General features: G+C 55.2%; 46 protein-coding genes and 6 tRNA genes (1 of these 52 running past the window's edge). 34 read left to right on the top strand and 18 right to left on the bottom strand.

Going from position 1 to position 57,671, the window contains the following annotated elements; genetic code table 11:
• A protein-coding gene (locus G7Y44_RS07215) for a class I SAM-dependent methyltransferase (RefSeq protein WP_165248676.1) crosses the window boundary here: on the bottom strand, positions 1-618 show its 5' portion. 273 nt of this gene lie to the left of the window's left edge; the window shows 618 of its 891 coding nt (coding positions 1-618); it begins with the start codon at positions 616-618; the stop codon falls past the left edge of the window.
• A gap of 396 nt (positions 619-1,014) precedes the next feature.
• Between G7Y44_RS07215 and G7Y44_RS07210 the strand changes: the two genes are divergently transcribed.
• The 4 genes from G7Y44_RS07210 to G7Y44_RS07195 all read left to right on the top strand — a co-directional run bounded on the left by G7Y44_RS07210 (position 1,015) and on the right by G7Y44_RS07195 (position 5,825).
• Complete coding sequence (locus tag G7Y44_RS07210) at positions 1,015-2,103, top strand: site-2 protease family protein (RefSeq protein ID WP_165248674.1); 1,089 nt, start codon at positions 1,015-1,017, stop codon at positions 2,101-2,103.
• Between the two features lie 22 nt (positions 2,104-2,125).
• The gene (ispG, locus tag G7Y44_RS07205; RefSeq protein WP_165248672.1) at positions 2,126-3,241 is read left to right on the top strand and encodes a flavodoxin-dependent (E)-4-hydroxy-3-methylbut-2-enyl-diphosphate synthase; all 1,116 of its coding nucleotides are present in this window, start codon (positions 2,126-2,128) and stop codon (positions 3,239-3,241) included.
• A complete protein-coding gene (locus tag G7Y44_RS07200; RefSeq protein ID WP_305793585.1) occupies positions 3,238-4,986 on the top strand; it encodes a proline--tRNA ligase in 1,749 nt (582 codons plus the stop codon). The genes ispG and G7Y44_RS07200 overlap by 4 nt, the downstream gene beginning before the upstream one ends.
• 155 nt (positions 4,987-5,141) lie before the next feature.
• On the top strand, positions 5,142-5,825 hold the full coding sequence (locus tag G7Y44_RS07195) for an HAD family hydrolase (protein WP_241158249.1): 684 nt from the start codon (positions 5,142-5,144) through the stop codon (positions 5,823-5,825).
• Here the strand turns inward: G7Y44_RS07195 and G7Y44_RS07190 are convergent.
• A complete protein-coding gene (locus tag G7Y44_RS07190) occupies positions 5,797-7,182 on the bottom strand; it encodes a DEAD/DEAH box helicase (protein WP_165248670.1) in 1,386 nt (461 codons plus the stop codon). The genes G7Y44_RS07195 and G7Y44_RS07190 overlap by 29 nt on opposite strands.
• A gap of 201 nt (positions 7,183-7,383) precedes the next feature.
• On the opposite strand from G7Y44_RS07190, the gene rlmB reads away from it, so the two are divergent.
• The 6 genes from rlmB (at position 7,384) to glmM (ending at position 18,676) form a co-directional block, all read left to right on the top strand.
• Complete coding sequence (rlmB, locus tag G7Y44_RS07185) at positions 7,384-8,130, top strand: 23S rRNA (guanosine(2251)-2'-O)-methyltransferase RlmB (protein WP_165248668.1); 747 nt, start codon at positions 7,384-7,386, stop codon at positions 8,128-8,130.
• A gap of 10 nt (positions 8,131-8,140) precedes the next feature.
• On the top strand, positions 8,141-8,683 hold the full coding sequence (locus G7Y44_RS07180; RefSeq protein ID WP_165046280.1) for an NYN domain-containing protein: 543 nt from the start codon (positions 8,141-8,143) through the stop codon (positions 8,681-8,683).
• 238 nt (positions 8,684-8,921) lie between these two features.
• Positions 8,922-12,386, top strand: coding sequence for a DNA-directed RNA polymerase subunit beta (gene rpoB / locus G7Y44_RS07175; RefSeq protein ID WP_371807470.1), 3,465 nt, complete (start codon positions 8,922-8,924; stop codon positions 12,384-12,386).
• Positions 12,387-16,781, top strand: a complete 4,395-nt coding sequence (locus G7Y44_RS07170) for a DNA-directed RNA polymerase subunit beta' (RefSeq protein ID WP_165046037.1) — start codon at positions 12,387-12,389, stop codon at positions 16,779-16,781.
• 68 nt (positions 16,782-16,849) lie between these two features.
• Complete coding sequence (hisE, locus tag G7Y44_RS07165) at positions 16,850-17,290, top strand: phosphoribosyl-ATP diphosphatase (RefSeq protein ID WP_165046036.1); 441 nt, start codon at positions 16,850-16,852, stop codon at positions 17,288-17,290.
• A gap of 15 nt (positions 17,291-17,305) precedes the next feature.
• A complete protein-coding gene (gene glmM / locus G7Y44_RS07160) occupies positions 17,306-18,676 on the top strand; it encodes a phosphoglucosamine mutase (RefSeq protein ID WP_165248664.1) in 1,371 nt (456 codons plus the stop codon).
• A 108-nt stretch (positions 18,677-18,784) separates the two neighbouring features.
• On the opposite strand, the gene ppk1 is transcribed toward glmM, so the two are convergent.
• Positions 18,785-21,247 (bottom strand): polyphosphate kinase 1, encoded by a 2,463-nt coding sequence (gene ppk1 / locus G7Y44_RS07155; protein WP_241159220.1) that lies wholly within the window; start codon positions 21,245-21,247, stop codon positions 18,785-18,787.
• 275 nt (positions 21,248-21,522) lie between these two features.
• Complete coding sequence (locus G7Y44_RS07150) at positions 21,523-22,437, bottom strand: Ppx/GppA phosphatase family protein (RefSeq protein WP_165046033.1); 915 nt, start codon at positions 22,435-22,437, stop codon at positions 21,523-21,525.
• Positions 22,438-22,635: 198 nt separating this feature from the next.
• On the opposite strand from G7Y44_RS07150, the gene G7Y44_RS07145 reads away from it, so the two are divergent.
• The 4 genes from G7Y44_RS07145 (at position 22,636) to G7Y44_RS07130 (ending at position 26,399) form a co-directional block, all read left to right on the top strand.
• Positions 22,636-24,330, top strand: coding sequence for a polyphosphate--AMP phosphotransferase (locus tag G7Y44_RS07145; RefSeq protein WP_165046032.1), 1,695 nt, complete (start codon positions 22,636-22,638; stop codon positions 24,328-24,330).
• A gap of 39 nt (positions 24,331-24,369) precedes the next feature.
• A complete protein-coding gene (locus tag G7Y44_RS10585; protein WP_165248660.1) occupies positions 24,370-24,627 on the top strand; it encodes a DUF1016 N-terminal domain-containing protein in 258 nt (85 codons plus the stop codon).
• A gap of 367 nt (positions 24,628-24,994) precedes the next feature.
• Entirely contained in the window at positions 24,995-25,438 is a 444-nt protein-coding gene (locus G7Y44_RS07135; RefSeq protein WP_165248658.1) for a helix-turn-helix domain-containing protein, read from the top strand.
• 13 nt (positions 25,439-25,451) lie between these two features.
• A complete protein-coding gene (locus G7Y44_RS07130; RefSeq protein WP_165248656.1) occupies positions 25,452-26,399 on the top strand; it encodes an alpha/beta fold hydrolase in 948 nt (315 codons plus the stop codon).
• 27 nt (positions 26,400-26,426) lie between these two features.
• Here the strand turns inward: G7Y44_RS07130 and G7Y44_RS07125 are convergent, their stop codons facing one another.
• Both G7Y44_RS07125 and G7Y44_RS07120 read right to left on the bottom strand, forming a co-directional pair.
• On the bottom strand, positions 26,427-26,693 hold the full coding sequence (locus G7Y44_RS07125) for a hypothetical protein (RefSeq protein WP_165046029.1): 267 nt from the start codon (positions 26,691-26,693) through the stop codon (positions 26,427-26,429).
• Between the two features lie 49 nt (positions 26,694-26,742).
• A complete protein-coding gene (locus G7Y44_RS07120; RefSeq protein WP_165248654.1) occupies positions 26,743-28,026 on the bottom strand; it encodes a DNA polymerase Y family protein in 1,284 nt (427 codons plus the stop codon).
• A gap of 369 nt (positions 28,027-28,395) precedes the next feature.
• Between G7Y44_RS07120 and G7Y44_RS07115 the strand changes: the two genes are divergently transcribed.
• Positions 28,396-29,547: an NAD(P)-dependent malic enzyme gene (locus tag G7Y44_RS07115; RefSeq protein WP_165248652.1), complete on the top strand. Its 1,152-nt coding sequence runs from the start codon at positions 28,396-28,398 to the stop codon at positions 29,545-29,547.
• Positions 29,548-29,615: 68 nt separating this feature from the next.
• Here G7Y44_RS07115 and G7Y44_RS07110 read toward each other — a convergent pair whose 3' ends face one another.
• The gene (locus G7Y44_RS07110) at positions 29,616-30,971 is read right to left on the bottom strand and encodes a CCA tRNA nucleotidyltransferase (RefSeq protein ID WP_165248650.1); all 1,356 of its coding nucleotides are present in this window, start codon (positions 30,969-30,971) and stop codon (positions 29,616-29,618) included.
• Positions 30,972-31,144: 173 nt separating this feature from the next.
• Between G7Y44_RS07110 and murI the strand changes: the two genes are divergently transcribed.
• Positions 31,145-32,056: a glutamate racemase gene (gene murI, locus G7Y44_RS07105; RefSeq protein ID WP_241158220.1), complete on the top strand. Its 912-nt coding sequence runs from the start codon at positions 31,145-31,147 to the stop codon at positions 32,054-32,056.
• 46 nt (positions 32,057-32,102) lie between these two features.
• Positions 32,103-32,708, top strand: coding sequence for an RdgB/HAM1 family non-canonical purine NTP pyrophosphatase (gene rdgB / locus G7Y44_RS07100; protein WP_165248648.1), 606 nt, complete (start codon positions 32,103-32,105; stop codon positions 32,706-32,708).
• Positions 32,709-32,842: 134 nt separating this feature from the next.
• Here the strand turns inward: rdgB and G7Y44_RS07095 are convergent.
• Positions 32,843-32,916 (bottom strand) — tRNA-Gly (locus G7Y44_RS07095).
• Between the two features lie 133 nt (positions 32,917-33,049).
• Between G7Y44_RS07095 and guaA the strand changes: the two genes are divergently transcribed.
• Together guaA and G7Y44_RS07085 are read left to right on the top strand one after the other, a co-directional pair.
• Entirely contained in the window at positions 33,050-34,030 is a 981-nt protein-coding gene (gene guaA, locus G7Y44_RS07090; protein WP_165046024.1) for a glutamine-hydrolyzing GMP synthase, read from the top strand.
• A 522-nt stretch (positions 34,031-34,552) separates the two neighbouring features.
• Positions 34,553-36,040 (top strand): ATP-binding cassette domain-containing protein, encoded by a 1,488-nt coding sequence (locus G7Y44_RS07085; protein WP_165046023.1) that lies wholly within the window; start codon positions 34,553-34,555, stop codon positions 36,038-36,040.
• A 121-nt stretch (positions 36,041-36,161) separates the two neighbouring features.
• Here G7Y44_RS07085 and G7Y44_RS10330 read toward each other — a convergent pair whose 3' ends face one another.
• The 3 genes from G7Y44_RS10330 to G7Y44_RS07070 are packed head-to-tail and all read right to left on the bottom strand — an operon-like array spanning position 36,162 to position 37,621.
• On the bottom strand, positions 36,162-36,722 hold the full coding sequence (locus G7Y44_RS10330; RefSeq protein ID WP_206214426.1) for a cyclophilin-like fold protein: 561 nt from the start codon (positions 36,720-36,722) through the stop codon (positions 36,162-36,164).
• Between the two features lie 17 nt (positions 36,723-36,739).
• Positions 36,740-37,258: a flavodoxin family protein gene (locus G7Y44_RS07075; RefSeq protein ID WP_165248646.1), complete on the bottom strand. Its 519-nt coding sequence runs from the start codon at positions 37,256-37,258 to the stop codon at positions 36,740-36,742.
• 3 nt (positions 37,259-37,261) lie between these two features.
• Entirely contained in the window at positions 37,262-37,621 is a 360-nt protein-coding gene (locus tag G7Y44_RS07070) for a cyclophilin-like fold protein (RefSeq protein ID WP_165248644.1), read from the bottom strand.
• Positions 37,622-38,380: 759 nt separating this feature from the next.
• Between G7Y44_RS07070 and G7Y44_RS07065 the strand changes: the two genes are divergently transcribed.
• Both G7Y44_RS07065 and G7Y44_RS07060 read left to right on the top strand, forming a co-directional pair.
• Positions 38,381-39,949: a helix-turn-helix transcriptional regulator gene (locus G7Y44_RS07065; protein WP_165248642.1), complete on the top strand. Its 1,569-nt coding sequence runs from the start codon at positions 38,381-38,383 to the stop codon at positions 39,947-39,949.
• A gap of 153 nt (positions 39,950-40,102) precedes the next feature.
• Positions 40,103-41,746: an FAD-dependent oxidoreductase gene (locus tag G7Y44_RS07060; RefSeq protein WP_165248640.1), complete on the top strand. Its 1,644-nt coding sequence runs from the start codon at positions 40,103-40,105 to the stop codon at positions 41,744-41,746.
• Positions 41,747-41,833: 87 nt separating this feature from the next.
• Here the strand turns inward: G7Y44_RS07060 and G7Y44_RS07055 are convergent, their stop codons facing one another.
• Positions 41,834-42,640 (bottom strand): MerR family transcriptional regulator, encoded by an 807-nt coding sequence (locus G7Y44_RS07055; RefSeq protein ID WP_165248638.1) that lies wholly within the window; start codon positions 42,638-42,640, stop codon positions 41,834-41,836.
• Between the two features lie 272 nt (positions 42,641-42,912).
• Between G7Y44_RS07055 and G7Y44_RS07050 the strand changes: the two genes are divergently transcribed.
• From G7Y44_RS07050 to G7Y44_RS07025, 6 genes are all read left to right on the top strand, one after another.
• A complete protein-coding gene (locus G7Y44_RS07050) occupies positions 42,913-43,566 on the top strand; it encodes a TetR/AcrR family transcriptional regulator (protein WP_165248636.1) in 654 nt (217 codons plus the stop codon).
• Positions 43,563-44,066 carry a hypothetical protein gene (locus tag G7Y44_RS07045; protein WP_206214425.1) on the top strand — a complete coding sequence of 168 codons (504 nt, stop codon included), beginning with the start codon at positions 43,563-43,565 and terminating at the stop codon, positions 44,064-44,066. Before G7Y44_RS07050 ends, G7Y44_RS07045 begins: the two co-directional genes overlap by 4 nt.
• Before the next feature lie 203 nt (positions 44,067-44,269).
• Positions 44,270-44,500: a DUF3791 domain-containing protein gene (locus tag G7Y44_RS07040; RefSeq protein WP_165248634.1), complete on the top strand. Its 231-nt coding sequence runs from the start codon at positions 44,270-44,272 to the stop codon at positions 44,498-44,500.
• Positions 44,488-45,045, top strand: a complete 558-nt coding sequence (locus G7Y44_RS07035; protein ID WP_165248632.1) for a DUF3990 domain-containing protein — start codon at positions 44,488-44,490, stop codon at positions 45,043-45,045. Before G7Y44_RS07040 ends, G7Y44_RS07035 begins: the two co-directional genes overlap by 13 nt.
• Positions 45,035-45,271 carry a hypothetical protein gene (locus tag G7Y44_RS07030; RefSeq protein ID WP_165248630.1) on the top strand — a complete coding sequence of 79 codons (237 nt, stop codon included), beginning with the start codon at positions 45,035-45,037 and terminating at the stop codon, positions 45,269-45,271. The genes G7Y44_RS07035 and G7Y44_RS07030 overlap by 11 nt, the downstream gene beginning before the upstream one ends.
• Before the next feature lie 467 nt (positions 45,272-45,738).
• Positions 45,739-46,782 (top strand): GGDEF domain-containing protein, encoded by a 1,044-nt coding sequence (locus tag G7Y44_RS07025; RefSeq protein WP_165248628.1) that lies wholly within the window; start codon positions 45,739-45,741, stop codon positions 46,780-46,782.
• 85 nt (positions 46,783-46,867) lie between these two features.
• On the opposite strand, the gene G7Y44_RS07020 is transcribed toward G7Y44_RS07025, so the two are convergent.
• Positions 46,868-46,944, bottom strand: a tRNA-Pro gene (locus G7Y44_RS07020).
• Between the two features lie 84 nt (positions 46,945-47,028).
• Between G7Y44_RS07020 and G7Y44_RS07015 the strand changes: the two genes are divergently transcribed.
• The 5 genes from G7Y44_RS07015 to argS all read left to right on the top strand — a co-directional run bounded on the left by G7Y44_RS07015 (position 47,029) and on the right by argS (position 52,950).
• A tRNA-Arg gene (locus G7Y44_RS07015) sits at positions 47,029-47,104 on the top strand.
• 547 nt (positions 47,105-47,651) lie between these two features.
• On the top strand, positions 47,652-48,890 hold the full coding sequence (gene arcA, locus G7Y44_RS07010; RefSeq protein ID WP_165046270.1) for an arginine deiminase: 1,239 nt from the start codon (positions 47,652-47,654) through the stop codon (positions 48,888-48,890).
• A 130-nt stretch (positions 48,891-49,020) separates the two neighbouring features.
• On the top strand, positions 49,021-50,016 hold the full coding sequence (argF, locus tag G7Y44_RS07005) for an ornithine carbamoyltransferase (RefSeq protein WP_165046271.1): 996 nt from the start codon (positions 49,021-49,023) through the stop codon (positions 50,014-50,016).
• Positions 50,017-50,102: 86 nt separating this feature from the next.
• Complete coding sequence (gene arcC, locus G7Y44_RS07000) at positions 50,103-51,059, top strand: carbamate kinase (protein ID WP_165046272.1); 957 nt, start codon at positions 50,103-50,105, stop codon at positions 51,057-51,059.
• A gap of 175 nt (positions 51,060-51,234) precedes the next feature.
• The gene (gene argS, locus G7Y44_RS06995) at positions 51,235-52,950 is read left to right on the top strand and encodes an arginine--tRNA ligase (RefSeq protein ID WP_165248626.1); all 1,716 of its coding nucleotides are present in this window, start codon (positions 51,235-51,237) and stop codon (positions 52,948-52,950) included.
• A gap of 139 nt (positions 52,951-53,089) precedes the next feature.
• On the opposite strand, the gene G7Y44_RS06990 is transcribed toward argS, so the two are convergent.
• The 5 genes from G7Y44_RS06990 to G7Y44_RS06970 all read right to left on the bottom strand — a co-directional run bounded on the left by G7Y44_RS06990 (position 53,090) and on the right by G7Y44_RS06970 (position 56,914).
• Positions 53,090-55,117 (bottom strand): cation:proton antiporter, encoded by a 2,028-nt coding sequence (locus tag G7Y44_RS06990; RefSeq protein ID WP_165248624.1) that lies wholly within the window; start codon positions 55,115-55,117, stop codon positions 53,090-53,092.
• 122 nt (positions 55,118-55,239) lie between these two features.
• Positions 55,240-55,315, bottom strand: a tRNA-Lys gene (locus tag G7Y44_RS06985).
• Positions 55,316-55,411: 96 nt separating this feature from the next.
• Positions 55,412-55,488, bottom strand: a tRNA-His gene (locus G7Y44_RS06980).
• A gap of 57 nt (positions 55,489-55,545) precedes the next feature.
• Entirely contained in the window at positions 55,546-56,787 is a 1,242-nt protein-coding gene (gene sstT / locus G7Y44_RS06975; protein WP_165046275.1) for a serine/threonine transporter SstT, read from the bottom strand.
• Positions 56,788-56,828: 41 nt separating this feature from the next.
• Positions 56,829-56,914 (bottom strand) — tRNA-Leu (locus tag G7Y44_RS06970).
• Between the two features lie 194 nt (positions 56,915-57,108).
• On the opposite strand from G7Y44_RS06970, the gene G7Y44_RS06965 reads away from it, so the two are divergent.
• Both G7Y44_RS06965 and G7Y44_RS06960 read left to right on the top strand, forming a co-directional pair.
• Positions 57,109-57,279, top strand: coding sequence for a hypothetical protein (locus G7Y44_RS06965; RefSeq protein WP_165248622.1), 171 nt, complete (start codon positions 57,109-57,111; stop codon positions 57,277-57,279).
• A 169-nt stretch (positions 57,280-57,448) separates the two neighbouring features.
• Positions 57,449-57,671, top strand: a 223-nt coding sequence (locus G7Y44_RS06960; RefSeq protein ID WP_206214424.1) for a hypothetical protein, incomplete at its 3' end; no start/stop codon positions are given.

The raw sequence follows: 57,671 nt of genomic DNA, 5'->3' as shown, positions 1-57,671 counted from the left end.
CGTGGGTTGTATACCCTCGTTGGCTAGGATGTTAAATGCATATTGGTAGTCGCGTCCCACCCGCGCGTGCAGCCCGATAGCGCGCAGTACCCGCTCGTCAGTGCGCGGCGAGGCACCCGTTGCTAGCGTTATACACACGCGCTTGCGAGCAACGGCGGTTAGGCGGAGCAGTGCATCGCGCAGATCGGCAACGGCAAGCGATCTACTGGCAATGCACACGTCGGCTGACTTTTTCCCAATTCCGAACAACTCCCAATCATCTTCCCAGCTCATTTGTACAGTGGTGATGCCATCAAGATGTTCTGTGGCCTGTGTGGCGCGCAAAATGTCAAGCATGCCGCGCGAGAAGTCGGCGGCAATTACCGCGTGTCCCGCCCGCGCTAGCGGCAGGGCAAGCGCGCCGTTTCCACATCCCATGTCAAACACTGTGTTGCCCGGTTGGATATCCGCCAAACGCAGGAACGCTTCAATGTAGGCGCTTGGGGCGTCTTTTGTGGTGAATGTTTTTGAACGCTCATCCCAAAACGCAGCGTTGTCGGATCTACGACGAAGTGCCTGATAGTGTTTCCAGTCGTTGCTCCAATCGGCTTCGATGAGTAAAGGGACATCGTTTTGCATGGGAATCCTCCATCGGTTGCGACTCTCATGTAGTGAGCCTGCCGCGTGCATGTGTTACGGGCTGCCCAGTCAGTCAAGCTGCGCGTCTGCCGCATTGCGGCTCCTTGGGAAACGCAGAGCAAAACGGCCTTAATCAGTGTTTCCCTTGCGCGCCGCTGTAGCAGCAGGTTTTGCTTCTATGGTACACCAACGGTTGTTGCAGTGCGCCTGTAGTGTTGCTGTATGCGCTTGCGCGACGTCCGTGGGCTTTTTCCGTTGCTTGGGAAACGGGGCGCAGCTGCGCCTATAATGCGGCTGAAAACAGTTGAAGCGTGCCCATTGTGTGTGCGTTCGTCCAATAGGCTGGCGTAGGTGCCGCGTTTGGGCGCACGCTGCCGTTGCGAGAGAGCGAATTCCATGGATGTTCTGATTACCGTACTGTGCGCCGTTTTTGTGCTCGGGTTGCTCGTTTTCATTCACGAAGGCGGTCACTATCTTGCCTCGCGCGCGTTTGGTGTGCGGGTTACCGAGTTCATGTTGGGTCTTCCCGGCCCCAATGTGGGGCGTGTGGTGGGAGGCACCAAGTTTGGCGTCACGCCCATTCTGCTGGGTGGCTACGCGCGTGTATGTGGCATGGAACCTGGCGAGATGAGTCCGCACGTGCAGCCGGTGCTCGCGTCGCTGTACCGTCGAGGCACGGCCAATATGGAAGACGTTGCGCGCGATTGCGGCATTGCCGACGACGAGGCGTATGAAGCACTCGAAGAACTGGTGGAGTGGGGAAGTGCTGTTGGGCCGCTTAAAACCGACGAGTACAACACCTACCGCGCACCGCAAACCTATCCCAGCAAAAAGCAGCTCGGCGCGGGTGTTCGCGCGTGGGCGCAGGGTGAGCCGCGCGATGCGCCCGATGAACACGAGTTGTACCTGTCGGAATACGCACAGCAGTACCGCGCGCGCCCGTTCTGGAAGCGCTCGGTAATACTGCTTGCTGGCGTCGCGGTGAATCTGCTATTCGCTATGCTCGCATTTGTGATCATCTTCTCGGTGATCGGTTACGATGTGCAGAATACCGCCACGGGCGAGATCGTGCACGTAACCGTTGGTCCGCTGCAAGCACTCTATGCTGGCTGTATGTATATTGGTGCGGTGATACAGGCGGTCATTGGCTTGTTCAATCCGTCCACTGTCGCTCAAACTGTGTCAGATTCCACCTCCATTGTGGGTATAGCTGTGCTGTCGCGTAATTATTTTGAAGCTGGTGCGGTGTACGCTTTGCAGTTCATGGCTATGATCTCGGTATCGCTTGGCATCATGAACCTGCTGCCCATTCCTCCGCTCGATGGCGGCCGCTTCGTCATTGAGGTGTATCAGAAGATCACCGGCAAGGCAGTGTCTGCGAAAGCGATGAACTGCATGACGCTTGTTGGCATGGGGCTGTTTCTGCTGTTGTTTGTGGTTATGCTGAATCAGGATATCCAACGGTTCGTGTTCGGAAACTGGTAGGTGCAGGGTGTACAATAGCCGAATGCAAAACGAACAGAACGAACAAAACAGCGTGCCTTTCCCCGCGCGCGAACGAGCAGACGTCTTACCAAATAAGCGCACACGCCGACTTGCGGTGGGAAACGTTGCGCTTGGTGGCGGCGCACCCGTCGTCGTGCAGAGCATGTTGAATGCTCCAGCCTCTGACGTGCAAGCGAACCTTGCACAGATTAAAGCGCTTGCTGACGCTGGCTGCGAGGTGGTTCGCATGGCTGTGCCTCACCGACGCGACCTCGATGCGTTCCAAGCGGTATGTGAGGCGTCGCCGCTTCCCGTGGTGGCTGACGTGCATTTTGATCCGCACATCGCATGCGAGGCGGCGCGGCGCGGCGCGGCGAAGCTGCGCATCAATCCCGGAAACATCGGGGGCTTAGCCGCAACTGATGCGGTGCTTGACGCCGCAGGTGAGGCGGGCATTCCTATTCGTATTGGCGTAAACGCTGGCTCGCTTGACAAGTCTTTAGCCGCGCGCGATGACCTATCTTTGCCCGAGAAGCTTGCACGCTCGGCGTGCGCATACGTGGAGTACTGCGAGCGGAAGGGTTTTCATGATGTGGTGGTTAGCGCTAAGGCCCACGATGTGCGTGCCACGGTCGACACGTACCGATTGCTGTCGACGGCCATACCTCACGTTCCACTACATATTGGCGTCACTGAAGCGGGAACTGCGTTCCAAGGTGTCATAAAGAGTGCATGTGGGTTGGGTATCCTGCTTGAACAGGGGATTGGCGACACTATGCGTATATCGCTTACCGACGATCCCGTGCAAGAAATTCGTGCCTGTTGGGCGCTGCTTGGTTCCTTGGGGCTGCGAAATCGCACGCCGGAGATTATCAGCTGTCCCACGTGTGGTCGCTGTCAGGTTGATCTTATCAGCTTGGCGAAGCAGGTTGAACAACGGCTGTCGTCTGTGGCGAAGCCGGTGCGCGTGGCCGTTATGGGCTGCGTGGTGAACGGGCCGGGCGAAGCTGCCGACGCCGATTTGGGTGTGGCATGTGGCGATGGCTGTGGCGTGTTGTTTAGTCATGGAAACGTTGTGCGCAAGGTGCCAGAATCAGGCATTGTTGACGCGCTGATGGAGGAGGTAGCGAAACTATGAGCAAAAACGTGATGCGCATGAGCGCGCTGTACGCGCCCACGCTGAAGGAAGATCCGAACGACGCTGACATTGCCAGTCACCGACTGCTTTTGCGTGCGGGTATGATCCGGAAAAGCGCGTCGGGTGTGTACACTTTCTTACCCTTGGGTCAGCGCGTACTCGCGAAGGTGAGCAATATTGTCCGCGAGGAAATGGACGCCATTGGCTCGCAGGAGATCACCATGCCGGTACTGCAACCTGCTGAGCTGTGGCACGAGTCGGGCCGCTGGGATGACTACGGTCCGGAACTCATGCGCTTGCGCGACCGACACGACCACGAGGTGTGCCTGGGTCCAACTCACGAAGAGCTTATTACCGCGCTTGTGCGCAATGAGCTGCGTTCTTACAAACAACTTCCCTGTACGCTGTATCAGATCCAAACCAAGTTTCGCGATGAGATTCGCCCGCGCTTCGGTTTGTTGCGCGGTCGCGAATTTCTGATGAAGGACGCTTACAGCTTCAACGCCACGCAGGAGTCGCTGCAGGAAACCTACGATGCCATGAGTGAGGCTTACGGGCGTATCTGTGAACGCTGCGATTTGGACTATCGTCCTGTTGAGGCTGATCCGGGCCAGATTGGTGGCAAGGTGACCACGGAGTTTATGGCGCTTGCCGACGCAGGTGAAGCCGAGCTTGTGCACTGCGCATGTGGGTATGCGGCCAACACCGAAGCTGGGGCTTGTACGGCTCATCCCACGCTGCATGACGTGGCGTTTGAGAAGGTGGCAACTCCTGGCGTGCACACCATCGAAGAGCTTGCAGAATTCTTGGGTATTCCCGAGTCGTCTACGGTAAAGGCCCTGTCAGGTAAGAACGCTGAAGGCAAGCTTGTCGTGCTGTTCGTGCCAGGCGATCATGAGGTCAACGAGCTCAAGGCAGCACGTGTGGCTGGTGGATTTGAGCTGCTAACCGACGATGAAATGGAGTCGTTTGGCTTACACAAAGGATCGATGGGTCCGGTTGGCTTGCCTGATTCTGCCTACGTGATTGCCGATGCTAGCTTGGAGCAGGTGGCGAAGTGGGTGGTCGGCGCGAACGAGGATGGCTATCACTACGTCGGTGCCCAGTTGGGCGTGCATTTTAGGGTTGACGAATGGGCCGACATTTGCATTGTCGCCCCGGGTGATGATTGCCCGCAGTGCGGTGAGCCGCTTGGTGGGGCGCGCGGTATCGAAGTATCGCAGGTGTTCCAACTGGGAACGAAGTATTCCGAAACAATGGGTGCCACCTTTATGGCTGAAGACGGCTCTGAACAGCCGTTTATCATGGGATGCTACGGTGTGGGCGTATCGCGCACCATGGCTGCCATCGTTGAGCAACACAACGATGAAGCTGGCATTTCGTGGCCGTTCTCCGTGGCGCCGGCGCATGTGTGTGTCATCCCGCTTACGGTGGGCGACGATGAGGTTCAGCCCGCCGCCGAGCGCATTACTGCCGACTTGGCCGACCTGGGATTTGAGGTGGTCATTGATGACCGCAAAGAGCGCGCGGGCGTGAAGTTCGCTGACGCCGACCTTATCGGTTGGCCGTTGCAGGTTGTGGTGGGTAAACGTGGCTTGGCAGATGGCACCATCGAGCTGAAGCGTCGCCGTACGGGCGAGCGCCGTACTGTGTCGCTTGACTTGCTCGGCGAGGTGTTTGCTGCAGCGCGCCGTGCTGCGAAAACGCGCGGAAGTGTCCTGAGCGTAAAGGAGCTTTTCGCTTAGAAAATGCTGATCAAAAATGCCTTGTCCCTCCTGCCTGTTCCAGGCAGGAGGGACAAGATTGCTCTCTTCCAAGATGAGAAGTGAGCGAGGCGGTTGCAAATGTAAGCCCGCTTGTCATATGTGGCAGGCGGGCTTGCGTGCGAAAAGGGGAAACGATGGCAGTCAACGTGTACAGCCGCACGCTGAGGGATGTCGAAGGCGTGCTGTTTGACTTAGATGGAACACTCATCGATACGTACGAAACTATTCTTGTATCGATGCGCTACGCTGTCAACGATGTGCTGGGTAAGGATTTACCAGACTCCGAGCTGATGCGCTTAGTGGGCACGCCGTTGCTCGATCAGTTGATCCATTTTGCAGATGGCGATGAGCAGCGCGGTCGCGAACTCATGGACGCATATCGCGTGCATAACGCCGCCGTGCACGATGCCATGGTGCGTTCGTTTCCTGGTACTGCTGAGGCGCTTGCTCGCATGCGTGACGCTGGCTTGAAACTGGGTATCGTCACGTCGAAGCGCCACGAAACCGCCGAGCGTGGAGCACGCATCGGCGGCGTGCTGCGTTTCTTCGATCTGCTCATTGGTCCGGACGACTGGCCCGAGCACAAGCCTGCGCCGGGTCCGGTATTGCGCGGGTGCGAGCTTTTGGATGTGTCGCCCGCGCGATGTCTGTACGTGGGCGACAGTCCTTACGACTTGCGGGCTGGAAACGCTGCTGGTTGCATTTCTGTGGCGGCGCTGTGGGGTATGTTTAGCGCAGATGAGCTGGTAGCTGAACACCCCGCAATTATGTGTGCCTCGCTTGGTGAGCTTACCGACGCACTGCTCGCCGGGCGGTAGAGGAGTGCGTCGTGTCGGTCGTGCGCTTGCCGGTTGTAACACCTGTGTTCTTACGACGCCTCGTGCCCTTTTTATCTGCGGATTCCTTTCGGCCGATCCGCGAATCGCCGCATACTTCGCGCCGCTTTTGCGAGCTTGTTCCCTTTTTCTTTCGCCAGCTATGCTCGCCTTTCTTACGTGAGCGCTTGCCGCCTGCAGTACCGGTGCCGTCTTCGAGTAGGGTGGGGTCGGTCTGAAACGATTCGAGCTGCATAATGGGAATGTCTTTGCCGATAAGCTTCTCGATTTGTCGAAGCAGGGTGCGCGACTGGCGAGTGCAGAACGAAATAGCCACACCGTCTTCGCCTGCACGTCCGGTGCGGCCGATGCGGTGCACGTAATCTTCAACAATGTCGGGCAGATCGAGGTTCACCACATAGTCAACCTGGGGAACGTCGATGCCGCGCGCCAGCACGTCGGTGGCCACGAGCACTTTGCACGTTCCGCGGCGAAAACTCCCGAGTGCCCGGCGGCGGGCTCCCTGACTCTTGTCGGAGTGAATGGAGTCGGCTTTGAAACCGTGCTCGTTGAGCATAGTGGCGAATTCTTCGGCGCGCATTTTCGTGCGTGCGAACACGATCACGCGTTCTGCATCGCGCTCGGTGAGCAGCGCGCGCAAAAGCTCACCTTTACGATGGTGCTCGATGGGCAGCACGTACTGCGCCACCGTCTTCGCCGTTTCGCCGCGCTTAGACACTTCGATCATCTTAGGGTTGTGCAGAAGCGACCCTAAGTTGCGCTCGATCGACTCGTCGATGGTTGCGCTAAACAGCAGCGTTTGCCGATCTTCTGGCGTAGCGTTTACGATGGTGGTCACATCGGGTAAAAAGCCCATATCGAGCATGCGGTCGGCTTCGTCAAGCACGAGCACGTCGATCTTGGACAGGTCAACGTGGCCCTTGTTCATGAGATCCATCAACCGGCCCGGGGTAGCAATGAGTACGTCGGTGCCCCGGCGTAGCTCATCGATCTGTGGGCCATAGGCGCTTCCTCCGTACACCACGGTGGAGAAATGCCCCGTCATCTTTGTGATGGTAAGGCATGTCTTGAAGATCTGTTGAGTGAGCTCGCGGGTGGGGCTTACAATCAGCACGCGCGGTGCGCGCTTTCCTCGCTTGCCTTTCGGTAGTGTGCTTAAGATGGGAAGCAGGAAGGCTGCAGTTTTTCCTGTGCCGGTGCTTGCTGCCGCGATGATGTCGTAGCCTTCCAAAACGAGCGGTATCGCCCGTTCCTGCACAGGGGTTGGCTCGGTGTATTTCAGTTTCTTAACCGCTTTGAGCGCATTGCTCGACAGGCCGAGATCGGCGAATTCCGTCATGGTATTCCGTTCTGTTCGGGTGCTGTTGAGCCGAATGCCGGTAAGGTTTCGCGTGGCTCATGCTCGCAGGCACGTCAGTAGGTTGATGATGACGTGCTTTTGAGGAAGTAAGTCATCGCATGCCCGTAGGCACGAAGGCTAGTATGACATAATATGCGGCGAGCAAGCAGGAAAACACGAAGAATGCGATAGGGATACTTCATGGCTGATTACATAGAAGGAAAGCGGCCGATCATCGAAGCGCTGCGTACGGACGTGCCGATTGAAAAAGTACTCATGGCCGACAACGTCCGACGCGATGGGATGATCGATGACATTGTCCGCAAGGCGAAACGCGCTGGTACGCCTGTTATCAAGGTGTCACGCGCCGAACTTGACGAGAAGTCGGAGCGGGGGAGTCATCAGGGAGTTATCGCTGTGGCGAGTCCCTATGCGTACGTTGGCGTGGGTGACCTGATTCGGGCAGCGAGTGAGTATGCCGAGGCGCATGACGGTCGGGCACTCCTGGTGGTTCTCGACCACATTACCGATGCGGGCAATCTTGGCGCGATCGTACGCAGCGCAAATGCGGTGGGGGCAAGTGGCGTCGTCATTCCCAATAAGCGTAGCGCGCGCATTGAGGCTTCCACATACAAAAGCTCGGCGGGAGCTATCTCTCACGTGCCGGTTGCGCAGGTGTCAAACGTGGTGCAAACACTCGAGCGTCTCAAAAAAGAGGGCTTTTGGGTGTGTTCTGCCACCGAGTACGCGCATGACACGGTATGGAAGACCAACCTTAAGGGCAAGATCGTGCTTGTTATGGGTAACGAATCCGAAGGAGTATCGAAACTCGTCCAGCAGCACAGTGATCTTTTGGCGAAGCTGCCTATGGAGGGTCAGGTGGCTTCATTGAACGTGGCACAGGCGGCAACCGCCTGCATGTACGAGTGGCTGCGCCAGAATTCGTAAGGGTTGCGTTATGGTCCGTTCTCGCAAAAAGCTGCTTATTGTCGACGGGTATAATGTGTTGCGTTCCGGTAGCCGCTACAAGCCGGTGAGCAGGGATCATCCCGATTACACCGACGATGCATTCAATATTGCTCGAGAGCGGCTTATTAACGATGTAGTGAACTACACTGGTCGTGACACGAGCGCCATCATCGTGTTCGACGGCGGTGACAATGAGTTTTCTGATCGCAAGTCGCAGACGGTTGGTGGCGTACGCATTGTGTTTAGCCCCACCGGGCAAACGGCCGACAAGGTGATCGAGAAGCTTGCACACGACGCGCGTGAGCGGGGTGTGGAAACCTTAGTGGTGTCAAGCGACGCCACTATCCAAGACACCGTGTTCGGCGGCGGGGTCGATCGCATGAGTGCGAACGGCTTCAGCCACGAGGTGAGTATGTACTACGCCGACGCACGTCTCGATGAGACTCCGAAGGTCGCCGAAAAGCGCACCATCGCCGGACGCATCGATGCAGCTACACTCGAGAAGCTCAAAGCCCTGCGCGACGGGCTGTAGAAGCCAAAAAGTCATATTTGCAAAACCCCAGGTGGGCGCTTAAAAGTACAGTAAAAATCCATACTATCGAAAAATTTTTCTTGACTTCGCCTCCAATATGGTAATAATTTTTACGTTTATGACATTTTAGGCAAACGACGCTATTTCGAAGGAGGATAAGCCCGTGGCGAAAGCTCAGGAAACAGCTCCCAGCAGCCTGTATCGGGAGAGGCGCAGCTTTGCGAAGATTCCCGACGTCATGGATGTCCCCAACTTGATCTCCGTTCAAACTGACAGTTTTGAATGGTTCAAGACCGAAGGCCTTGCGCAGGCCTTCCGGGACATCAGCCCCATTGAGAATTCCGCGAAGGATATGTGCGTGGAATTTGGGCGACACGAGTTCGGCGATCCGAAGTACACGGTCGATGAGTGTAAAGAAAAGGACGTGAGTTATCAAGCTCCGCTTTTCGTTGAGATCCGTTTTATCAATCGTGAAACTGGCGAAATGAAGGAGCAGGAGGTGTTCGTGGGCGACTTCCCGCTCATGACTCCCCGTGGTACCTTCATTATTAATGGCACCGAGCGTGTGGTCGTCTCCCAGCTGGTTCGCAGCCCGGGTGTGTACTTCGCTGCCGAGCGCGACAAGACATCCGACAAAACCATCTACAACGCCAAGGTCATTCCGAGCCGCGGTGCTTGGCTTGAGTTTGAAACTGACAAGCGCGACATTTTGTCGGTACGTATCGACCGCAAGCGCAAACAGCCGGCGACGCTGCTTGTGCGCGCGCTTGGCTTGGCTGAAACTCGCGATGAGATCATCGAGCTTTTGGGTGCCGACGAAATGGTACTGCGCACGCTTGACCGCGACCCCGCCACCACGAAAGACGAGAGCCTCATCGAGTTGTATAAGCGCTTCCGTCCCGGTGAGCCGCCTACCATCGACTCTGCTCGTACGTTGCTCGAAGGTCTGTTCTTCAACCCGCAGCGCTACGATTTGGCGAAGGTCGGCCGCTACAAGATCAACAAGAAGCTTGGTTTTGATCCCGATCACGATTCCTCGACACTCACCGATGAGGACATCGTGGCATCCATGCGCTACATCATTGCGTTGCATGCTGGCCAGGAGGGTGTGTCTACCGACGACATTGACCACTTTGGCAACCGCCGCATCCGCACGGTGGGTGAGCTGATCCAAAACCAGTTCCGCATCGGACTGTCTCGCATGGAGCGCGTGGTTCGCGAGCGCATGAGCATGCAGGAGCCTGAGGGTATCACGCCGCAGAGCCTGGTGAACATTCGTCCCATTGTGGCCGCCATCAAGGAGTTCTTCGGCAGCTCCCAGCTGTCGCAGTTCATGGACCAGTCCAACCCCGCCGCCGGCATTACGCATAAGCGCCGCCTGTCGGCACTCGGCCCGGGTGGTCTGTCGCGCGAGCGCGCCGGCTTCGAGGTGCGCGACGTGCATACCTCCCATTATGGTCGCATGTGCCCCATCGAGACTCCTGAAGGCCCCAACATCGGCTTGATCGGCTCGCTTGCAACCTATGCTCGTGTGAACCCGTACGGCTTCATTGAGACGCCATATCGTCGCGTCATCGACGGTAAGGTAACCGATGAAGTTGACTACCTGACCGCCGATGAAGAGGAAAGTTACACCATCGCCCAGGCAAATGCGTCGTTCCATCCTCAAACGCGCGAGTTCGGCCACTTCGATGACGACGGCAACTTCGTGAAGTCGGTGAAGGTGCTCTGCCGAACCACCGACACCAATGGCGTGTTTGGTGAGGCTGCTGACATGCCGGTTTCCGCTGTCAACTACATGGACGTGTCCCCGCGTCAGATGACCAGCGTGGCAACCTCGCTCATCCCATTCTTGGAGCACGACGACGCAAACCGCGCTCTCATGGGTTCGAACATGCAGCGCCAGGCCGTGCCGCTTCTGCGTCCGCACGCTCCGCTTGTGGGCACTGGTATTGAGCATCGTATTGCGGTTGACTCTGGTGAAATCTTGGTTGCGCAGAATTCTGGTGTGGTCGACTACGTCGATGGTCAAACCATTATCATCTTAAACAACGATGGCGAGTATGATGAGTACCTGGTGCCGAAGTTCCAGCGCTCCAATCAGAGCGGATGCATCAACCATCGGCCGCTCGTCCGCAAGGGCGACGAGGTGGCTGCCGGTGACGTGTTAGCTGATGGTCCGTCCTGCGACGGCGGCGAGCTGGCGCTGGGCCAAAACCTTATGGTTGCCTACATGCCGTGGGAAGGCTACAACTACGAGGACGCCATTATCGTGTCCGAGCGTGTGGTAGCCGAAGACCTGCTCACGTCTATCCATATCTCCGAATACGAGGTCGACGCGCGCGATACGAAGCTCGGCCCCGAGGAAATCACCCGCGAGATCCCCAATATTTCCGAGGACATGATTTCCGACTTGGATAACGACGGCATCATCCGCGTGGGTGCTGAGGTATTCCCGGGCGACGTACTGGTGGGCAAGGTTACTCCGAAGGGCGAAACCGAGCTCACCGCCGAAGAGCGCCTGCTGCGTGCTATTTTCGGTGAGAAGGCTCGTGAGGTACGTGACACTTCGCTGAAGGTGCCGCACGGAAGTGGTGGCCGCGTCATCGGCATCAGTCGCTTCTCCCGCGAGGCAGGCGACGAGCTGGCTCCTGGTGTAAACGAACTTGTGCGCATCTACGTGGCGCAGAAGCGTAAGGTGCAACAGGGTGATAAGCTGTCCGGTCGTCATGGCAACAAGGGCGTCATTTCGCGCGTGCTACCGGTAGAGGACATGCCGTACCTTGCCGATGGTACGCCGATTGATGTTATTCTGAATCCTCTGGGCGTGCCCTCCCGTATGAACGTGGGTCAGCTGCTCGAGAATCACTTGGGCTGGGCCGCGAAGTGGGGCTGGTCTGACGAGGAAGAGACTGACGAAGTGGTGGAAGGCCCCATTCACGTGGCAACGCCGGTGTTCGACGGCGCCACCGAGCGTGAGATTTCAGACGCCATTGAAAGGGCTAACCGCAACCTCATCAACATGAACCACAAGAAGTACGGCGACATGGCGCGCGATGAGTTCGTGCCGCAACTGTCCCGCACGGGTAAGACGTGGCTCTATGACGGTCGCACGGGCGAGAAGTTCCGTGAGCCTATTACGGTTGGTCAAACTTACATGCTCAAACTCGGCCATATGGTCGATGACAAGATCCATGCCCGTTCAACCGGCCCGTACAGTCTGATCACCCAGCAGCCGCTGGGTGGCAAGGCGCAGTTTGGCGGTCAGCGCTTCGGCGAGATGGAGGTGTGGGCGCTCTACGCATACGGTGCTTCCAACGTGCTGCAGGAGATTCTCACGGTGAAGTCCGACGACACGGCGGGTCGCGTGAAGAGCTACGAGTCCATTGTGAAGGGCGAAAACATCCCGGCAGCCGAAGTACCTGAGTCCTTCAAGGTTCTGGTGAAGGAAATGAAGTCGCTGTGCTTGAACGTTGTGCTCGAAGGGCACGACCGCAGCGCCGAGGCTCATGCAGACGATGCGTCTGCCGGAAGCGACGCCGAGAGCCAAGCGCTCTATGATGCTTTGGCCGAAGACGCCCGCAAAACTGAGGCCGACGACACGGCAAGCGCGCTTGACAGCATTGCGGCCGAGCTGGGAGAGCTGATGGGCGGAAATGATACTGAAACGAACGAACTGATCGGTGAAGGGGAGGAGCGATAAATGACAGAATTCGACGTGAACAACTTCGACGCCCTGCGTATCTCGCTCGCCAGCGCCGAGGATGTGCGCAGCTGGTCGAACGGCGAAGTAAAAAAGCCCGAGACTATCAACTACCGTACGCTCAAGCCCGAGAAGGATGGCTTGTTCTGCGAAAAGATTTTCGGTCCCACCAAGGACTGGGAGTGCGCATGCGGCAAGTATAAGCGTGTCCGCTTCCGCGGCATCGTTTGCGAGCGCTGCGGCGTTGAGGTGACCCGTTCTAAGGTGCGCCGTGAGCGCATGGGCCACATTGAGCTTGCGGCCCCAGTGAGCCATATCTGGTACTTCAAGGGCAGCCCGAGCCGTTTGGGCTACCTGCTTGATATTCCGCCAAAAGAGTTGGAGAAAGTGCTGTACTTCGCCAGCTCCATCATCACGAGCGTCGACAAAGAAGGCCGCGAGGAAGACGAGGAGATGCTGCGCGACGAGCTGGCGGCCGACCTCGAGGAACTCGATGCTGAGCGCGATCGTCTGGTTGAGGAAACCCGCCGTTTGTCGAGCGACTACGTGCCTGCTGACGACGACTTCGTTGACGAGGTGGAAGAAGACGAGCGTCTTACGCCCGAAGAGGTTGACGAGGAAATCGCTGGCATCTACGAGGAATTCGCCGAGATGAAGGAAGTGCGTCAGGAGGCGTTCGAAACCTTCATGAAGATCGAGCCGAAGCAGCTTATTCCCGACGAGGGTCTCTATCGCGAGATGCGTACGAACTACCGCGACTACTTCACGGGTGGCATGGGTGCCGAGTCCGTACGTGACCTGCTGAATGCCATGGATCTTGAGGCTACGGCCGAAGAGCTGCGCGAGGTCATCGCCACGGGTAAGGGTCAGAAACGCGCTAAGGCTATCAAGCGTCTGAAGGTGGTTGACGCATTCTGCAAGTCAACCAACAAGCCTTCCGACATGATCTTGGACGTGATCCCGGTTATCCCGCCCGACCTGCGCCCCATGGTGCAGCTCGACGGTGGCCGCTTCGCTACATCTGATCTTAATGACCTGTACCGTCGCGTTATTAACCGAAATAACCGCCTGAAGCGTTTGCTCGACTTGGGTGCTCCCGAGATTATCGTGAATAACGAGAAGCGCATGCTGCAGGAAGCGGTGGATAGCCTTTTCGATAACGGCCGTCGTGGCCGTCCTGTTACGGGTCCGGGCAACCGTCCGCTGAAGTCTATCGCCGACATGCTGAAGGGCAAGCAGGGCCGCTTCCGCCAGAACCTGCTGGGTAAGCGCGTTGACTACTCTGGCCGTTCGGTTATCGTTGTGGGTCCGCAGCTGAAGCTGCACCAGTGTGGCCTGCCTTCGCAGATGGCACTCGAGCTGTTCAAGCCCTTTGTCATGAAGCGTTTGGTGGAACTTGAGCACTGCGGCAACATCAAGGCAGCCAAGCGCGCTGTCGACCGTGGGTCGAGCTACGTGTGGGACGTGCTGGAAGAGGTTATCCGCGAGCATCCGGTGCTCTTAAACCGCGCACCTACCCTGCACCGCTTGGGTATTCAGGCGTTTGAGCCCGTGCTCGTTGAGGGCAAGGCTATCAAGCTGCACCCGCTGGTATGTACCGCTTTTAACGCCGACTTCGACGGCGACCAGATGGCTGTGCATGTGCCGTTAGGTGCCGAGGCTCAGGCCGAGGCCCGCGTGCTCATGCTGTCCTCTAACAACATCAAATCACCTGCTCATGGCCGTCCGCTTACGGTACCTACGCAGGACATGATCATCGGCTTGTACTACCTCACGGCTGCTCGTGACGGCTTCCCGGGTGAGGGTCGCGCGTTCATCGACTTCGCTGATGCACTGAATGCTTATGACGCCCGTGCTGACGTTGACCTGCAGGCGAAGATTTGGGTGCGCTTGACGTGCGATACGAAGGTTGCTACTGCGTTCAACCAGTTCGAAGAGCACAAGGCTGGCGAGCGCATTGAAACGACTATCGGCCGCATCACGTTCAATAGTGTGCTGCCCGACGAGCATCCGTTCCTCAACTATGAGATGAACAAGAAAGAGATCAGCCGTTTGGTAGAGGACGTGTGTAATCGCTATGCACTCTCCGATATTCCGGCTATCTTGGACGGTTTGAAGGATGCGGGCTTCCATTACGCCACGCGTGCGGGCGTTACCGTTTCGGTGTACGACGCTACGGTGCCGCCGAACAAGGCAGAGATCCTGGCTGCGGCTGACGCGAAGGTGGCCGCCATCGACGAGGATTACGAGATGGGCCTGATGAGCCACGAGGAACGCCATAAGCAGGTAGTTGATATCTGGAATGAAGCCAACGAAGAGGTTGGCGAAGCCATGGCTGACAATTTCGACAAGTTCAATCCCATTTACATGATGGCGTTCTCTGGTGCTCGAGGCAACATTAAACAGATTCGTCAGCTTGCCGGTATGCGCGGACTTATGTCCGACCCGAAGGGTGAGATCATCGACCGCCCCATTAAGGCGAACTTCCGCGAGGGTCTGTCCGTTCTGGAGTACTTCATTTCCACGCACGGTGCTCGTAAGGGTTTGGCCGACACGGCACTGCGCACGGCTGACTCGGGTTACCTTACCCGTCGTCTGGTGGACGTGGCGCAAGATGTCATCATCCGCGAGATCGACTGCGGAACCACCGATGGCGTGCCGTATCCGGTGCGCACCGAGAAGGGCGAGCTCGATGAGAACTTGATCGGCCGTTGCCTGCTGGAAGATGTCGTGTCAACGAGTGGCGAAGTCATTTTGTCGAGCGGCAGCTACATCGAGAGCATGGATCAGTTGCGCGCCATTGACGAGGCGGGTCTTGATCAGGTAGTTATCCGTACGATCATGACGTGCCACGCTGAGCACGGTGTATGCCAGAAGTGCTATGGTTGGGACCTTGCCACCGCACGTCCGGTAAACATTGGCACGGCGGTAGGTATTATCGCCGCACAGTCCATTGGTGAGCCGGGTACCCAGCTTACGATGCGTACATTCCATACCGGCGGTGTTGCTGGCGAGGACATCACGCATGGTCTGCCGCGTGTCCAAGAGCTGTTTGAGGCCCGCAAGCCCAAGGGCCTGGCGGTGCTTGCCGAGATTTCCGGCACCCTGCAGGTGTCCGGCGACAAGACATCGAAGACCATCACCATCCACGATCAGGAAGGTAACTTCCGCGAGTACGTGGTGTCCGCTCGCACCCAGCTTCTGCCGGGTGTGACAGATGGTTGCGAGGTCACCATCGGCCAGCAGCTCACCAAGGGTTCTGTGAACCCGCACGACCTGCTACGCTTAACCGATCCGAACACCACGCTGCGCTACATTGTCAGCCAGGTGCAGGGTGTGTATGTGTCGCAAGGTGTTGACATTAACGACAAGCATATCGAAGTTATTGCGCGTCAGATGCTGCGCAAGGTGGCCGTTACCGATGCGGGCGATTCCGACCTGCTGCCGGGTCGCCAGGTGAACCGCTTCGAGTTTGAGCGTGTGGCCAACGAGCTTATTGCTGAGGGCAAGAACCCGCCGATTGGCCAGCCGCTGCTGCTCGGCATTACGAAGGCGTCGCTTGCTACCGATTCCTTCCTGTCGGCTGCGTCGTTCCAGGAAACGACAAAGGTGCTCACCGATGCTGCTATCGAAGGCAAGGTAGATACGCTGGCCGGTTTGAAGGAGAACGTTATCATCGGCAAGCCTATTCCTGCGGGCACGGGTCTTTCCCGTTACCGCAATGCGGGTCTTACCTACAAGGGTCGTCCGGTGTCGCCTGTTGCGGGTGATTCTCTTCCCGACTTTGCGCCGGATGACTTGCGCGATATCGAGGAACTGCTGCCCCAGCAACAGGATTGGCCACTTGACGGCGAAGGCTACCTGGGTGCTGGTGGCGTTTTCAGCAGCTACTTCAGCTCGTCGTTTGGGCATCGTGGCGTGAAGTTGTCCGATGAAGACGCTCGCCTGTATATCTACGACGATTTAGGCGTGTCGCAGCGTTGGGCGAACAAGTTCTCCGAGGCCGGCATCGAAACTGTTGCCGACTTGGTGGGCCGCAACGAGGAAGACCTGCTGCGTATCGAAGGCATTGGTGTGAAGGCTATCGAAGAGCTGAAAGAGGGCTTGGCCGAGCGTGAGCTATCCTACGTCATCGAAGACGACCTGAACGCGTCGAATGACGACATGAGCCAGCTGCTCGACATGGTGTTCTCTCCCGATGACACCATCCTCATTGGTGGCGATGAGCCGCCAACCTTCAACACCGAGGGCGAGGATATGCTGGGTGAGGCGTTGCCGCCGCGTTCCTATCAGCGCAACCTTGAAGAGCTCGATGCACTTTTGGGGTCTGTAGGTTCGTTTGGATTCAGTCTAACGAGTAGGCGTGATGAGGAAGCCTCGAACGCCGAGGACTAAAGAACCGCCATTGATAAAGGGGGCGTGCGATTCGTGCGCCCCCTTTAGCTGCTATCGAAGAGGGACTCATGACTTTGAAAACCTACGTGCCTGAAGGCGAGACGCCGCAGGCGTGCCAGATCGGTGCGTCGTTGGAGGTACTTGCGAACACCATATCTGCTCGCCGTTCGGCGGGGGAAGAAAGCTACACGTATCGCCTGCTTACAGGGGATATCGACATGGTGCTGAAGAAGCTCATGGAAGAAGCTGGCGAAGTTGCATTGGCTGCGAAAGACGTCAATGTACAAGTGGTGGGTGCGTGCGATTCGAGTGCGTATGATGCCGCGATCGACCACCTGCGTTACGAGGCGGGCGATGTGGTGTACCACTTGCTCGTGGTGCTCGAGCGCTTCGGTATCTCCATCGATGAGTTTGCGGCCGAGATGAACTCGCGTATGCGAGACGATGAGATATCCCTTCACGAGGGGATGGTACGGTTGCAGCCGCAGCATGTGAATCGTGGAAAGTAAAACGAAAGGACGATCATGGCACGACTGTTTGGGACCGATGGTGTGCGCGGCGTGGCAAACGTCGAGCTTACCTGCGAGATGGCGTACCGTTTGGGGCAAGCGGCTGCTGAGTTTCTCGGTAAGGCTATTGTGGTGGGTAAAGATACGCGGTTGTCGGGCGATATGCTTGAAGCGGCACTTGTGGCAGGTATAACGAGCGCCGGCGGCACTGCGCTTATGGCTGGTGTAATTCCTACACCGGGTGTGGCGTTGCTCGTGCGTAAGCTCGCTGCTGCTGGTGGCGTAGTTATTTCAGCTTCGCACAACCCGCCTGAGTATAACGGTATCAAGCTCTTCGATGCGCAAGGTTTCAAATTGCCCGACGCCGTTGAGGATCAAATCGAAGCGTTTATCGCTACCGGTGGTCTTGAGGGTCGCAGTGCCGAAGCGCGAAAACACGCCGGCGTGCCAGCAGCTATGCCAAGCGGAGCGGAACTGGGCGTTGCTGTTGAAGTTGAGGGCGCGTGCGACATGTATGTCAGCCACTGCGTGAGCAGTATCGAAAGTCAGGGGCTCGATTTCGCAGGTATGCGCATTGCGCTTGACACAGGGCATGGTGCCTCGTCGCTGACAAGCGCTGAGGCGTTGCGGCGCTTGGGCGCCGACGTTGTAGTCATTAACGATGACTTCGACGGAACCGACATCAACGTACAGTGTGGGTCAACCCACTTGGAGCCACTGCGCGCGCTGATGAAGGAAAGTGGCGCCGATGTAGGTATTGCGCACGACGGCGATGCCGACCGCGTGATGCTCATGACTCCCGACGGCGACGTGATCGATGGCGACGTGATTGAAGCGGTGTGCGCGCTCGACATGAAACAACGTGGTTGCCTGACGGGAAACACTGCTGTAAGCACCGTTATGTGCAACTTGGGGTTCGTTCACGCCATGCGCGATGCTGGTATCGACGTGGTGCAGACCAAGGTGGGCGACCGCTATGTACTCGAGGAAATGCGAGAGCATGGGTATTCCATTGGCGGTGAACAGTCGGGGCATATGATCTTGCTCGAGCATAATTCCACCGGTGATGGCCTGATGACGGCGTGCCAGTTCCTAGCGGCTGTCAAGCGGAGTGACAAGTCAGTGACAGAGGCGGCGAAGGTGATGACCCGCTTCCCACAAACGCTCATTAACGTGCGTGTAGCCGACAAACACGCCGCTGATAGTAACGACGTTGTGCAGGCTGCGGTGGCGGCAGCGCAAGCGGCTCTCGGCGATTCGGGACGCGTGCTGTTGCGTCCTTCCGGTACCGAGCCGGTCGTTCGCGTGATGGTGGAGGCGGCGTGTGCTGCCGATGCCGAGCGCTATGCGAAAGCTATTGCCGAAGTGGTCGAGCGCGAGTTATAAGTACGCTTGACCAGCTCTTACATCGTACGGGCGTAAGTAAAGCGGCCCTGCAGCAGAATGATCGCTGTAGGGCCGCTTTTAATGCTGGCGAAAGAAATCAGTGTTTCCCTAGCGGCGCTTCTTCAGGCGCACGATAGTACGGGCGAGGAAACGGACAATGGCGCTCGGGTCATCTCGATCAGCGGCAGCGCCCACGATCGTCTGCGAAACGGCAAGCGTGGTGTCAAGAGGCGGTTCTATAGCGTCGGGCACGACTGTCTTGATGGCGGGCGACTCTTCGTGTGTGACGTCGCATTCCGCTGTTGATGCGCTTGTTGTCACCGCTTCATCGTCCTGTGCTGACATGGTGGCTTCAGGTGTCTGTGCGGCAGCTGCTTCGGTAGCCCGTTGCTGTTCTTTTGCGAGCTTCTGCGCTTTCTTGATGCGCTTCTTCTCGCTTTTTCTTGCTTCATCAGAAGCGACGGCATCGTAGGCCTGTTCGATCATAGCGGCCTGCGCGTCAAAGGGCGCCTCGCCGTCTTTCAAGAAGTAGCGAAGCGGCGTGTACGTACGGTCACTTCTCAGTTCGCGAAGCTTCGCTGTGTCAGCCATGCAGGTGTTCAGGTAGTCGATGACCTGGGTGCGCAGCGACTCATCGCGCACCGGCCAAGCGATCTCAATGCGCTTGTCCATGTTGCGGGTCATCAGGTCGGCACTTGACAGGTAGATGCTCATGTCGTCTGCGGGACCAAACCCGTAGATGCGGCTATGCTCGAGCAGGCGGCCCACAATGGACACGACGCGCACGTTTTCGGTATGGTCGGCCACGCCCGGTACCAGACAGCTGATGCCGCGCACGAACATGGTGATGGGAACGCCCGCGCGGCTCGCCTGTTCAATTTTCTCCATGATGTCGATGTCGGTGACCGAGTTCGTTTTGAAGAAGAGCCCGCACGGTTTTCCGGCTTCAGCTAAGCGCATCTGCTCATCAATGTTTGCCAGAATCATCGGCTTGATTTGCAGCGGGGCAACCCACAGCACCTCATAGCTGTTCGATGTGCTTTCGAGTGCCATGTTACGGAAGAACTCAGCAGCGTCACGACCGATATCGGCATCGGCGGTGATGTAGGAGAAGTCGGTGTACAAGCGCGCTGTCTTCTCGTTATAGTTGCCAGTGCCCAGCTGCGTGATAGATTGAGGGCCGTTTTTCGTCCGACGGGTGATGCAGCAGATCTTTGAGTGTACTTTGTAGTCGCGGAATCCGTAGATAACGTTGCATCCCGCTTGCTCGAAGCGCTGTGACCATTCGATGTTGTTGTTTTCGTCAAAGCGGGCGCGCAGTTCGAAGAGCGCCGTTACCTGCTTTCCCCGCTCGGCGGCCGCAATGAGTGCTTCGGCGAGTTGTGATTGGCTTGCGAGTCGGTATAACGTGATCTTAATCGATATGACTTCGGGATCGGCTGCAGCTTCTTGCAGCAGCCGCACGAAGGGCTCCATGCTCTCATAGGGATAAGACAGCAGTACATCACGCTTGGACACCTGGTCTAAGATGCGCTCCTTGCGCGACAGACACGGCGGCCATTGCGGGCTGAAAGGCTTGTTTACCAGGCCTTCGCGCAGGTTTTCTGGCAGACGCGAGGCTAATCCGAACGTGTAGCTCATGTTGAGCGGCAAGCAGGTGGCATAAGCCTGATGGGGCTTAAGTCCCAAGCGGTCGAGCAGGTGGCGGCGTAGGGTGTCGGAGAGCTTGCGCTCGCTTTCAAGGCGCACGGGCGCTAGGCGCGTACGCTTCTTCAAGATGCGCTTCATGTGTTCGCGGTAATCGTAGTCGCTCTCGTCAGTTCCTTCTGAAGCGTCCAAGTCGGCATTGCGGGTGACGCAGATGATGTTCGTGTGCTTCACCGAGTACATGTTGAACACCTCGTCGACCACCATTTCAATGGCATGCTCCAGCAGCACGTACTGGAATCCATCGCCGGGAATCTGGATAACACGCGGGCATTGACGCGGCATGGGGACAAGTCCGAGCGTGACGCCTTCCGCTCCGTGGTTCTTCGCAGCCTTCTTCGAAGTGTTATCTTCATCAAGACGCAGCACAACATACAGTGCGCCATTTTCCAGATGAGGGAAGGGGTGGCGTGAGTTGATGATTTGAGGCGACAAGAACGGGATAATGTTGTCGTGGGCGTACTTGCTTAAGAAACTACGCTGTTCGTCGTTGAGATCCTTGTGATGGAGCCGGCGAATTCCCCGTTCGGCAAGTTGGGCACGCACGCTGCCGTAGATGGTTTCCTGGTCGGTGTACAGGTCGAAGCAGCGGCGGTAGATGGCGTCGAGCTGCTGAGCAGGAGTCATGCCCGATTTCGTATCGAGAATCTGCTTTTTTACCAGTGACAAGTCGGTGAGACTACCGACACGCACCATGAAGAACTCTTGGAGGTTGCTCCAGAAGATACTAATGAAGTTCAGGCGTTCGAGCAGGGGAACGGTTTCGTCGGCACCTTGATCGAGCACGCGCTTGTTGAAATCAAGCCATGAGAGCTCGCGATTCTGCAAATAGCTGCTCGGGGAAACGGCATTGCGGTCGTCCATGAACTTCACTCCTTCACGCATGTTCCGCACGGCCGACCGCGCTGTACCGTTGTTGCAAAGGCGGTTGACTCGAGTGCGGTTGGGAACGTCTCTATTATACCTTCGTATTTCGGTGTAGCGCGTGATGCTAAGATATCAACCGGGCAATTTCGTCAAGTTGGCACGTGTCCGTCAAGTCTGTCAAATACGTCAAGTTCAATAGGCTCGTAGGGTTTGTCTATTTTGTTAGATCCGTCAAATCCGTTAGGTCCTGATATGTCCGCTCGCTCTGGTTATCAACGTGTTTGTGGTATCATCCGTGTCAGTAGGTAACCATCGCGCAGCCCATGCTTACATACGCAGACACGCCCGATGTTAAGGCGCCGCATGAGCGTCGTTAAGATGATACACCCAGGAACGGCCGTGTGCATGCGCTCGGGCACTGCGCGAACCGCATGGTGGGCAAAAGCATTCGTGTCGGTTAGACACCGCTCTATAACGCTCGCTGCATCAAGGATGCCAAACACCTTCGGGCGTCGTCCTAAGCTGAGCAACTTTGCTGTTGCACGCACGCTGCCACCAACGCCGTACGCAACGTCGCAGGCGAAGCGGTCGATGTCGGCAATGTTGTCGAGGTTTCGCTCGAACTCGCTTGCGATAGCGCGTGCTTCTTGTTGTGTGGGAAACACGCCTGATACGAAGCGCTCGTAGGACGAAAGCGATCCCTGCCCGATGCTTACCGTGTGGGTGATGTTGCCCGCTTCTATGCGGGTGATCTCGGTTGATCCGCCGCCGATATCGACAATCAAGCCATCATCAATGCGGTAGTCGCAGGTGGCGCCCACGAATCCGAGTTTTGCCTCGTCGGCTCCCGACAGCAAGGTGATGTTCGTATTGCATCGGCGCTCGATGGCGCGCACGGCCTCTTCTCCGTTTTCGGCGTTGCGCAACACAGCGGTGGCGAACACGTCTGTTCGCTTGCAACCGAAGTACGCCGCGCGCGTGAGATGGTCGGAGAGTACTTTCGAGGCGCGCTCAACACCGGCTTGCGTGAAGGTTTTGTTCTCGACATAGGAAGCAAGCCCAGCCATCACCTTGTCGTTGATGACACTGTGAAAGCGCGGTCTTTGATCGTTCCCGCCACCCTCAACGTCGTAGACGACCAGGCGGACGGTGTTCGATCCCATATCGACAACTCCGTACGTTGGCATGAGACCTCCTGTCTTATCCTCACGCTTTTCGAGCATGCGCCGTGCGTACGCGAACGGGCCCGATGATTGTAGGACATGGGCGCTGTGTTTCTCCCATTAAGTACAAACGCTTTACTCAATCTTGACGCAGTTTTCGCGCTTTACTCCATGCTATGATGAAACAGTCGTGAAAAACCCATTTCAGAGAAGGGGAAGGCCATGCTAGAAACCGTTGATTTCTCGCGAGAGCCTCTGTCGAAGGAGACCTACAAGCCGCGCAAAGACGAGCTAATGAAAGAGCTTGTGGTGTTGCAGCAGCAGGCACGTGAGCGTGGTGTTGGGTTGGTGGTGCTGTTCGAGGGTTGGGATGGTGCCGGCAAGGGTAGCCGCATCTCCGATCTTATGTACAATCTCGATGCGCGCGCAACAAGCGTTCACGTGACCGAGAATTTCGACGCGAAAGCAGCCCGCGAGTTCGCGGGGTCGAAGTATGGCGTGACCGGGTTCTTCCCTTCGATGCAGGAATTCTGGATGTCGCTTGGCATGCGTGGCACCATCACGTTTTATGATCGCGGCTGGTACACGATGGCCATGCAACACATGTTGTACGAGGAATACGGTGACCAGTCTGCAAAAAAGGGGAAGAAGCACGACGAGGGTTCGGCTATCCGCGCACTGCGTCATCACCTTGCTTCAGTGGGTGATTTCGAGAAGCAGCTGGTTGATGACGGGTATCTGATAGTGAAGTTCTTCGTGCATATGACGAAGGAAGGGCAGAAGCGCCGCATTACCAAGCTGCATGATGATCCGGCAACCCGCTGGCGCGTCAGCGAAGCCAAGCTTTCGCGGTTGGGTGATTATGAGCAAGCATACCGCCTGTATGACAATCTGCTTGAAGGTAGCGACTTCTCGTTTGCGCCGTGGCACCTGCTTAACGGCGAGGATAAGCGTGACTGCAACTTGCGGATTGCCGAAACCTTGGTAAGCGCGCTGCGTAGCGCCCTTGCTGCTGCACCCGACGAGGCTGCCGCGAAGGCCGCCGCGAAGGCGCAGGCCAACTCGTCCGGCGCACTCGAGAACGTGTCGTTGTTTGACCGCACGCCCGAGCAGGAGCAGGCTATTCGAGAGCAGGCCGAAGCCGAGGCTCGGGAAGCTCACTGTCGCGCGCCGCATGCTTCGCGCTTCCAGCAGGCGCCAAACGCACCCACCGTCGATGACATTGACTGCACGCTTCAGCTCGATCGCGAAACATATCGTGAGGAACTGAAAGAACAGCAGAAGCGCTTTGCTAAGCTGGAACTCGAGATGTACCGCAAGCGCATTCCGCTCATCCTCATGTACGAGGGATGGGACGCTGCGGGTAAGGGTGGCAGCATCAAGCGCGTGGCGCAGGCTATCGACGCGCGCGCCTACACCATCTTCCCCAGCCCTGCTCCCACCAAGCCCGAGCTGCTACACCCGCATCTGTGGCGCTACTGGACACGCCTGCCCAAGGCCGGTCATGTGGGAATCTATGACCGCAGCTGGTACGGCCGCGTGTTGGTCGAGCGCGTTGAGGGGTTTGCAAGCCCCGCCGAATGGGCGCGCGCCTACGACGAGATCAACGAGTTCGAGCAGGAGCTGGTGCGATGGGGTGCGCTGCTGCTGAAGTTCTGGGTGAACGTAAGTCCCGAGGAGCAGCTGAACCGCTTTACTGACCGCCAGAACGATCCGGCGAAACAATGGAAGATAACCGACGAAGATTGGCGCAACCGCGATAAGTATCCGCAGTATAAGGCAGCGGTCGATGACATGTTCCGTCTCACGCATACGAAGCACGCGCCGTGGACAGTGTTGGAGAGTGACGACAAACTGTACGCTCGCGTGAAGGCACTCACGGTAATTAACGATGCGCTTGAAAAGCGCCTCGACTAGAATCATCCACAGGGGTTCGTTTACAGGAGGGCTGCTGCTTTGGCGGCCCTCCTTATACTTGTCGAAGCCCAAGGCGGAGAAGAGCGCTCTGAATACGGACGAGGGCTCGTAAAAGAGCTTTCCATTCGCCTTACTCGCGATTATGGTAAAGGCTTCGATCCTACGAATCTTTGGCATATGCGCAACTTCTACCTTTCCTTTCCAATTCGTGACGCACTGCGTCACGAATTGAGCTGGACGCATTGTCGCATGCTTACGAAAGTGAAAGATGTCGAAAAACGAAAGCGTCCGCGGTAGGTGATGGCTTACCGTGCAGGTGCTTTAATGCAACGAAAGCGCCCGACGTGAGTGAAATACTCACCGCTCGAACGCTTAAGTGAAACGTGTGATAGCACGTCTACCTGACCTTGGTAACTGACCTACATCGTCAATAGCGCTTTGTGGCACGTCAGTGGATCGACGCCGGTCGACGTCGGTGAATACTGGCGACATTAAAGTTATGCCATGTTCACCACTGGGTGCTTTGGAGAGGGTCGGCGAGTGTTGGTGAGCAGGACTGTTGCAATGTCATCGCAACGTAACATTGAAGAGACTGCTATTCCACCTTATGATGCTGGTGAACGCCGGAACGCGGGAATAGAATAGCTTTGGAGGTATGAATAGGATGATCGGTCAGAACATTCTCTCGCTTAGGACAACACAAGGCATGACGCAAGAAGAGCTCGCGCAAAAAGTAAGCGTTGCGAGACAGACCATTGCGAAGTGGGAGTCGGGAGATGCTATGCCGGATCTGAACAATGTGTGCAAGCTCTCAGAGGTCTTCGATGTGACCCTCGATGCGCTGGTGCATCATGACGAACACCGTGTCGGCTATCCTATTCCGCCCCGTGGAAGGCACCTGTTTGGAGTCGTTCGCATGGGCGAGAGAGGGCAGATTGTCATTCCTAAGAAAGCACGCGATATCTTCGGCCTTCATGCAGGAAGCGAGCTTCTTATACTCGGTGATGAGTCTCAGGGTATTGCGCTTCAACGTGTTGAGGATGCCGTTGCTCTGCTTGAACGGTACGCGCGTGCGGTTAACGAAAGAATGTCGGCCGATTCTGAATGAGAGGATCGCAGCTATGGGATGTTGCGGCGTTTGCGGTAATGAGGCAAAGCTATCCTACACTGTTTACGGGAGTGACAAGCCTCCACTGGTGCTCGTTCATGCGCAGGGTACCGATTCGCGCAGCTTCGACAAGGTTATTAAGCCTCTTTCTCGTGACTTCTCAATATACGCGGTGGATTGCTTTGGGCACGGAAAAAGCCCGCACGAGCCGTCCCTTTATAACATCGTGTCGATAGGGGATGCCCTTGTAAGGCTAATTGAGAGCGCCGTCGGTGAGCCCTGTGCGCTCTTGGGACATTCTTCCGGCGGGCTTATCGCCGCCTATGCCGCAGGAAAGACGGATCTCTGCGAGCTGCTTATCTTAGAAGACCCACCTTTTTTCTCCAGCCAGGCAGAGCGCAGGAAGAATACGTTCAACTACATTGACTTGTCCTCGGTGTGTCACAAGTACTTGCAAGACGCAGTGGAAGAGAACTTCGTCTTGTACTACTTCGAGAATCAATATGCGTGGAACTTTTTCCCCGATAATGCGCGCCAAAAAGTGCGTCCGAAGAGCATTGAAGCTGCCAAGAAGTTTCTAAAACGGCATCCGGAAAGAGATCTGAAAGTTCCCTTTTGGCCCAAGAGTGCTCTGGCTGCGTTCGTTGGAATGGGCAACTATGACCCGCGTTTTGGAGAAACGTTCTACGACGATAGTTTCCATTGCGGAATACCGCATGAGGAAATTTTGACGAAGATAGATTGCCCAACCTTGTTCATGAAGGCCAAAACCGAGTGGTCCGACGATGGAATTTTGTTTGCCGCCCTCAGCGAAGAGGATTTAACAAGGTGTTTAGGGCTCATTTCAGATTGCGAGTTGGCTCGTTTCGACTGCGGTCATGGGATTCATGTCGAGCAGCCTCGTCAATTCGTGCAGGTAATTAAGCGCAAGCGTGCGACATTGGGTCACGCTCGCATTTAGGGTTACACTGCGGCGCGGTATGTGGCTTTAGCAGCTCTCTGTGTACACCTTCTCTTCCACAAACCAGCGAGGGTGGTCGTAATACATTTCTGTGATGGTGTTACCCATGCGCACGGTGTAGCAAATGCCATCGCCTCCAACGCGTCGGGCATTGCGGCGTTGCACGCGCAGCACTTCGTCGATCACATAGGTTTTACCGCGAAGTTGCACCTCTAACGGGCGTACATGGCCCTCTTCGTCGGTTCTTGTAGTAACGAGCACGTACCGTTTTACCCGCTCTTCTATTCCCTTCACCTTTAACCTGCTCTCTATTTGGTTTCAGCTCGCTCTTGTCTGGTGGCATTTATTCGCGCAGAAAACCCACGGGATGTACGGTGTTGGACTCTTTTATGTCTAAGTGCGCCATGGTGTCGTCGGTCAGTTCAACCATGCGATACACGCATTTGTTTCCGAAGCGACGGCGCAGGTTATCAATTGCGTATTCAAGACGCTCCATCTCTAACACGCGCTGAGTATTGCCAAAAAGGTCATCTTGTATGGGCTCTGTCATGGGAACAAGATGAGTGGCGCGAACGTGAATAGCGCGCAGCGCGTTTTCCCTGTTCAAAGGCTGCGCGTTTTTTAAAAGTTCCATGGCACAGTTTGCTATGTCTTTTGTGATGCACGTTGGCGTGCGCAGCGTAAGCTGGCGCGAATACCCTGACAAGTCGTGTGCGAAGCGCGCGCCAACAGCAACCGTGCGGCAGCGAAAGCAGCTTTCACGCATGCGTTGAGCAACCGATTCGGACAAAAGCCAGACCAAAGCACGCACGTCCTCTTCACACTCCAAATCATGCGGGGCGGTAAGCCCGTTGCCGATACCTTTGATGGTGTAGTCCACATCTGCCTTGGCGGGGTCAAACACCTTTACAGGCGAGGGGTCTTCACCGCGGGCGAATGCACGAAGCATGCGGCCTACCTTACCTGTTCCGCCGAAGCGGTTTCTGCAGAACGTATCTGAGATGTGGGCGACATCACCTATGGTTTCGATTCCCGACAAATGGAGCTTGTGGGCGGTTGCTGCGCCCACGTAGATAAGATTCTTCGCGGGCAACGTCCAGGCGATGCGCTTGTAGTTCTCGGGCGTGATGGACACGATGCCGTCTCCTGGGTCAATGTCGCTGCCGAGCTTGGCAAACACTTTGTTCCAGCTGCTGCCGATACTTACCGTAAGACCGAGTTCTGACTTCACACGTTCCGAAATCTCTTGCGCTATGGCTTCTTGTGATCCAAAGAGATGAAGTGAACCGGTGATGTCTATCCATGCTTCATCAAGGCCGAACGGCTCTATTTGGTTGGTGTATTCGTAGTAGATTAAACGAGCGAGGCGCGAATACTTTTTGTAGGCGGCGTAGTCGGGCGGCACAACGATTACGTTTGGGCATGCCTGCTTTGCTTCCCAAAGGGCCTGGGCAGTTTTTACCCCTGCGGCTTTCGCTTCGCGCGACTTAGCTAAGATGATGCCATTGCGTCTTTCGGGGTCGCCCGCGACAACGACGGGTTTATTGCGGATGGCTGGGTTGTTATGTTGCTCGACGCTGGCGTAAAACGCATTCATGTCGATATGAAGTATGGCGCGCTGCCGCACGGGTTCACCCCCTCGCTTTCGTCTGACGTGCGATTTCATAGGAACATTTGTTCTGTTTTGTGAGTGATAATGATGCGCCAGAAACACGCTCGCGTCAATCGAACAGACTGTGGATTTTTGGATTTACGTTGAATATGGGTTATGGGGGCTATGGCTCAAAAAGTAGCCCCGATGATCTATGCTCCTCAGGGACTGGCGGGCTTCACGTCGGGCCTGTAAAAAGTACTGAAGCCTATCCAGGCAGCGCCGAGGACGTAGCGACTTTTAGGTCGTTGGAAATGTGTGAGGTAGATTGATCTCGATGTGTGTCACTCCGCTTCTCGAGATATATAATTGCAGGCGTTTGATAGCATTCGAGAAGGGCAGAGCATGAACATAAGCGAAGAGTCGTTGCGCCTGCACGGTCAGTGGTGTGGAAAGCTAGACACCGTGCCGAAAATGAGCATTGCCACGCGCGAGGATTTAGCGTTGGCGTACACGCCAGGCGTGGCGGAGCCGTGTCGCAAGATAGCCGAAAACGCAGATGAAGCGTATCGCTACACCATGAAGGCGAACACGGTTGCTGTGGTAACCGACGGCAGCGCCGTTCTGGGCTTGGGCAACATCGGGCCTTTGGCGGCTATGCCGGTCATGGAGGGCAAAGCGGCACTGTTCAAGGCGTTCGGCGGCGTGAATGCAGTTCCTATTTGCCTTGACACGCAGGATGTCGACGAGATAGTTGAAACGGTCGTTCGTATTGCGCCAGCCTTTGGTGGCATCAACTTGGAAGACATTTCGGCGCCGCGCTGCTTTGAGATCGAGCGCCGACTTATTGAAGCGCTTGATATTCCCGTGTTTCATGACGACCAGCACGGAACCGCCATCGTGGTGCTTTCGGGCATTATTAACGCGCTGCGTTTGGTAGGCAAGCGCAAAGAGGACTGCCGCGTGGTGGTAAACGGCGCAGGATCGGCGGGTATCGCCATTTCGAAACTGCTGCTGAGTTATGGGCTGCGCCATCTTATTCTCTGTGACATCAACGGCATCGTTTCCTCACGTACCCCTGGGCTCAATGATGCGCAGCGGGCAATGCTTGCTACTACTAATCTTGACGATAAGCAGGGTACACTTGCCGATGCACTGGTGGGCGCTGACATCTTCGTGGGTGTTTCGGCGCCGAACGTGGTAACCCCTCAGATGGTGGCTTCTATGAACAACGACGCCATTCTGTTTGCCATGGCCAACCCCGACCCAGAAATTATGCCCGACGTGGCACGGGCGGCAGGTGCGCGCGTGGTGGGCACGGGGCGCTCGGACTTCCCTAATCAAATTAACAACGTGGTGGCGTTCCCAGGTATTTTCAAGGGAGCCTTAGAAGCCCGCGCACCGCGTATCACGAAGGCGATGAAGCTTGCTGCAGCCGAAGCGTTGGCGTCGCTTGTGTCCGACGATGAGCTGTGTGAAGACTTCATTATGCCTGAACCGTTTGATCCGCGTGCTGTTGAATGCGTGGCGCGTGCGGTACGCGAGTGCCGTGAATAGGCGAGTGCTGCGAATAGTAAAGGCGAGCTGCCTGTTAGGGAACGCGCTTCCCTGACAGGCAGTTTTGACTAGTGTTTCTTTGCGGCCCAATCGCGCACGAAGGCACGCAGTGCGTAAGGCTCGTTTTGCACGGTGCCTTCAATAACGGCGTCAAGTGCCGCGTTTAGCACGTGCCCTACGAGCGGCCCGCGCTCGACGCCAGCTGCGATAACGTCGTTGCCGTTAATTGCCAAGTCACCAATTTTAAATGCCTCATCTTCACGGATGATGTCGTCAAGAATCCGTTCGAGCTCGGTGGCGTGGGCGATGCGTGTGTGGTATTGGGGGGCTTGGCCCTTTGAATCGCCCCGTTTAAGTTCGCATAGCATGCGGAATAGCTGTTCGTTGCCGCCAAGACGCCGCACAGCGCGCTTCACGGCTTTTGGTGTGGTGTCGATAACGTCGTCGTGATGCTCCACTAAGGTAACAACCTGCTGTCTGAAGACGGCGCTAAAGCTCATCCGGTTCATCACGCCTTCGGCGACAACACGGCTGATGTTTGCATGTCCGTAAAAATGCCCGGTTCCGGTATCGTCGGTGAAAAATGCTGCGGGTTTGCCTACATCGTGCAAAAGTGCTGCCCATCGCAAGGTGGGGGTCGGGCGTACTGCATCAACTACGTGTGCGGTGTGTTCGAGTACGTCGTAGATATGGTAGGGTGTTTTCTGATCGAAGCCTTTCATAGCAACAAGCTCGGGAAGCACGGCCGAAAGCGCGTCAACGGTATTCATGATGGCGCTTCCCGCATAAGGAGATGTGAGTAACTTGGTAAGCTCTGCGGTCACGCGCTCGCGCGACACGCCTGCCATCAGCTTTTTCGAACGAATCATCGCTTGTAAGGTCATCTGTTCGATGGGAAATCCGAATTGAGCGCAGAAGCGGCACCCGCGCAGGATGCGCAAGGCGTCTTCGGAGAAGCGCTGCACGGGGTCGCCCACGGTTCTGATCACACCACGTTGAAGATCGCACCTGCCGCCGTAGGGGTCAATAAGGCCGCGCTCGGGATGGTAGGCCATCGCATTGATGGTGAAATCGCGCCGCGCGAGGTCTTCCTGGATGCTTGTTACGAAACGCACCTGGTCGGGGTGGCGTCCGTCGGAATATGTTCCATCGGTTCGGTATGTGGTTGTTTCAAACGCTGCATCGCCAACGATAACGGTTACGGTGCCGTGTTTCGAACCTGTGTCATGCACGCGCAAGCCGCAACGCTCAAACGTCGCTTGCACGTCGGAGCATGTTGCCGAGGTGGCAATATCAATGTCGGAGCAGGCCCGGCCGAGCAGCATGTCGCGAACGCACCCGCCGACGCCCCACGCTTCAAAGCCCGCGTCTTCAAGTATGCTCAGTGCAGCAAGGGCTTCGTTGGGTAGGTTTATCGAATGCATGCGGCAAGACTCCTTTTTCGTGCGAACTGCACCATCATACCGCATACGTGCAAGGTGCGGTTTCTGCAGGTTCTGCGCACGGCGGGACGAATTGGTACAATGAAGGCAATGCAGCGCGCGTTGCTAGCGGTGTTGGCGTCTGCATTCCAAAATGATGTTGACAGGGAGTTGCCTTGTATTCAGAAGAGAGTCTGTCGCAGCGGCGCGTTTCGGCGCACGTGTATGAGCGGTTCGATGACGCGCCTATTGGCGTGTTCGACTCGGGCTTTGGTGGGCTTACCGTGGCCCGCGAGATCATAAAGGTTCTACCCAACGAGAGCATTGTGTACTTCGGCGATTCGAAACGCTGCCCATATGGTCCTCGCGACCAACATGAGGTTGACAGTTTCGTGCAACAAATTGGGTCGTGGCTGGTTAATAAGGGCGTAAAGATCATCGTTATCGCGTGCAATACTGCAACAGCAGCGGGGCTTGCACATGCGCAGCAAACCTTCGACCTGCCGGTTATCGGCGTGGTTGGCCCCGGTGCGCGTGCGGCGGCACAAGCAACGCGCAACCGCCGTGTGGGTGTTATTGCGACGAAGGGGACGGTTGAGTCGGGTGCATACTCGCACGCCATCAGAAACATTGATGCGGGTATCACTGTGTTTTCCACACCCACGCCGCGTTTCGTGGAGATAGCCGAGCAAGGTATTCGCATGGCCGAGGGGCCTATCGAAAACTACATGTCGCTTGCGTCGAAGGTATACATTCGCCCTGAATTCCAGGAGATTGCACGCGAGTACCTTGAGCCGCTGCGCCGATGCGACATTGACACGCTGGTTTTGGGGTGCACCCATTTTCCCTTGTTAAAGGCTCTTATTGGAGGCGTGGTTGGTCGCGAGGTGACGCTTATTAGCTCGGCGAAGGAAACCGCGCGTGATGTTGCCGAAATTCTGTGTCGGCAAGGTGCCGCCGCGCGTCCTGGCTGTCAGAGAACCTACGAGTTTTTCACCACGGGTGACGACGTAGATGAGTTCCGTCGTTTTGGGAGCCGCGTGCTGCGATTCGATATTGGTCAGGTGCAGCATGTGGAGCTGCCATAAATGAGTGTTTGCTTAAGCTAGGTTTTTCTCGCGGAAGGGAGCGATTGTGGGCAAGACGGTTGTGTTGGCAACGAATAACGCACATAAGATTGACGAGATATCGAACGCGCTTAGCTTTCCTGGTTGGCAGTTCAAAACGCTGCGGCAGGCAGGCATTGTGTCTGACCCGGCAGAAGACGCCAATACCTTCGAGGGTAATGCTCGCATCAAGGCGCGCGCGGCACATGAAGCGTCGGGCGGCAAGCCGGCACTCGCTGACGATTCGGGTCTTGAGGTGGATGCGCTCGGTGGTGCGCCCGGCGTGTACTCGGCGCGCTATGCGGGGGAGGGCGCAGGAGATGCTGCGAACAACGCCAAGCTCTTGCGCGAGTTGGCTGACGTGCCGTCAGAAGATCGCACGGCGCGGTTCGTCTGCACACTCGTGTTCATTGACGAGGACGGTCGGGAAACGGTCGCACGTGGCACGGTGGAAGGTTGCATCGGCCTTGCGGAGGCAGGCGCAGGTGGATTCGGCTACGACCCGCTGTTCCTTCCCGATGCATATCATGGCGAAAAGACGTTTGCTGAGGTGCCTCAAAGCGAAAAGAGTGCAATTTCACACCGTGGCAACGCGCTACGAAAGCTCCGCGATCTGTTGGAAAACACTGATTAAAGCCGTTTCGCAAACGTATGACTGGTGGAACTAATCAGTGTTTCCTTAGGGCAAGATGGTTGGTTGCGTGCAGCGTACATGCAACCGTAACACACAAGAAAGCCGTCCTGGCGACGGCTTTCTTGTGTGTTTTTTGGAGCGGGCGACGGGAATCGAACCCGCGTCATGAGCTTGGAAGGCTCAGGTTCTACCATTGAACTACGCCCGCGATGCAGACGGGATTATAACCCAAGATCGCAGAAAGCCAAAACAAGGTGCTAAAGAATCCATCAAGTGGCTAAATTGGGCAACGCGAGTATAATTTCCCCATTGGCTTTATTATCAACAAGAAGGAGAACCGCATGGATCCGAACAAGCGTCCCGACGACATGGAGCGCATTTCAACCCCTGAGCTGGCGAACGCATTTATCGAAGAGCAGGTTGCTGCCATTCGCGCCCAGGTGGGCGAGGGGAAGGTGCTGCTTGCGCTTTCCGGCGGCGTTGACAGCTCGGTTGTCGCCGCGCTGCTCATCCGAGCCATCGGCAAGCAGCTTATCTGCGTGCACGTGAATCACGGCCTTATGCGCAAGGGTGAAAGCGAGCAGGTTATAGACGTGTTTCAGAATCAGATGGACGCGAACCTGGTGTATGTGGACGCTACCGACCGTTTCCTCGATTTGCTGGCGGGTGTCGATGAGCCCGAAACGAAGCGCAAGATTATCGGCGGTGAGTTCATTCGTGTGTTCGAGGAAGAGGCGCGCAAGGTGGGCGATCAGGTTGATTTCCTGGCGCAGGGCACCATCTATCCTGACATCCTGGAATCGCAAGACGGCGTGAAGGCTCACCACAACGTGGGCGGCTTGCCTGATGATTTGCAGTTCGAGCTGGTAGAGCCGGTAAAACTGCTGTTCAAGGACGAAGTGCGCGAAGTTGGTCGCGCGCTGGGGTTGCCCGAGGGCATGGTGGAACGTCAGCCGTTCCCGGGTCCTGGCTTGGGCGTGCGTTGCCTAGGCGCTATCACCCGCGATCGCTTGGAGGCGCTGCGCGAGGCCGATGCTATCGTTCGTGAGGAAATGGAGGCAGCAAACGTTGGTGCTTGGCAGTATTTCGCTGTGGTACCCGACATGCGTGCCACCGGCGTGCGTGACGGTGTGCGTGCCTACGAGTGGCCGGCCATCATTCGCGCTATCAACACCGTGGACGTGATGACCGCTGAGGTACCCGAACTCGACTGGGCTTTGCTGCGCCGCATGACCGATCGCATTACCCACGAGGTTCCCGGCATCTGTCGCGTGTGCTACGACCTTACTCCCAAACCCGTTGGCACGGTGGAATGGGAGTGAATTTAACACTCTGACCTGGGGTTATATGGTTTTTAATCCCGGTTGAATTTTGAGCAATCGAGTTGATTCTAGTTGAACGAAAATTGCAAGCCACCTGCAAAAGATGGATTTTGAGCAGGTAATCTTGGGCCGTCGAATTTGATTCGGCGGCCCTTCTCAGTGCGCCGAGCACGTTATCTGACCTCGTGTTTGATTCGTAGGAGCTTGATTCGGTTAACTGCATTCCACTCGAATGCACTCGTATCTATCGGTTTAGATTTCTGTGTTTTAGATGAGAGTTGTGTGCCCAGCGTCGTGTTATACTTCTTAACATCAGTTAATCAGCGGAGCCAATGGACGCGCGCCGCTTCGAGTTAGGTCAGGTTGGATGAAGAACTAGCGATGCCCATTTTGGGTGCCCCATACGACCATTTACACATCCGGTCGCGCTTTAGGGTGCCGCATCGCTTCGGTGTCTTCTCTTTTCGAATCCATACTTCGCGTGCCTGAGCCCCGCGCGACCTCCCTTCAAAGGAGTTCGCCATGCAACTGAATCTCACACACATCAGCTATACCTATCCCGGTACGGCATCACCTGCCATCAACGACATTAGCGCAACGTTCCCTTTGGGATGGACGGGCATTATCGGCGACAACGGATGCGGGAAAAGCACACTCGCCCGTATCGCTGCACGCATCATTGTGCCCGATTCAGGGACAGTGAATCCGAAGCTCTACTCGGCATACTGCCAGCAGGACTCGACTCAAAAGCCGAAGAATCTCTTCGACCTCGCATCGGATTGGGGTCAGGATGCGCGGCGGGCAAGAGCGCTGCTTCACATCGAAGACGATTGGTTCTGGCGCTACGATACGCTCTCGGGCGGTCAGCAGAAGCGGCTCCAGATCGCATGCGCTCTCTCTGTGCGCCCTGATGTCCTCGTTATGGACGAGCCGACGAATGATCTCGACGCTGCCACACGCGATATCGTGAAGAAGACACTCGCTTCGTTTGACGGCATCGGAATCCTCATCTCGCACGACAGGGATCTGCTGGATGGTCTTGCGAGTCAGAGCCTGATGTGTGAGGACGCATGCTGGACCATGCGACCCGGCGGGTACTCAAAGGCGAGCGATCAGGCGGCGAGCGAGCAAGCATCCGCGATCAGGGGTCGTGAGAAAGCCGCTCACGAAGCGAAGCGCTTGAAAGCGGAAGCCCAGCGCAGGAGTGAAGAGGCGTCGCGCCAGAAAAGCAAGCGCAGCAAACGCAATCTGGCCAGAAACGACAGTGATGCACGTGAGAAGATAGGGCTCGCCATATTCTCTGGAAAGGACGGAGTGGCGGGAAAACTCTCGTCCAACATGAGCGCACGGCTCGCAAAAGCCGAGGCAGAGCTTTCAAAAAGAACCGTCTCAAAGCGATACGATCATCGTATTGGCGAGTTCGGCGTTGTTGCGCGCTCAAGCTTTGTGGTGCACCTGGAGGCCACGCGACTGTCTGCAGGAGAGTTTTCAATAGACGTACCGGAGCTTTGGATTTTGCCAACGGATCACGTGGTGCTGACCGGTGCGAACGGAACAGGCAAGAGCCTCGTGGTGCAAAGCATCGTCGAATCAGTCCCTGACATCGTCAAAGTGGCGTATGTCCCCCAGGATGTCGAACCGGGTGAGCGCAAACGGGCCTTGGCGCATCTTCGAGATCAGACCCAGGAGATAAGAGGCCGCATTCTTTCCATTGTGGCGCGATTGAATTCCGACCCCGACAAGCTGCTCGATGGTGACGATCTGAGTCCAGGCGAACTCCGCAAGCTTATGCTTGCCGAGCAGCTCGTAGCGAATCCTAACCTCCTCATACTCGATGAACCGACAAATCATCTTGATGTTGGTTCTATCGAAGCGCTGCAAGAAATGCTGACCAGCTTTCCTGGCGCGTTTCTGTTGGTTACGCATGATAGACAGCTGTCGAATGCGGTGGCACAAGTCAAATGGGAGACGAAGCAAAATGAGGGTGCGACTGAATTGCGGGTTGAATAATAAGCGACTCTCGACAGTGAGGGACAACGGGGACACTGATAATGGGTGATGATTCTCACAACTGGATGCAGTTGTGAGAATCATCACCCATTATCAGTGTCCCCGTTGTCCCGTCCAATCATCAATCTAAAGCAAAGCTCGCATTTACAGAGCCGCTATCGACTATGGCTTTCAGACCTGACGCATCGGTGATCTTCCCGATCCGCGTATATGAATAGGTTGTTGGGTGCGACTCGTAGAACACAACCAGACAGTTGTCTCCATAGAGCATCAAATCTCCGGCTTCTATGGTGCCGGGATTGCTCGCGTTCGATGGGAGCGTTTCGCCCAAGTAAGCATACTTCTCGTTGCCATTGAGTTCTGACATCTCTACCTGCATGGGCAGCATCGCCGCAAAAGCGGCGGCGGTATCGTTGTCTGCGAGCTCGATTGCAAGTTGAGACCCGTTGATTGTCAAAAACGCTGTTGAACCTGATCGGCTCATGCCATCCTCCTTGGTTATGCTTGCATGAGAAGTAGCATCGCTTGAGCTCGAATGCTCATCACTTTGGGATACTGCCGATGTATTCGCATTTGGGTTGCTTGTGGCACTTTCGCTATCATTGCGAGCACTCACACATCCCGCGAACAACGCTAAGCACATCAGGATCGCGAGGGTTATACTTGCGATAACTTTTCTCATGTCTGTCACCGCTTTACTTACAGGCTTTTGCCGAACTGTCGCAGTTCATCCAAATTCTGCGAGGAAGAAGCTGATGAGCCCGCATATTCGAAGATTCCGCAGTCTTCGACACCGTACCATCCTTGCAAGAATCCGTGATAGATACGTTCAGAAGCCGCATACACTCCGGATGATCCTGAGTCCAAAATCATTGCCATCTTTTTGCAGGAAGCAGGCTTACCGATGGCGTACGTGCGGTGGATGGCACAATGCATCTGCCCGGAGAACGATCCATAATAGATCGGGCTTGCGATTACAATCATATCCGCTGAATCGTAAAGAGGGTAGATCTGCTGCATGTCGTCATCCTGGATACACTGGCCACCACCTTCAGTGTGGCAATATTCGCATCCCGTACAACCATGGATGTCCATATTAGCGACGTTCATTACCGTCACCTCATGACCTGCTTCTTTCGCCCCTTCGACAAAAGCTTGGGTCAGTGTGGCGGTATGTCCCTTCTTTCGGGCACTACCCTGTAGTACAAGTATCTTCATTTCTTATGCCTTTCTGATAGTGATCTCATACGATCCTTTCAACTTACTCAAGGCTTCGATTGCGTCATCATCCAGATGACCCATGTTCACTTGATCTCCGTAAGAGCCTGAGATATTCTCGCCGTCGAAGAATACGGCGAACCAACCTCCGCTGGGGTTGTAATTGATATCGCCGTTCTTCCATCCGAATCCGACGTGCGACGGCTCATAGGGGAAGCTTTGTCCCATCTGTCCGCAAAAGTCCATTCCCGATGTTCCTACATGAATCGATAGGGGCAACGCATCGAAGAATGCCTTTGCTGTTTCAGTATCGTTCAGAGTTCCCGACACTGTCGTTGTGTCGAAGTCAATTTCAATGTGCATATATACTCCTTGTCAATGATTGGATTTCTCTCAGAAAACACTGGCTGGCGTTAGCTTGCTCTGAGCAGGGCGAGCGGAGCTAATCAGTGCTTCCATGATCGCTTCCTCTTGATACGATAACTTATTATCAGTATGAGGTTGATCCACGAGAAGCGCCAATACTTATAAGGTAATAAGCATCATGCTTGATAGGCATAATACGAGGCTTTCGTGGAACTAAGAACGCTTCGACCTCAGGCAATGGGACAACAGGAACGCTGTTGTTTGTTCATCATCTTAGGGTTCTCGGTGTCTTTTGAGTGACAAAATGCCCTGACCCTATTGTCATGTACGCATGACATGCTCGAGTTTGTGTCTGTGCACATTTCGTCGGATATTGTTTTGCATACTGACCCTGCTTGTATGTAATAGGAAAACCGTCAAGTGCCCCTTTCTGGCCACCTTTTGGGAAAAGTGGCCAGAAAGGGGCACTTGACGGCGGTTTAATTGATGAAATCCGCCGTCAAACCACATTTTGTGACCACATTGGAGCATTTCGGTGCCGACAACTCATGCATTTTGAGCACTTTGCGCAAAGGATAGCCAGAATGCATGCGTTGACGGCGGTTTGATCGTGCTGTTTATTTCGATTATTTCTTACGGTCTCCCTCATCTTTTTGCGGTCATCTTTACACCGAACAGGTGCGAGATCGGGGAGTAAAATGTCAAAAAAGAATCATCGAAATAGTGCGTTTTGTGAGAGCAGACGGGAATGAGGTCATGGACAGGGTTTCAAGGCAGATGCGCGTAACGGCGCTTTTGGCGACAGTAGGGCTTGCGCTGTTTCTTGCAGCGGTATGGACGGCACGCAACGAGAATGCCCTTGTGTCTGATTACGCTCTCTACGCTGCTCGTTTCGCCAAGGTAATAGCTTGTTTCGTCATCGCGTTCGCCATGCGTAGTCATATTCCTTCAGTGGAGCGCATGCTTGGAGCTGGAGCAGTATTCATCGGCGTGCACCTGGTAGCCTATACAGCCACAGTGATGCTGGGGCTGGAAAGCCCTGAATACCTCATGGCATCGATACTTTCTGGCGTGTTCTCCGGCATCGGAGAGGCCTGCATTATCTTACTGTTCGCGCACTTGCTCTCAACGTTCGTTCCCCAGGTAAGCGCTGTAGCCATTCCTATGGTATATCTAATCAACGAAGTGCTGTACTACTCTACGCTGTACCTACCAACTCCGCTTATCCTGATCATGCGCCCTGTGGGGAAAGTGCTGGCCATCTTGCTGCTTTTATGGTGCGTAAGACGAAAGCGTACCGTTGCCGCAGGCGAGCAGGAACATCCGCTCCAGTACGGTTTCTCGCTGCATGTGCCCCGCGAGCCTCTTCTGGGTTTTCTATCGAGCAGTCAGGAATGGATGCTTATTCTGGCTGGTACGACACTTTTCCCTTTCCTTTTCGGATTCATCGCCCAAGTATGTTCGAATGCGGGTACGAATTCGGGGCTTTACGACGTGGTGAATGAGTTGATGGCTGTTGGGGTGCTTGTGTTGCTTGTGGCCTATGGGCTCTTACGTGGTCGGCGGCTTACTTTTGATGAGGTTCTCTACTTTACTGTGCCGCTGTTTGCTACGGGATGTCTGTTACTCCCTTATTTCTGGGATGACCAGGTGCCACTGGCCGGTCTTTTGGTGAAGTGTGGCTATACGGTGTATCAGGTGATGTTTTGGATGCTTCTCGCACGGAAATGCTATGAGGATATCCGTCACACATACCTCTACTTCGGTATTTTCTACGGCTTGTTCGAGTTAGCCACAGCTGCTGCCCGGCTTGCGGCATCTCAGTTATGGCGAGCCGATATGGTGGATTTCGCGACTATGACAGTCGTGGCGCTGTTCTCTTTGTGGCTTATTGCGTTGTACGGGTTGCTATTCTTTGCCATCTCGAAGATGTGGGGAAGGAAGGGGTTGGTTGCAGCGTCTGGTACCGATAGCGGTGCTGCAGAATCTCTAGAAGTTGCTTTGCCTGATAATGGATTTGTAGATGAGGCGAATCATTCGAATGATGCCGAAAAGGTGCATAAGGAACAAGGCGCTGCCGAGACGGTACGTGATGCGAGTCCTTTTGCATATCGACTGGATGCTTTCTGTATTTCGTATGACATCACTCCCCGCGAGCGCGAGGTGCTCATTGAGGCCATGCACGGCTACTCGATGGAGAACATTGGGCGCAAACTCTATGTTTCGCGCGAAACCGTGAAAACGCACTTGCGTCGCATCTACAACAAGGTGGGGGTGTCCGGTAAACAGGAACTGATTACCTTTATCGATCGTTTTAAGGAATAAAACACCAGTTCAGACAGGGTACCCCATTCAGGGGGACGAGAGGGAGGTTCAATCATGCCTAGTCGGGGGGATGTGGTACGTCTTTGCGTCCCGTAATCTTCGAAACGCCTCGAATAAGCGAGGTGAAGGAGATGCCGGAAACGGGAGGACATCATGAACAATAACAAGAGAGAAACCAATCAGATTTCGCGCCGCAGCTTTCTGACCATGGGTGGTTTGGCTACTATGGGAGGTGTTATGGCTCTTACAGGTTGCGCGCCGAAGCCCAAGAGCAACAATCCTTCTGGCACGGGAGCCGCGGGTGTAAGCGATGTGGAATTCGCCGAGGAATACGACGTAGTTGTCATAGGTGCGGGCATTGCCGGCGTGAGCGCTGCTATTACGGTGGCGCGTGAGGGTAACGGTGCCAGCTGTCTTCTCATCGAGAAAGAAGGAACCGCTGCGGGCTGCTCACCGGTGTGTGCGGGCGACTTCCTTGGGTGCGACGACGAGCACGAGTATCCCGTTCAGTACCTGAAAGATATGGCCACCACCGCCACAGGTCAGACGATTCCCGATGATGTACTGGAGGCTTTTGCGACAGGCATCAACGAAAACCTTGAGTGGGTGCTCTCCCTTGGAGCCACCATGGATATGCTCGACACCAAGCGCACGCTCATGGAAGATTTGGACAAGGCCGAGTATCGCGAGTTCGCAAGCGCGGTGGCACCGGAATATAGCTTCGACGATAAAGCTCAGCCTCCCTACAACCACCTACACAACTTCCTTACTCATGTGTGCCAGAACGACTACGCCGAAGGCGTCGAGATGCGCTTCAATTCGCCGCTTGAGGACTTAGTTCGTGATTCTGATGGTCGCGTGATCGGGGTCATCGCTGACGGCAAGGCTATCAAGGCAAACAAAGGTGTGGTTATGTGTTGCGGTGGCTACGAACATAACGAAGAGTTCCTTGAGGGATTCTGCGGCGTAGGCAGTGCCATCTCTTTCGCCATGACTGGCAATACCGGTGACGGGCACAAAATCTGCGCACGTCACGGTGCCGATTTCTGGCACATGCACAACGCTGCCGGATTCTGGATGGCTGGGCGCAACCTGGAGAATACCACGTTCTCGAACGGTGCATTGACGAGTCACAAATTTAAGAACTATGGCATTACCGTGGGTAAGAATGGCCGCCGGTTCTATATGGACTGGGATGGACATAAATCACTCGACGTATCCAATGATACCGCCGGTATTCCTCGCAACGATCTGAGTCGCCATGTGGGCAGTCGTCATGGTGTTATGCAGTTCGGTGGCGAATGGAACCATCTGCCCATGCCCTCTATCGGCTGGTTCGTGTTCGACAATGCAAACTATGAGCACGCTTTTGACTTCGAGACTGCTGAAACTACTGATCCGGTAGCCGATGGTTGGCTGTATCAGGCCGACACCCTGGAGGATCTGGCCGCTCAAATGGATGTACCTGCCGAAGAGCTTGTGGCCACGGTTGCACAGTGGAACGAGTTTTGTGAGCGTGGTGTTGACATGGCCTTCTATCGTCCGGCTGACACGCTGACTCCCATTGTCACCCCGCCCTTCTACGCTCAGCGCTGCAATCCAGCCATGTTGAACACCGACGGCGGTCCGAAGCGAGCAGCCGACGGTGCAATTCTTGACTGCAACGGCGAGAAGATTCCCGGCCTGTATGCTGCTGGCGAGTTCGGCAGCGTGTGGGGCTACCTCTACCAGGGTAACGGCAACGTTGGCGAAGCCATGGCCTTTGGTCGCATCAGCGCCCGCAGCTGTCTTGCCTAAGATCGCTTCAGCTTCTGTTAACGATGCGCTGGCGGGGCTGCTGAGAATAAATCCGGCACAGCCCCGCCAAACGAACTACCTGTATGATTACGCTTTACGAATGGGAATCTGCACCTCGGTTAGCCATTCAGACGGGTCGTTCTTATTCCATATGCCGTCGATGTAGCTCGTACGGGGGTCGCCGGCAACCTCGTAGCCGTTCTGTTCGACCCACTCAAGTGCGTGGGCGAACGCAGGTCCCATGTCCTCGTAAGGGCCCTGATGCATCACCGATGCCACGTCGAGTGCGGGTGCCACCTCGAAATGAATTCCGTCGAAGTCATCTTTCAGCTCGGTTACGGCCTCGCAGTACAGGATATGGTTGTCAGTCTCGCGCCACTCGCGGTCGAGGTTTACCGTGTAGCAATACTTGGGTGTGGCGCACGTGAGATCGGGGTATTTTGCGCGCAGCTTTTCGCCAAGCGCCGGCATTTCCTTGAAGTAGTCCGCAAATGTGTGCATCGTGTATTCCTTGCGGTAGATGATTTGTTCGGGGATGTGTTTCACCGTTGTTGTGTAGGGCATAGTGCTCTCCTTACTCTCTTTCAGAATGAACTGGACGCGAGAGAGCATGGCTTGTCGTTTGGCGATTTCCTGCTCAAGCTCCATGGAATGCTGTCGCAGTATTTCGTCTGCATCATCTCCGGATGTGATGCGGACGATCTGGCTGATGGAAAGTCCCGCCTGACGAAGCGACTGGATGCGGTGCAGATCCACAAGCTGCGCCGCATCGTAGAGACGGTATCCCGTGAACCGGTCTACCGCACGCGGTTTCAAAAGTCCCACCTCGTCGTAATAGCGTAGCGTCTTTACCGTGGTCATGGCCATCTTCGAGAACTCGCCGATACGAAACATCTTCAACCTTTCTCTCGCGATGCCACCAGTCTCATCCCTCCTGTAGCGGGAGAGTCAAGAAGGTTTTTTGATTATCTCTTACGGAGGGCAACGGCACAACAAGCTACGATTTCCGCTGTCCCGTTCGCTGTTCTCAGGCTGACTATGTCATGTGCATCATGCAGGAAAAAGAACCCGTATCGAAAAGAAAAAGGACCATACATGGCCTTGTTCTCTGATATACTAACAAATGTTAGTTATCAATAGTGCACAAGCGGAAGCAAGGAGTCATCGTGCCAAAAGTGGGCGGAGACGCGCGGGAGCGCATACTAGACGAAGCATTTGTGCTGTTCAGCCAAAAGGGATACACGGCGACGACCGTTCGCGACATAGCCGGCGGCGTGGGAGTCAAAGCTGCATCGCTGTATAACCATTTCGGTGGAAAGCAGGAAATCTTCGATGTGCTGATAGCGCGTGAGACGGCGTATGTCGAAGATCGCGTGCGTAGCGCCGGGGCCGTTGCCCGTCCGGATGACGACCCGCACGCCTATTCTCAGGCCAAGAGGGCCGATCTCGCAAAGCTGGTCTGGAACAGCTATGCGCCGTTTTTTGGAGACGATAGGATACGGCTTTTCCGGCGCATGCTTGCGGTCAGCCGCTACAGCGACACGAGGTGCGCCGAGCTGTACCAGGCGGTGTTTGTGGTGCGCCCGATCAAGCTGCAGGAGACGATCTTCTCGCACCTGATAGACGTTGGGATCTTCGAGCCCTGTGACGCGCAACTTGCTGCTGAACAGTTCCATGGTCCTATGCTCATGGCTATCGATTCTGAAATGCCCGCGTGTGATGCAAAAGAGTTTTGTGAAAGGCACCTGTCTGCATTCAACGCGGCACACGAGCGGAAAGAAAAGAAGGGGAAGAGGGAAGAGGGAAGGAAAGGTAAATGACCAGGGCGATTGTCTACTGCTCCCAAACGGGATCAATGCTCGATAAGATGGCACGCGGGTTCGCGCTCTTTATGAACTGGTTCGACGGGGTGTGTGCGCTCGTGTGCGGGCTTTGGATGATGGCGAGCGCGCTGTGGGCTCTTCCGCTTTCGTGGAACGACTGGATGCCGGTGTCGCTGCTTGATCCGCTTCCGCTGCCGGACTTCATGAAGAGTGACTTTCTGTGGCCAGGGCTTGCTCTTGTGCTGGTAAACGGCGTGCCGAACGTCGTTGCGCTGATGTTGCGATTTCGTGGCAACCGCAGGGCATCCTATGTCTGGAGCTGTATTGCGGGCGCGCTGCTGATCGCGTGGACCGCCTTCGAAATGGCCTTCATTCCCAACGGGCTTTCGGTGTTCTACCTGGTGTTGGGCGTCATGCAGCTACTTGCAAGCGCTCGCGCCTTCGCGTACTGTGACTACGATTACGACCACGACCGTGACCGCCTGCACGCTTCATGACAACATGCTATAAACCGTTAAGTGCTGGTTGTGGACGCACCACGCGGATCTTTGGCGTACGAGCATGTGGCGAGCATGTGGATGGAGTGCGCAGAAACGTGCGGATCTGTGTTCGTTCTGCCGAACCGATCCGAAGGTTTATTCGATCGTTTTCCGCTGGTAGAATGAGAGAAAATCGTTTTGACGTTGGAAGGAGCACACATATGTCGCCTCGGCAGATAGACGTTGCCGATATGCAGTGCTGGCTGCTTCGCATGGCGCAAGTTGCGTGGCGTATGCCAGCGGGGGAGGTTGCCATCCTGTTTCGTGACCAAGGCGTTTTTGACTATATTGACGATCTATACGATCTCCTTCACGTGAGCAGCTATCAATGTGCGCTTGGCGATGTGGAAAGATATCTTCAGGTTCGGGGAGCTTTGCCATGCGAGAATTAAGTGAAGGGTTGCTTCTTTACCATGGTAGCTACACCGAGGTGCGCAACATAGATCTGGCACGCTGCGCCTCGGGAAAAGACTTCGGCCGTGGATTCTATCTCACCACCGACTATGAACAGGCTAGAAACTTTGTGGCGCTTTCAGTTCGGAAGCACCGCGCGATAAGCGGGGAAGAAGTCAGTGGTGGCTATGTGTCTGTTTATCGCCTGATGCACCCTGAAAAGCTACTCTTCTACACCTTTCCAGATGCTGATGATCGATGGCTGCATTTTGTCGCTGCTAACCGTCGCGGCGATTTATTCGCTTCTTTGTTGGAAGAGTTGGATGGCTTCGATGTGATTGCTGGGAAAATCGCTAACGATCAGACGGCGCGTACGCTGCAGCTCTACTTGTCTGAGGCGTTTGGCAAACCGGGCACGGCGCAGGCAGATCGACTTGCTGTGTCGACACTTTTACCTAATCGGCTTTCCGATCAGTATTGCTTTAGGACAAAGAAATCCATTAATCATCTTGTCTTCGAAGGGAGCACTGTCTGTGAAGGCTGACTTCGGAGAACCATTAACTGAATCCCAAATGGAAGCCTGCGCGATTATGGTTATGCGCATGATGCTTGAGGACTTCTCGAACGATAAGGGATATTCCTTCCCGGAAGCTCTTGTCGGGTTTGCTGGATCGAACACGTATCAAATGCTCTTCGACTACGATACTCGCCTATGGGCTGAAGGTCCTGATTATCTACGCGGCATTTGGACGCGCGAAAAAAACAGCTGACAACTAGGATAGACAATAGGGACAGCCTATTGTCTATCCTGATCTCTTGCTGCTCCTATTAAATGAGTGCGATTAGTTCGCTGTCATCATTTTCTCATCCCAAAGCCAAGTGCTCTCTTGATGCAAATCCGCAGGCAACTGACTAGCAGCTTCCTACTCATAGCGGCTCGTAATCATATCGCGCACTTCAGCGTCGTACAGATGTCCGACTGCACGATTGTGTCCTCGGGCGGAAAACCCATCTTTCTAAGTAAGGGAATCACATCTGTAAGGTGCACAAACTGATTAAAACCGTCCCGTCTGCGCGGGGCTGGCGAAATTAATCAGCGTTTCCTTAAGTTTCGTAGGGCACTCTCTTTGGTTCACAAAATGCTCTCATTCGTGAAATTGCTTGACTATTTTGGTCACTTTGTGGCGCTGCGACTTACAATGAATATTTGACGTCACGTTTTAGCAAGGAATGATTGATGACGAAGTGGAACACCGCCAAAGAGATTCTCTTCGAGGATCTGCAAAGCGCTTCTGATAAGGAGCTACAGCTTCGCACGCTCCTTTTAGGCACGTGTTTCCTTGCTATTATTTCCGCCATTCTTACCGCCATGAACATCGAGAAGGGCTGGTGGCTCATGACAGTGAGCACCTCGTTGCTTATGGTTGGGTTCATAGTTGCCGCCCTGTGTGCTTATCGGAAGAAAGCTTTGGCGTCAGCAGCAATCGCTGCGGTTATGGTTGCGATCACATTTTCTTTCTATGCTGTGTCGGGCGAGAACGAAGGATTTGCCTGCTTGTGGATCTTGTTGGTTCCTGTCATCGGCCCAAGTCTTTTGGGCATTCGGGTTGCGTTCTTTTTAAGCATGTACTTCCAGTTGTTTCTAATTGCACTGTTCTATACTCCGCTGAATCAGATAGTTGTGGATTACTACACCGCCACCTTTCTTACACGTTTTCCCGTGCTGTATTTCGCTGCTTTCGGTGGTATGGGTGTATTGGCTGTTCAGAAGCAGTATTACTTGAATAAAACCGTCAGCCAAGCTTACCACGATGGTTTGACTGGGCTGTACAACCGCGTGTATTACAATCAGGTTCTAGAGAAGTGTGCTAACAAGGACTTTTCACTGGTGATCTTCGACCTGAACCGGCTGAAGTATATTAACGATACCTTTGGGCATTTGGCTGGCGATGAGATGATCTGTGCCGCAGCTGACTTTTTGCGCAACGCTTTTGGGCCCGATAGCACCATTTCCCGCATCGGTGGCGACGAATTCGCCGTTGTAAGTTTCGACGATCCCGAGCGGGTATCTGATCAGCTTGCCGATCTCATTCGTGAAACGCGCACTTGGAAATGCACATTCACGGAGCGGGATTGTCCTTTGGTCCTTTCGGCGGGATGCGTTTCGCGTAGTGAGTTCCCCGAATACTCTCTTGAGGAAATGCAGAAAGAAGCCGACCGGCGCATGTATAAAGATAAAGCTGCATGGTACATGAGCTCTGGATTCGATCGTCGCCGGTAGTGTGTGGTTATCAATTTGGGCCTGCGATCAGATTCAAAAGAAAACGGGCCAGAAGATGAAACATGCTTCTGGCCTGTGAGTTTACTGGTCGGGGCGACAGGATTTGAACCTGCGACATCCTGCTCCCAAAGCAGGCGCGCTACCAAACTGCGCCACGCCCCGACAAAGCGCGTTCGCAATTATAGCAGAAACGGCGAGCACTGGCGAAAATATGCTGCTCTACGGTATAATACCTCCGTTTTCTAAGCGCCCATGGCTCAATGGATAGAGCAACGGACTTCTAATCCGTAGGTTGTAGGTTCGAGTCCTACTGGGCGCGCCAGTTCATTAGCAGGTCAGCGGCGTGAAGCTACTGGCCTGTTTGCATTATCGCGAAGAGGAAACCGGTACGGGAAAACCGCAGGGATAATCGCATTGCGTTAGATTGCCGTTGAAGAAACAATTGAGTACCACGCATATACGATCATTGACGTAAGGTTATAAGCGTGTGCTTCTTTACGCTGATCGCGTTTTTGTCACTTGAAAGCGAAAAGAATGAAAACGCATGCTAGGCTCAATTTATGCATAACTTTTGATATGTAATTCTCCCGAGAGGCAAACTCGCGTATTGATCTGCGCAGACTTCTGGTAAAAGTCAAGCGCAGATCTCTGCTGCATTTATGTTCAATTTATGAATCCGCAAAAGGGAAGTGCGTGTAAAAGGGCGGGATACCGGGCCGTTTGTATCTTTGCGATTACCGAATGATTTTACATATTGCTTTTTGGGGTCAAGCATGCGATTTTAGATGTATCAACACGAAGCCGGGTGCTTCTTAGGGTTTCGTGTGCAGGTAATGAAAAGTGCATAATCGAAAAAGAAGGAGGGTGAAATGAGTGGCATTCATGTGACCAGTGAGATCGGCAAGCTCAAAAAAGTTTGCCTGCATCGACCTGGCGACGAATTGCTGAACCTCCCCCCGTTCGAACTGGAGCGTCTGCTGTTTGATGACGTTCCGTTCCTGGAGGTCGCTCAGCAGGAACACGATCGTTTTGCGGAACTCATGCGCGGAGAGGGCGTTGAGATTCTCTATATTGAGAAGCTCGTTGCCGAGGTGTTTGACGCCGATCCCGCTCTGCGTGATCAGTTCCTCGACCAGTACATCGCTGAAGCTGGCATCGTCAACGACGCCTACAAGGCGGTCGCTCGCGAGAAGCTCGCTTCTATCAGCGACAACCTGGAATTCGTGAATAAGACCGTGGCCGGTCTTGCCAAGTCCGAACTCGAGCTTCCTGTTACGGGTGGCAGGCTTGCCAGCTTGGTTGGAGCCGACGATGACAGCGACCTCGTCATCGACCCGATGCCCAACCTGTACTTCCAGCGCGACCCGTTTGCCTGCATCGGCAATGGTGTTTCTCTAAATCGCATGTACTCCGTCACGCGTAATCGCGAGACGCTCTACGGCGATTACGTATTTAAGTATCATCCGGAGTACAAGGGCACGCCGTTGTGGTACGACCGCGGTCAGACGTTCCACATCGAAGGTGGCGACATCCTGAACCTGTCCCGCACCGCGCTTGCCATTGGCATTTCTCAGCGCACCCAGGCGGCAGCTATCGATGCTATCGCGCAAAACATCTTCTGGAAGTCCGAGGGCTGCGAGATCGAGAAGATCTTCGCGTTCGACATCCCCAACAACCGCGCCATGATGCATCTTGACACCGTGTTCACTCAGATCGATGTTGACAAGTTCACCATCCATCCGGCAATTATGGGCACGTTGCGTGTCTTCGAAATCACCCGCGGCAACGCTGAGGGCGAGATCAGCATCAAGGAACACACTGACTCCCTGGAGAAGATCCTCGAGTACGCTACCGGTGTCGACGGCGTTAAGCTGATTCCGTGTGGCGGCGGTGACCCCATTGCAGCTGCTCGCGAGCAGTGGAACGACGGTTCCAACACGCTGTGCGTGTCTCCGGGTACCATCTGTGTGTATCAGCGCAATACCGTTACGAACGAGCTGCTCGACAAGGAAGGCCTGAAGCTTCTGGTTGTTCCGTCTGCTGAGTTGTCCCGTGGTCGTGGCGGCCCACGCTGCATGAGCATGCCGTTCGAGCGCGAGGATCTTTAAATCCCGTGCCCGTTGTGGCTTTTAGTTTTGTCTTTTACGGCTTTTGGAGTAGGTGCCTGCTCCAAAAGCCGAGAAGAGCGGGCGGTTTGCCGTCCGCAGTAGATAACCTTCTTTATAGAAAGGAACCAACATGCCTGTTTCTTTGAGTGGTCGTGACTTCCTGAGGTTGCTCGACTTCACTACCGAGGAGATCGAGTACATGCTCACCCTGGCCAAGAACTTCAAGGACATGAAGCGCGCTGGCGTGCCTCATCGTTACCTTGAGGGCAAGAACATCGTGCTGCTGTTCCAGAAGACCTCCACTCGCACCCGCTGCGCCTTCGAGGTTGGCGGCATGGATCTGGGCATGGGCGTGACCTACCTTGATCCGGGCAGCTCCCAGATGGGCAAGAAGGAGTCCATCGAGGACACCGCCCGCGTTCTGGCTCGCTTCTATGACGGCATTGAGTTCCGTGGCTTCGCTCAGAGCGACGTCGAGGAACTGGCCAACAGCGCTTGCGTGCCTGTGTGGAACGGCCTGACCGACATGTGGCATCCCACCCAGATGCTGGCTGACATCATGACCGTCCAGGAGAACTTCAACTACGACATCAAGGGCAAGACCCTGGTGTTCATGGCTGACGCTCGCAACAACGTTGCCCGTTCGCTGATGGTTGTCTGCTCCAAGCTGGGCATGAACTTCGTCGGCTGCGCGCCGAAGGAGAACTGGCCTGACCAGGAGCTCATCGACACCTGCACCGCTATTGCTGCTGAGAATGGCTGCACCGTTAAGCTGACCGAGGACGTTGCCGAGGCTTGCACGGGCGCTCATGCCATCTACGCCGACGTTTGGGTATCCATGGGTGAGCCCGACGAGGTTTGGGCCGAGCGTATCAAGCTGCTGGAGCCCTATCGCGTGACCAAGGAAGTTATGGCCATGGCCGACCCCAGCGCTATCTTCCTGCACTGCCTGCCCAGCTTCCACGACACCAACACCACCATCGGTGCCGACATCGCTGAGCGCTTCGGTGTTACCGAGATGGAGGTCGAGGACGAGGTCTTCGAGTCCAAGCAGTCCAAGGTGTTTGATGAGGCTGAGAACCGCATGCACACCATCAAGGCTGTCATGTACGCAACCCTGTCCTAAGGTTTGCTTGTCTCGCTCGGGTGTCTCTTGTGGGCACCCGAGTTTCTTTACTTATTTGATTGGAACTGTTAATTAGGAGGATTCCAATGGGTTACCAGAAGGGTGACGGCAAGTCCGTCGTTATCGCTTTGGGCGGCAACGCCCTGGGCAACACCCCGCAGGAGCAGCTCCAGCTCGTTCAGAACACGGCGAAGCACATCGTTGACATGATCGCTGAAGGCACCAACGTCATCGTTTCTCATGGCAACGGCCCCCAGGTTGGCATGATCAACAACGCATTCGCGTACGCTTCCGCTAACGATGGCAAGACCCCGGAGATGCCGTTCCCCGAGGCCGGCGCTATGAGCCAGGGCTATATCGGCTATCAGCTGTCCCAGGCTATTTTGAACGACATGAAGCAGCGCGGCATCGACCGTTCGTCTGCATGCATCGTTACGCAGACGGTTGTCGACGCTGACGATCCTGCGTTCCAGAACCCCACCAAGCCGGTTGGTGCGTTCATGGACGAAGAGACTGCTAAGGCCAAGGCTGCCGAGATGAACATCACGGTGAAGGAGGACGCTGGCCGCGGTTGGCGTCAGGTTGTCGCTTCTCCTATCCCGAAGCGCATCGTTGAGTTCGACGCTGTGAAGGACCTCGTGGACAACGGCTACATCGTCGTTTCCACTGGCGGCGGCGGTGTTCCGGTGTTCGAGACCGAGAACGGCTACGTTGGCACCCCTGCCGTTATCGACAAGGATCGCTCCAGCTCGCTGATGGCTTCCGAGTTCGGCGCAGACATGTTGGTCATTCTGACGGCTGTGGAGAAGGTGTGCATCAACTTCAACACGCCCGAGCAGGAAGAGATCTCCGAGATGACCGTCTCGCAGGCTCGCGAGTACATCGCTCAGGGCCAGTTTGCTCCCGGCTCCATGCTGCCCAAGGTTGAGGCTTGCATCGAGTACGTCGAGAAGTTCCCGCAGGGCAAGGCGCTCATCACCTCTCTCGAGTGCGCGGCCGCTGGCTTGCGCGGCGAGACCGGCACCATTATCGTTGCTGACTAGTTTGCACGTTTCTCGTTTTGCGGTAAAGCATTATGAAGGCGGCATTCGCTTCGGCGGGTGCCGCTTTTTCTGTGCCGCTTTTTCGTGGTGCGAATAAGAGAGGGGGAGGGCGGTGTTGCGGTGGCATGCTACAATACTGCATTAACGTTGCCCGCCATTCAGAGGAAGAAGGATCATGCAGATTCGCGAACACATCGATCAACTGGTGCATGCGGCTCTCGTAGCTGCTGTTGAGAAGCAGGCTTTGGCCCTCGACCCGATTCCGGAAGCTGCCCTTGAGCGACCCCGCGACGAGTCGAACGGCGACTGGGCTTCCACGGTCGCCATGCGATGCGCGAAGGCTGCGAAGCGTAATCCACGCGAGATCGCCCAGATTATCGTCGACAACGTTCCCGAAAACGACATGATTAGCTCGATCGAGATCGCAGGACCGGGCTTCATTAACATTCGATTGGCACCCGCTGCTTTACAAGGCGTGGTTGCCGAAGCGCGTGCTGTCCAGGCAAATTTCGGCAAAAGTGAGCTGGCGGACGGTTCGGTGAAGCTCAACCTCGAGTATGTGTCGGCAAACCCAACAGGTCCGTTGCACGTAGGTCATGGCCGCTGGGCTGCGCTGGGCGACGCGATGGCGCGCGTCATGCGCCATGCTGGCTACGAAGTGTATGAGGAATTCTACGTAAACGACCACGGCACACAGATGGATGTTTTCGGCAACTCGGTGTCGGTACGCTACATGCAGCTGCTCGGTTATGACCGTGAGATGCCCGAAAAGTGCTATGGCGGAAGCTATGTGGCTGACATCGCACAGGGTATCATCGATCGCGAAGGCGATGCTTACGTTTCCCTGAGTGACGAAGAGCGCATGAAGGCGTTCCGCGAAATTGCCTATCAGCAGATGCTCGACCTGCAGAAAAACGTGCTTGGCCGCCTGGGCACCACATTCGATCGCTGGTTTAGTGAGCGCGGTTTGTACGAGGAAAACGAGCAGAGTGAAAGCGCTGTGTCACGTTCGCTTGCTGCCATGGAAGAAAAAGGCTACGTATACACCGACCAAGGGGCTACGTGGTTCCGCTCGACCGCGCTTGGTGATGAAAAAGACCGTGTGCTCATCAAGGCAAATGGCGAAATGACCTATTTCATGTCGGATGTTGCCTATCACTACGACAAAATGATGCGCGGTTTCGATCATCTGATCGACCTGTGGGGCGCCGACCATCACGGTTACATCAAGCGTTGTGAGTGCATGCTTGAGGCGTGGGGGTGGCCTGGCGCGCTTGAGGTGGTGCTTGGTCAATTGGTGAACTTGTACCGCGATGGCGAGGCAGTGCGCATGTCGAAGCGCACGGGCGAAATGGTCACACTTGAGGAACTTATCGATGAAGTGGGTGTTGACGCCACGCGCTACCTTATGTTGTCGCGCTCGTCTGACCAGCCCATAGATTTTGATATCGAGGTGGCAAAGAAGAAGGACGCATCGAATCCGGTCTACTACGTGCAGTATGCTCATGCACGCATTTGCTCAATCCTGCGCAAGGCGGCAGGTGTAAAGGGAACTGACAACGCTCCTGGTGTTGCTGAACTCGCCGTACAAGTGATACCTGCTGAAATTGATCTCTCGCCGCTCACGCACGATGCTGAGCTTGCGTTGATGCGTAAAATGGCCGACTTCCAAGACGTGGTGGCCGCCGCAGCGCGTGATCGTGCACCCTTCCGTTTAACACATTACGCGCAGGAACTTGCTGGCTTGTTCCATCAGTTCTACACGAATTGCCACATTATCGGTGAAGCTGACGATGTTCAGGCAGCGCGCTTGGCGCTGGCCGATGCAACACGCATCGTGTTAGCGCTCACGCTTGAGTTGCTGGGTGTAAGCGCTCCTGAGCGCATGTAGGAGTCGGGTAAAAGTAGGGAAGAGGGAAGTCGCAAGACTGCAAGGGGAGGGAAGGCCTCGGCTGCTTCCCTCCCCTTTTTGCATAAGCCTTGCAGTTCCGTCGTGTGGTGTTACGAATGACGTAGCATCGTGATTGTTATTAAATTACCCCTTCGGAGTCCATGCGCATAAGGGCAACATTGTTGCGCAGGCGCTTTGCTGTATCGCGCGTTATAAGCTCGTCTTCATATAGCTCTTGAATGCGCTCGAGTTCCATCTGATACCCCATTAGCAAGAAGGTAGCGGCATCGTTGTCGGCGCGCGCAATGGCGGTAAGCGACGGTGGGGTTGCGCTGAATACGTTGCAGGTGTGTTGGTACTGCATAACAAGGTCACTCACTTCGCCGCTCGGGTAGTGTGGATCCGATAAGAGCTCGGTCAGGTGTTCAAGCGCGTACTTGTGCGCTTCAATCTGCACGTGGCGCCATGCGTCTTGCTTTTGCTCGTCGGTAAGTGCGGGGATATGATGGCCGATAGCTTGCGTTACCTGCTTTGAGAGCAGGCGACTGCGCCGCCATGCGCTGTCGAGTGCTTGCACCAAGCTTGCGTCGGCGAGCAGCACTTCTGCCTCTGCCAAGCGGTCGAGGTAGCGCCGTGCGGTTCCCGGATCGGTTTCATCTTGGTTGAGCATTTCCTCAACCTTCTCGCGTTGCCAATGCAGCGCCATGATCTTCAGCGTCGGATCGCTGTCCTCTTCGAGGCCATGCTCGCTTACCAGCTTGGCGATGCGTGTCCGATAGGAGCTTGTGGCCTTTTGTACAGCAATACGGTTCTCGGCGGTTTGAAGCGCTGTTAGTTCAGCCATAACAGCGCCGAGCATGTCGACGACTAACTTTGTTTCCTGTTCAACCACTTCGGTATCGGGCTGCTTCGGTTTTGGTGCGATAAGGGGCACTACAAACGTTGATATAAGCAGCGTGCACAGGATGACACCACACGCCAAAAAGATAATAAGGTTTCTCTGCGGGAAGAGCATCACCGGATTTGTCGACACGTAGAACGGGATAGAGAAGAGGATCGATAGCGTGATGGTTCCCTTTGCTCCCGATAGCGTGGTAATAAGTGCGTCACGCAGCGGCAGCTTGACGTTGCGAGTGCGTCCTTCCTTCCGCCAGCGCAAAAGCTCCATAGCCGCTGTCCAGATGAAGCGAATTCCCAACAGAATGATCGTGATGAGTGCAACGTACAGGATGAGTGAAACGTTACTGATGGTTACGTCATCCCATGTGCGTTGCATGGCTCGCGGCAGCTGTGTACCCAAAAGTACGAACACGACACCATTCAAGGCGAAGGCAAGTACCTTCCATACACTGCTCGACACGATGTTCATCTTAGATACCGCAGGGCCTGCGTCATTGGTTGAGGTGATGCTCATAAGGCCGGCCGTAACGACGGCGATAACACCGCTGACGCCAATGTGGTCGGCGAATAGGTAGATGATGAAGGGGGTGGACAGGTCAAACAGTGTATGGAAGGTGGTGTTGTCAACGCCGATGCGCGCAGCACGCCCCAGTAATAGCTTGCCCAGCAATCCCAGCAGCGCTCCGAGCACAAGCCCGCCACAGAACTCTAACAAGAAGTCGCCGGTAGCATGCATCAGTGAAAAGGCTCCAGTACTTACCGCAGCAATGGCGAACTGGAATGAGACGATGCCGCTGGCGTCGTTGAGCAGCAGCTCGCCTTGTAGTATGCGTTTCTGGCGGTCGGGGATGGCAACCACTTTAGAAAGCGACGACACGGCAACGGCGTCGGTGGGGCCAAGTGCTGCACCCAGTGCGATGGCGGCAGCAAGGGGGATAGAAGGGATCAGTGCATTCACTGCAAAGCCGATGATAAGTGCGGTCACCAACACCAGTCCGATAGCCAACGAAAGGATTGGCTTCTTCAGTCTCCAGAGTGTGGCGACGTCGGCCGATTTCGTCTCGTCGTAGAGCAAAGGGGCAATAAACAGCACGAGGAACAACTCGGGGTCGAGTTTGATGTTGATTTCTCCCGACATAAATAACGCGATCACTACGCCGATGGCAATCTGTACCAAGGGTAGCGATATCTTCGGTATGATCTGATCGAGAACAGCCGACACTAAGACTGCCGCGAGAAGCAGCAGCGCCAAGAGTAATGTTTCCATGCAAGCACTCCGAATCGTAGGTTTCGCCGTTAGTGTACCGTACGATTCACTCGGTTTCTTGCGAGAGTTGAGTAAGGGTTACAAAAATGAAAAAAGCTCCCAAAAGGAAGCTTTAAGGTCGATGGTGGATCGTCGGGGACTCGAACCCCGGACCTTGGGATTAAGAGTCCCCTGCTCTACCAACTAAGCTAACGATCCGTTTCAAAATATGTCAAACTGCTTCAAGCGCCCGACTATTCTAGTGCATCTGAACGAGCGATGCAAGTAAAATCTCTAAGCGTTTTCAAACTGCGCTGGGGTGGGTAATCGGACTCGAACCGACGACCTCCAGAGCCACAATCTGGCGTTCTAGCCAACTGAACTATACCCACCAAGGCGCAAGGCGAAATTATAGAGATAATGCTCGTTCGATGCAAGAGCAAATCCCGTTATTTTTCAACGTCTTTGCCAGGCTGGAATTGACGGCCTTCTTTTGCCCATACGCGGTACTCGGCGGAAGCCGTGAACAAGGCGTCGGAAGAAGAGTTGATGGCCGTTTCCAGCGAGTCTTGAATCACGCCGATGATAAAGCCGATAGCAACTACCTGCATGGCAATGTCGTTTCCGATGCCAAACAGCGAGCACGCCAAGGGGATGAGCAGCAGTGATCCGCCGGCCACACCCGATGCGCCGCATGCTGATACTGCAGCTAAGGCGCTCAAAATAACAGCGGTGGGAATGTCGACACTCACGCCAACGGTGTGTGCGGCGGCCATGGTCATAACGGTGATGGTTACTGCAGCGCCGGCCATGTTGATGGTGGCACCAAGTGGAATTGATACCGAGTAATTATCCTTGTCAAGGCCGAGTTTGCGGCACAGCTCCAGGTTTACTGGAATGTTCGCCGCAGAGCTGCGGGTGAAAAACGCTGTGATGCCGCTATCCTTCAGACAGCGCAGTACGAGTGGATAGGGGTTCTTGCGCATGGTGATAAATGACAGCAGCGGATTGGTTACTAACGCAATGAACAGCATGCAGCCGACCAAGATGATAAGTAGCTGCCCATATTCCGTAAAGATCTCGAGACCGTTTTCCGATACCGAGGTGTACACGAGACCCATGATACCAAACGGAGCGCAGGCAATGATCCAGCGAACCACGGTAGCAACGGCGTCGGAGATACTGGTGAACACGTCTTTCGTCTGCTGCTTTGCCGCACGCAACGCGATACCCAACACGATAGCCCACACGAGGATGCCCAGATAATTCGCGTTCAGAAGCGCGTCAACGGGGTTCGCTACGGCGTTTGATACTAGTGTGGTTAACACCTCGCCGATACCCGACGGTGAGTCTTGTTCGACGGCGGCCGTTAGTGTGATGTCAACAGGGAACACCATGCTTGCCAGCACTGCCACGAGCGCGGCGATGAAGGTGCTGGCCGCGTAAAGCAGCACGACGGTTTTCATGGAGCCTGCTGTCTTCGCATTTGCGAGTGCGCTGATGACCAAGAAGAACACGAGCACCGGCGCGATACTCTTCAATGCCGACACGAAGAGGGTTCCTAGTAAAGATACAACCGAAAGACCAGGTACAGCTATGGCAAGCACGATGCCAATGACTAAGCCGATAACAATTCTCTTTACAAGGCTGATTGATCCCCAAGCCTTACCGATGCCCTTTAACGCTTCCATGGGCACTTCCTTTCAGTTCCGATGTGTGGGTTGATTGAATATGGTGCGGGCGAAAGGACTTGAACCTTCACGGGGGTTGCCCACCAGAACCTAAATCTGGCGCGTCTGCCAATTCCGCCACGCCCGCACAAAAGCCGAATCGCCACCCTAGTTTAAAGCGGCGATTCGCATGATAGCAGATTAGCGAGAATTGTGCCTGTAATAGTGCATCCGAATGGCAAAACGGGGCGATAGACGTGTTACTACGTTGGGGAACTTAGGCGCGATGACATATAATTGAGCTTGTGACGTAGTGGGGTTTTCGTGGCGAAGGTGGCTTCTATGGCAGGACAGACAGCGGGTGTCTACGAGAACGGCGTTTTCCGAAAGGGCAACGTGCGTATATCCGATTTGACAGGACGTAAGATGCTGCCTATTGGCAACAGCAACTTCATCACGGTGGTGGAAAACTCGGTGTTTATCGACAAATCCATGCCCGTCTTTAGGATTTGACACCAGAATTCTTTAGGATTTTCGACATACGCTTATCTGTAAAAACCAGCCAATGAGCTGGTCTTTTTGTATATTCTGTGGAGGATTGACAAAATACTTCAAAAGGGTTTTCTATATGGTGCTATGGAGTTATAATAGAAGCGTTGCAGTTATGAAGAAAGGGCGAGCGATGGCGTATTTCTTGAAGAAGTCCAAGAACAAAAAAGGACTCTATTTACAGATATACGAAAGCCACTGGGATGCCGGACGCGGGCACACGGTTAACAGCTCTGTGAGAGCACTCGGATATGAGCACGAACTGCGCGAATCAGGCATTGCTGACCCTATTGCCCACTTTAAGGCCGAAGTTGACGCGATGAATGCTGAGCGTAAAGCTAAAAAGGCTGCCTCAA

Source organism: Adlercreutzia sp. ZJ141, assembly GCF_011038965.1.
Taxonomy (GTDB): Bacteria; Actinomycetota; Coriobacteriia; order Coriobacteriales; family Eggerthellaceae; genus ZJ141.
Note: the sequence above shows the minus strand (reverse complement) of the source record. Positions and strands in the feature narration are given on the sequence as shown.

What these genes read in the sequence shown, in the direction of transcription:
- G7Y44_RS07210 (WP_165248674.1), top strand. Translation starts at nt 1,015, where the DNA reads ATGGATGTTCTGATTACCGTACTGTGCGCCGTTTTTGTGCTCGGGTTG.
- ispG (WP_165248672.1), top strand. Translation starts at nt 2,126, where the DNA reads ATGCAAAACGAACAGAACGAACAAAACAGCGTGCCTTTCCCCGCGCGC.
- G7Y44_RS07200 (WP_305793585.1), top strand. Translation starts at nt 3,238, where the DNA reads ATGAGCAAAAACGTGATGCGCATGAGCGCGCTGTACGCGCCCACGCTG.
- G7Y44_RS07195 (WP_241158249.1), top strand. Translation starts at nt 5,142, where the DNA reads ATGGCAGTCAACGTGTACAGCCGCACGCTGAGGGATGTCGAAGGCGTG.
- G7Y44_RS07190 (WP_165248670.1), bottom strand. Translation starts at nt 7,182, where the DNA reads ATGACGGAATTCGCCGATCTCGGCCTGTCGAGCAATGCGCTCAAAGCG.
- rlmB (WP_165248668.1), top strand. Translation starts at nt 7,384, where the DNA reads ATGGCTGATTACATAGAAGGAAAGCGGCCGATCATCGAAGCGCTGCGT.
- G7Y44_RS07180 (WP_165046280.1), top strand. Translation starts at nt 8,141, where the DNA reads ATGGTCCGTTCTCGCAAAAAGCTGCTTATTGTCGACGGGTATAATGTG.
- rpoB (WP_371807470.1), top strand. Translation starts at nt 8,922, where the DNA reads ATGGATGTCCCCAACTTGATCTCCGTTCAAACTGACAGTTTTGAATGG.
- G7Y44_RS07170 (WP_165046037.1), top strand. Translation starts at nt 12,387, where the DNA reads ATGACAGAATTCGACGTGAACAACTTCGACGCCCTGCGTATCTCGCTC.
- hisE (WP_165046036.1), top strand. Translation starts at nt 16,850, where the DNA reads ATGACTTTGAAAACCTACGTGCCTGAAGGCGAGACGCCGCAGGCGTGC.
- glmM (WP_165248664.1), top strand. Translation starts at nt 17,306, where the DNA reads ATGGCACGACTGTTTGGGACCGATGGTGTGCGCGGCGTGGCAAACGTC.
- ppk1 (WP_241159220.1), bottom strand. Translation starts at nt 21,247, where the DNA reads ATGGACGACCGCAATGCCGTTTCCCCGAGCAGCTATTTGCAGAATCGC.
- G7Y44_RS07150 (WP_165046033.1), bottom strand. Translation starts at nt 22,437, where the DNA reads ATGCCAACGTACGGAGTTGTCGATATGGGATCGAACACCGTCCGCCTG.
- G7Y44_RS07145 (WP_165046032.1), top strand. Translation starts at nt 22,636, where the DNA reads ATGCTAGAAACCGTTGATTTCTCGCGAGAGCCTCTGTCGAAGGAGACC.
- G7Y44_RS07135 (WP_165248658.1), top strand. Translation starts at nt 24,995, where the DNA reads ATGATCGGTCAGAACATTCTCTCGCTTAGGACAACACAAGGCATGACG.
- G7Y44_RS07130 (WP_165248656.1), top strand. Translation starts at nt 25,452, where the DNA reads ATGGGATGTTGCGGCGTTTGCGGTAATGAGGCAAAGCTATCCTACACT.
- G7Y44_RS07115 (WP_165248652.1), top strand. Translation starts at nt 28,396, where the DNA reads ATGAACATAAGCGAAGAGTCGTTGCGCCTGCACGGTCAGTGGTGTGGA.
- G7Y44_RS07110 (WP_165248650.1), bottom strand. Translation starts at nt 30,971, where the DNA reads ATGCATTCGATAAACCTACCCAACGAAGCCCTTGCTGCACTGAGCATA.
- guaA (WP_165046024.1), top strand. Translation starts at nt 33,050, where the DNA reads ATGGATCCGAACAAGCGTCCCGACGACATGGAGCGCATTTCAACCCCT.
- G7Y44_RS07085 (WP_165046023.1), top strand. Translation starts at nt 34,553, where the DNA reads ATGCAACTGAATCTCACACACATCAGCTATACCTATCCCGGTACGGCA.
- G7Y44_RS10330 (WP_206214426.1), bottom strand. Translation starts at nt 36,722, where the DNA reads ATGAGAAAAGTTATCGCAAGTATAACCCTCGCGATCCTGATGTGCTTA.
- G7Y44_RS07075 (WP_165248646.1), bottom strand. Translation starts at nt 37,258, where the DNA reads ATGAAGATACTTGTACTACAGGGTAGTGCCCGAAAGAAGGGACATACC.
- G7Y44_RS07070 (WP_165248644.1), bottom strand. Translation starts at nt 37,621, where the DNA reads ATGCACATTGAAATTGACTTCGACACAACGACAGTGTCGGGAACTCTG.
- G7Y44_RS07065 (WP_165248642.1), top strand. Translation starts at nt 38,381, where the DNA reads ATGGACAGGGTTTCAAGGCAGATGCGCGTAACGGCGCTTTTGGCGACA.
- G7Y44_RS07060 (WP_165248640.1), top strand. Translation starts at nt 40,103, where the DNA reads ATGAACAATAACAAGAGAGAAACCAATCAGATTTCGCGCCGCAGCTTT.
- G7Y44_RS07055 (WP_165248638.1), bottom strand. Translation starts at nt 42,640, where the DNA reads ATGTTTCGTATCGGCGAGTTCTCGAAGATGGCCATGACCACGGTAAAG.
- G7Y44_RS07045 (WP_206214425.1), top strand. Translation starts at nt 43,563, where the DNA reads ATGACCAGGGCGATTGTCTACTGCTCCCAAACGGGATCAATGCTCGAT.
- G7Y44_RS07040 (WP_165248634.1), top strand. Translation starts at nt 44,270, where the DNA reads ATGTCGCCTCGGCAGATAGACGTTGCCGATATGCAGTGCTGGCTGCTT.
- G7Y44_RS07035 (WP_165248632.1), top strand. Translation starts at nt 44,488, where the DNA reads ATGCGAGAATTAAGTGAAGGGTTGCTTCTTTACCATGGTAGCTACACC.
- G7Y44_RS07025 (WP_165248628.1), top strand. Translation starts at nt 45,739, where the DNA reads ATGACGAAGTGGAACACCGCCAAAGAGATTCTCTTCGAGGATCTGCAA.
- arcA (WP_165046270.1), top strand. Translation starts at nt 47,652, where the DNA reads ATGAGTGGCATTCATGTGACCAGTGAGATCGGCAAGCTCAAAAAAGTT.
- argF (WP_165046271.1), top strand. Translation starts at nt 49,021, where the DNA reads ATGCCTGTTTCTTTGAGTGGTCGTGACTTCCTGAGGTTGCTCGACTTC.
- arcC (WP_165046272.1), top strand. Translation starts at nt 50,103, where the DNA reads ATGGGTTACCAGAAGGGTGACGGCAAGTCCGTCGTTATCGCTTTGGGC.
- argS (WP_165248626.1), top strand. Translation starts at nt 51,235, where the DNA reads ATGCAGATTCGCGAACACATCGATCAACTGGTGCATGCGGCTCTCGTA.
- G7Y44_RS06990 (WP_165248624.1), bottom strand. Translation starts at nt 55,117, where the DNA reads ATGGAAACATTACTCTTGGCGCTGCTGCTTCTCGCGGCAGTCTTAGTG.
- sstT (WP_165046275.1), bottom strand. Translation starts at nt 56,787, where the DNA reads ATGGAAGCGTTAAAGGGCATCGGTAAGGCTTGGGGATCAATCAGCCTT.
- G7Y44_RS06965 (WP_165248622.1), top strand. Translation starts at nt 57,109, where the DNA reads ATGGCAGGACAGACAGCGGGTGTCTACGAGAACGGCGTTTTCCGAAAG.